Source organism: Kitasatospora sp. NPDC004723 (assembly GCF_040609255.1).
Taxonomy (GTDB): Bacteria; Actinomycetota; Actinomycetes; order Streptomycetales; family Streptomycetaceae; genus Kitasatospora.
The window spans coordinates 1-57,671 of sequence record NZ_JBEXJT010000050.1; the positions used below are offsets into that span (position 1 = coordinate 1).

General features: G+C 72.6%; 44 protein-coding genes and 10 pseudogenes. 25 read left to right on the top strand and 29 right to left on the bottom strand.

All coding sequences use genetic code 11. The features are described from left to right. From ABZW10_RS32235 to ABZW10_RS32255, 5 genes and pseudogenes are all read right to left on the bottom strand, one after another. Positions 1–355, bottom strand: a pseudogene (locus ABZW10_RS32235) (hypothetical protein); the annotation flags it as partial. A gap of 173 nt (positions 356–528) precedes the next feature. After that, positions 529–2,769, bottom strand: a complete 2,241-nt coding sequence (locus ABZW10_RS32240; protein WP_355373076.1) for a hypothetical protein — start codon at positions 2,767–2,769, stop codon at positions 529–531. Between the two features lie 50 nt (positions 2,770–2,819). Next, positions 2,820–3,488 (bottom strand): ATP-binding cassette domain-containing protein, encoded by a 669-nt coding sequence (locus ABZW10_RS32245; protein WP_355373079.1) that lies wholly within the window; start codon positions 3,486–3,488, stop codon positions 2,820–2,822. Positions 3,489–3,524: 36 nt separating this feature from the next. Continuing rightward, the gene (locus ABZW10_RS32250) at positions 3,525–3,920 is read right to left on the bottom strand and encodes a hypothetical protein (RefSeq protein ID WP_355373081.1); all 396 of its coding nucleotides are present in this window, start codon (positions 3,918–3,920) and stop codon (positions 3,525–3,527) included. 1,710 nt (positions 3,921–5,630) lie between these two features. Further along, positions 5,631–5,891: pseudogene (locus tag ABZW10_RS32255) on the bottom strand (WYL domain-containing protein); the annotation flags it as partial. Here ABZW10_RS32255 and ABZW10_RS32260 point away from each other — a divergent pair. After that, positions 5,836–6,141, top strand: a complete 306-nt coding sequence (locus ABZW10_RS32260; protein ID WP_355373200.1) for an alpha/beta hydrolase — start codon at positions 5,836–5,838, stop codon at positions 6,139–6,141. The pseudogene ABZW10_RS32255 and the gene ABZW10_RS32260 overlap by 56 nt on opposite strands. A 279-nt stretch (positions 6,142–6,420) precedes the next feature. Here the strand turns inward: ABZW10_RS32260 and ABZW10_RS32265 are convergent, their stop codons facing one another. The 7 genes from ABZW10_RS32265 to ABZW10_RS32295 all read right to left on the bottom strand — a co-directional run bounded on the left by ABZW10_RS32265 (position 6,421) and on the right by ABZW10_RS32295 (position 12,460). Continuing rightward, positions 6,421–6,972 (bottom strand): GNAT family N-acetyltransferase, encoded by a 552-nt coding sequence (locus tag ABZW10_RS32265; protein WP_355373084.1) that lies wholly within the window; start codon positions 6,970–6,972, stop codon positions 6,421–6,423. Positions 6,973–7,154: 182 nt separating this feature from the next. Next, positions 7,155–7,589, bottom strand: a complete 435-nt coding sequence (locus ABZW10_RS32270) for a hypothetical protein (protein ID WP_355373087.1) — start codon at positions 7,587–7,589, stop codon at positions 7,155–7,157. A 410-nt stretch (positions 7,590–7,999) separates the two neighbouring features. Next, entirely contained in the window at positions 8,000–8,668 is a 669-nt protein-coding gene (locus ABZW10_RS32275) for a hypothetical protein (RefSeq protein WP_355373089.1), read from the bottom strand. A 16-nt stretch (positions 8,669–8,684) separates the two neighbouring features. Then, on the bottom strand, positions 8,685–9,110 hold the full coding sequence (locus tag ABZW10_RS32280) for an RNase A-like domain-containing protein (RefSeq protein WP_355373092.1): 426 nt from the start codon (positions 9,108–9,110) through the stop codon (positions 8,685–8,687). 468 nt (positions 9,111–9,578) lie between these two features. Then, positions 9,579–9,791: a hypothetical protein gene (locus tag ABZW10_RS32285; RefSeq protein ID WP_355373094.1), complete on the bottom strand. Its 213-nt coding sequence runs from the start codon at positions 9,789–9,791 to the stop codon at positions 9,579–9,581. A gap of 672 nt (positions 9,792–10,463) precedes the next feature. Then, positions 10,464–11,426 (bottom strand): helix-turn-helix domain-containing protein, encoded by a 963-nt coding sequence (locus ABZW10_RS32290; RefSeq protein WP_355373097.1) that lies wholly within the window; start codon positions 11,424–11,426, stop codon positions 10,464–10,466. A 23-nt stretch (positions 11,427–11,449) separates the two neighbouring features. Beyond that, a complete protein-coding gene (locus ABZW10_RS32295) occupies positions 11,450–12,460 on the bottom strand; it encodes a helix-turn-helix domain-containing protein (RefSeq protein WP_355373099.1) in 1,011 nt (336 codons plus the stop codon). Between the two features lie 198 nt (positions 12,461–12,658). On the opposite strand from ABZW10_RS32295, the gene ABZW10_RS32300 reads away from it, so the two are divergent. The 4 genes from ABZW10_RS32300 (at position 12,659) to ABZW10_RS32315 (ending at position 16,658) form a co-directional block, all read left to right on the top strand. After that, positions 12,659–15,412, top strand: coding sequence for an AAA family ATPase (locus tag ABZW10_RS32300; protein ID WP_355373102.1), 2,754 nt, complete (start codon positions 12,659–12,661; stop codon positions 15,410–15,412). Between the two features lie 34 nt (positions 15,413–15,446). Continuing rightward, the gene (locus tag ABZW10_RS32305) at positions 15,447–15,626 is read left to right on the top strand and encodes a hypothetical protein (RefSeq protein WP_355373105.1); all 180 of its coding nucleotides are present in this window, start codon (positions 15,447–15,449) and stop codon (positions 15,624–15,626) included. Between the two features lie 287 nt (positions 15,627–15,913). Continuing rightward, positions 15,914–16,072, top strand: coding sequence for a hypothetical protein (locus ABZW10_RS32310; RefSeq protein ID WP_355373107.1), 159 nt, complete (start codon positions 15,914–15,916; stop codon positions 16,070–16,072). Between the two features lie 82 nt (positions 16,073–16,154). Next, positions 16,155–16,658: a hypothetical protein gene (locus ABZW10_RS32315; protein ID WP_355373110.1), complete on the top strand. Its 504-nt coding sequence runs from the start codon at positions 16,155–16,157 to the stop codon at positions 16,656–16,658. A 219-nt stretch (positions 16,659–16,877) separates the two neighbouring features. On the opposite strand, the gene ABZW10_RS32320 is transcribed toward ABZW10_RS32315, so the two are convergent. The 3 genes and pseudogenes from ABZW10_RS32320 to ABZW10_RS32330 form a co-directional block, all read right to left on the bottom strand. Then, a complete protein-coding gene (locus ABZW10_RS32320) occupies positions 16,878–17,675 on the bottom strand; it encodes a GNAT family N-acetyltransferase (protein ID WP_355373112.1) in 798 nt (265 codons plus the stop codon). Between the two features lie 70 nt (positions 17,676–17,745). Further along, positions 17,746–18,861, bottom strand: a pseudogene (locus ABZW10_RS32325) (IS630 family transposase). Positions 18,862–19,098: 237 nt separating this feature from the next. Beyond that, positions 19,099–19,443 (bottom strand): hypothetical protein, encoded by a 345-nt coding sequence (locus ABZW10_RS32330; RefSeq protein WP_355373115.1) that lies wholly within the window; start codon positions 19,441–19,443, stop codon positions 19,099–19,101. A gap of 786 nt (positions 19,444–20,229) precedes the next feature. Between ABZW10_RS32330 and ABZW10_RS32335 the strand changes: the two genes are divergently transcribed. Further along, positions 20,230–22,185, top strand: coding sequence for a multicopper oxidase (locus ABZW10_RS32335; RefSeq protein ID WP_355373117.1), 1,956 nt, complete (start codon positions 20,230–20,232; stop codon positions 22,183–22,185). A 19-nt stretch (positions 22,186–22,204) separates the two neighbouring features. On the opposite strand, the gene ABZW10_RS32340 is transcribed toward ABZW10_RS32335, so the two are convergent. Continuing rightward, positions 22,205–22,885, bottom strand: coding sequence for a pyridoxamine 5'-phosphate oxidase family protein (locus tag ABZW10_RS32340; RefSeq protein ID WP_355373120.1), 681 nt, complete (start codon positions 22,883–22,885; stop codon positions 22,205–22,207). Positions 22,886–22,916: 31 nt separating this feature from the next. Then, positions 22,917–23,960 carry a zinc-dependent alcohol dehydrogenase family protein gene (locus ABZW10_RS32345; RefSeq protein WP_355373122.1) on the bottom strand — a complete coding sequence of 348 codons (1,044 nt, stop codon included), beginning with the start codon at positions 23,958–23,960 and terminating at the stop codon, positions 22,917–22,919. Positions 23,961–24,167: 207 nt separating this feature from the next. Here ABZW10_RS32345 and ABZW10_RS32350 point away from each other — a divergent pair. Beyond that, positions 24,168–25,882, top strand: a pseudogene (locus ABZW10_RS32350) (GAF domain-containing protein). Positions 25,883–25,930: 48 nt separating this feature from the next. On the opposite strand, the gene ABZW10_RS32355 reads toward ABZW10_RS32350, so the two are convergent. From ABZW10_RS32355 to ABZW10_RS32370, 4 genes are all read right to left on the bottom strand, one after another. Continuing rightward, positions 25,931–26,914: a nitroreductase family protein gene (locus ABZW10_RS32355; RefSeq protein WP_355373125.1), complete on the bottom strand. Its 984-nt coding sequence runs from the start codon at positions 26,912–26,914 to the stop codon at positions 25,931–25,933. A gap of 113 nt (positions 26,915–27,027) precedes the next feature. After that, positions 27,028–27,720, bottom strand: a complete 693-nt coding sequence (locus ABZW10_RS32360; protein ID WP_355373128.1) for a response regulator transcription factor — start codon at positions 27,718–27,720, stop codon at positions 27,028–27,030. An 82-nt stretch (positions 27,721–27,802) separates the two neighbouring features. Beyond that, positions 27,803–28,405 carry a CBS domain-containing protein gene (locus tag ABZW10_RS32365; RefSeq protein WP_355373131.1) on the bottom strand — a complete coding sequence of 201 codons (603 nt, stop codon included), beginning with the start codon at positions 28,403–28,405 and terminating at the stop codon, positions 27,803–27,805. A gap of 16 nt (positions 28,406–28,421) precedes the next feature. After that, positions 28,422–29,117 carry a CBS domain-containing protein gene (locus ABZW10_RS32370; RefSeq protein WP_355373134.1) on the bottom strand — a complete coding sequence of 232 codons (696 nt, stop codon included), beginning with the start codon at positions 29,115–29,117 and terminating at the stop codon, positions 28,422–28,424. 178 nt (positions 29,118–29,295) lie between these two features. Here ABZW10_RS32370 and ABZW10_RS32375 point away from each other — a divergent pair, with 178 nt between their 5' ends. Next, entirely contained in the window at positions 29,296–30,720 is a 1,425-nt protein-coding gene (locus ABZW10_RS32375; RefSeq protein ID WP_355373137.1) for an MBL fold metallo-hydrolase, read from the top strand. 329 nt (positions 30,721–31,049) lie between these two features. On the opposite strand, the gene ABZW10_RS32380 is transcribed toward ABZW10_RS32375, so the two are convergent. Next, positions 31,050–33,776 (bottom strand): GNAT family N-acetyltransferase, encoded by a 2,727-nt coding sequence (locus tag ABZW10_RS32380; protein WP_355373138.1) that lies wholly within the window; start codon positions 33,774–33,776, stop codon positions 31,050–31,052. Between the two features lie 180 nt (positions 33,777–33,956). Here ABZW10_RS32380 and ABZW10_RS32385 point away from each other — a divergent pair, with 180 nt between their 5' ends. Further along, positions 33,957–36,356 carry a glycosyl hydrolase family 65 protein gene (locus ABZW10_RS32385; RefSeq protein ID WP_355373141.1) on the top strand — a complete coding sequence of 800 codons (2,400 nt, stop codon included), beginning with the start codon at positions 33,957–33,959 and terminating at the stop codon, positions 36,354–36,356. 13 nt (positions 36,357–36,369) lie between these two features. On the opposite strand, the gene ABZW10_RS32390 is transcribed toward ABZW10_RS32385, so the two are convergent. Then, complete coding sequence (locus tag ABZW10_RS32390; RefSeq protein ID WP_355373143.1) at positions 36,370–36,975, bottom strand: hypothetical protein; 606 nt, start codon at positions 36,973–36,975, stop codon at positions 36,370–36,372. Between the two features lie 194 nt (positions 36,976–37,169). On the opposite strand from ABZW10_RS32390, the gene ABZW10_RS32395 reads away from it, so the two are divergent. From ABZW10_RS32395 to ABZW10_RS32460, 14 genes and pseudogenes are all read left to right on the top strand, one after another. After that, positions 37,170–37,418, top strand: a complete 249-nt coding sequence (locus ABZW10_RS32395) for a DUF1918 domain-containing protein (protein WP_355373146.1) — start codon at positions 37,170–37,172, stop codon at positions 37,416–37,418. Positions 37,419–37,424: 6 nt separating this feature from the next. After that, positions 37,425–37,568, top strand: a pseudogene (locus ABZW10_RS32400) (cation-transporting P-type ATPase); the annotation flags it as partial. A 134-nt stretch (positions 37,569–37,702) separates the two neighbouring features. Further along, positions 37,703–37,957: pseudogene (locus ABZW10_RS32405) on the top strand (universal stress protein); the annotation flags it as partial. A 28-nt stretch (positions 37,958–37,985) separates the two neighbouring features. Beyond that, on the top strand, positions 37,986–38,843 hold the full coding sequence (locus ABZW10_RS32410) for a universal stress protein (protein ID WP_355373197.1): 858 nt from the start codon (positions 37,986–37,988) through the stop codon (positions 38,841–38,843). 125 nt (positions 38,844–38,968) lie between these two features. After that, positions 38,969–39,502, top strand: a complete 534-nt coding sequence (locus ABZW10_RS32415) for a flavodoxin domain-containing protein (protein WP_355373148.1) — start codon at positions 38,969–38,971, stop codon at positions 39,500–39,502. Between the two features lie 63 nt (positions 39,503–39,565). Further along, positions 39,566–39,838 carry a dsRBD fold-containing protein gene (locus ABZW10_RS32420; protein WP_355373150.1) on the top strand — a complete coding sequence of 91 codons (273 nt, stop codon included), beginning with the start codon at positions 39,566–39,568 and terminating at the stop codon, positions 39,836–39,838. Between the two features lie 157 nt (positions 39,839–39,995). Continuing rightward, a pseudogene (locus ABZW10_RS32425) lies at positions 39,996–40,100 on the top strand (cation-transporting P-type ATPase); the annotation flags it as partial. A gap of 6 nt (positions 40,101–40,106) precedes the next feature. Further along, positions 40,107–40,286 carry a hypothetical protein gene (locus ABZW10_RS32430; RefSeq protein ID WP_355373153.1) on the top strand — a complete coding sequence of 60 codons (180 nt, stop codon included), beginning with the start codon at positions 40,107–40,109 and terminating at the stop codon, positions 40,284–40,286. A gap of 204 nt (positions 40,287–40,490) precedes the next feature. Continuing rightward, positions 40,491–41,768: a putative PEP-binding protein gene (locus ABZW10_RS32435; RefSeq protein ID WP_355373156.1), complete on the top strand. Its 1,278-nt coding sequence runs from the start codon at positions 40,491–40,493 to the stop codon at positions 41,766–41,768. A gap of 39 nt (positions 41,769–41,807) precedes the next feature. Next, positions 41,808–42,848 (top strand): zinc-binding alcohol dehydrogenase family protein, encoded by a 1,041-nt coding sequence (locus ABZW10_RS32440; RefSeq protein WP_355373159.1) that lies wholly within the window; start codon positions 41,808–41,810, stop codon positions 42,846–42,848. Between the two features lie 328 nt (positions 42,849–43,176). Further along, positions 43,177–43,332: a hypothetical protein gene (locus tag ABZW10_RS32445; protein WP_355373161.1), complete on the top strand. Its 156-nt coding sequence runs from the start codon at positions 43,177–43,179 to the stop codon at positions 43,330–43,332. A gap of 317 nt (positions 43,333–43,649) precedes the next feature. Continuing rightward, positions 43,650–43,772 (top strand): annotated as a pseudogene (locus ABZW10_RS32450) (universal stress protein); the annotation flags it as partial. Then, positions 43,769–43,939 carry a hypothetical protein gene (locus tag ABZW10_RS32455; protein ID WP_355373164.1) on the top strand — a complete coding sequence of 57 codons (171 nt, stop codon included), beginning with the start codon at positions 43,769–43,771 and terminating at the stop codon, positions 43,937–43,939. The pseudogene ABZW10_RS32450 and the gene ABZW10_RS32455, both read left to right, overlap by 4 nt. A gap of 670 nt (positions 43,940–44,609) precedes the next feature. Beyond that, positions 44,610–47,138, top strand: a complete 2,529-nt coding sequence (locus ABZW10_RS32460; RefSeq protein ID WP_355373167.1) for a collagenase — start codon at positions 44,610–44,612, stop codon at positions 47,136–47,138. Between the two features lie 370 nt (positions 47,139–47,508). Here the strand turns inward: ABZW10_RS32460 and ccsB are convergent. Beyond that, a pseudogene (ccsB, locus tag ABZW10_RS32465) lies at positions 47,509–48,577 on the bottom strand (c-type cytochrome biogenesis protein CcsB). A gap of 274 nt (positions 48,578–48,851) precedes the next feature. On the opposite strand from ccsB, the pseudogene ABZW10_RS32470 reads away from it, so the two are divergent. After that, positions 48,852–49,131: pseudogene (locus ABZW10_RS32470) on the top strand (hypothetical protein); the annotation flags it as partial. Between the two features lie 193 nt (positions 49,132–49,324). Here the strand turns inward: ABZW10_RS32470 and kdpC are convergent. The 4 genes from kdpC to kdpF form a co-directional block, all read right to left on the bottom strand. Next, complete coding sequence (gene kdpC, locus ABZW10_RS32475; protein WP_355373170.1) at positions 49,325–49,966, bottom strand: K(+)-transporting ATPase subunit C; 642 nt, start codon at positions 49,964–49,966, stop codon at positions 49,325–49,327. 18 nt (positions 49,967–49,984) lie between these two features. Then, on the bottom strand, positions 49,985–52,066 hold the full coding sequence (gene kdpB / locus ABZW10_RS32480) for a potassium-transporting ATPase subunit KdpB (RefSeq protein WP_355373172.1): 2,082 nt from the start codon (positions 52,064–52,066) through the stop codon (positions 49,985–49,987). 66 nt (positions 52,067–52,132) lie between these two features. Next, the gene (gene kdpA, locus ABZW10_RS32485; RefSeq protein WP_355373175.1) at positions 52,133–53,797 is read right to left on the bottom strand and encodes a potassium-transporting ATPase subunit KdpA; all 1,665 of its coding nucleotides are present in this window, start codon (positions 53,795–53,797) and stop codon (positions 52,133–52,135) included. Between the two features lies 1 nt (position 53,798). Next, a complete protein-coding gene (gene kdpF, locus ABZW10_RS32490; RefSeq protein WP_355373178.1) occupies positions 53,799–53,888 on the bottom strand; it encodes a K(+)-transporting ATPase subunit F in 90 nt (29 codons plus the stop codon). Between the two features lie 621 nt (positions 53,889–54,509). Here kdpF and ABZW10_RS32495 point away from each other — a divergent pair. Continuing rightward, positions 54,510–55,007 (top strand): universal stress protein, encoded by a 498-nt coding sequence (locus tag ABZW10_RS32495; RefSeq protein ID WP_355373181.1) that lies wholly within the window; start codon positions 54,510–54,512, stop codon positions 55,005–55,007. Here the strand turns inward: ABZW10_RS32495 and ABZW10_RS32500 are convergent. Further along, positions 54,995–57,526 carry an ATP-binding protein gene (locus ABZW10_RS32500; RefSeq protein WP_355373183.1) on the bottom strand — a complete coding sequence of 844 codons (2,532 nt, stop codon included), beginning with the start codon at positions 57,524–57,526 and terminating at the stop codon, positions 54,995–54,997. The two genes, ABZW10_RS32495 and ABZW10_RS32500, sit on opposite strands and share 13 nt — an antisense overlap. Positions 57,527–57,671 lie beyond the last annotated feature (145 nt).

The following is a 57,671-nucleotide window of genomic DNA, read 5'->3' on the forward strand; positions in this document are numbered from 1 at the left end:
GAGGGCCCATCGGGTCGGGGAAGAGCCACTCCACGGTGGGCGGGGCATCGTGGCGGTGCTCCAACTGCCCCTTCGTGTACACGACGCGTCCGCCGTCCCGCCGCTGCCGGGAGACCGCGCCCGCCGTGCGCGTCCCTGCGGTGGGGTGCCAGCCGCTGAGTCCGTAGGCGATGTGCGCCTCGTCGGCCGCCTTCCAGTCGCCCATCACCGCGGTGGCCAGCAGGTCGCCGAAGCCGCCGAAGAAGGCCATCGCCGGGACGATCACCGCTCCCGCCTCCCGCGCCCGTTCGACGAAGTGCGCGAAGGTGTCGACGTTGGCTGACCGGTCACGGCACTGCTTGACCGTCTCAAGCAACGGCATTGCGTGCCCGGCGGGAAGTGGCAGACCGCGTGAACGCCCCGAACATCTCTGCCGTGAACGCCTCCAGGTCCTCCCGGACCTCGGCCTTCTCCCCAGGTGTCACACCACACCAACGACCCCATCCCGGACAAGGACACGCCATCACGCGTCGGCCTGACCAAGCCCTACTAGAAAGTCTCGCGGTGGGGTCTACGCAGGGTGACCCAACTGCTGGCGGCGGCGGCAAGGACGACGACAGTGATGCCGGATCCTGCAGCGAGGACGTAGGGAAGGCCGGTGTCGAGGTGGTCCTCGTTGATCCTCAGATAGGTGATGCCGACGGTCGTGGAGGCGAGGGTGGCCAGGGCTGCGGTGAGGGCTGCGGTGATGAGGGATTCGGTGAGTTGGACGGCTGTCAGCCGGCCGCGGGCCATGCCGAGGGCCCGCAGGGCGAACCACTCCCGGCGGCGTGCGCCGTCCTCGGCGACGGTCAGCAGGGCGCCGAGGACGGTGATGGCGGCAGCGGTGGTCAGCCCGAGCAGGACCCAGCTGCCGGTGCTGTCGGCGACCTCGGACAGCTGGTAGGAGTTCTCGAGCCGGTAGGCGGGTGAGGAGGTCACCACCCAGGTCCTGGCCTCCTCCCAGGCCTGTACGTCGACGGTGACCCGTAGGTAGGCGGCGATCCTGAACGGGTCGCCCAGTTCGGCGAGGGCGGGGTCGTCGGGTGGCAGCACCATGACGGCCCCGACCGGCGTGTCGAGGTCAGCCGGTAGCGGGAGCGCCGTCGAGGCGGGTGGAACGCCCGTCTTCCGGGTCCGGTCTGCGGAGCGCAGGAGCAGGCCCTCGCCCGTGTTCGACGGGCCTTGCGCCAGGGGTTCCCCGTCCACGGCCGGCAGGGCGCCGGCTCTCAGTGTCATCCGGCCGCCGGCGCAGTCGGGAAGCGGCCGGCTGAAGAGGTCCTCCAGTTGGCGACAGTTGGCGACGAGCGCGGTGTGAGCGGGGCGGGCGGTCGGGTCCTGGCCGGGGGACCACAGAGCGACGGCGGAAACCAGGCCGTGTACGGTCGCCGGAGGCTCCGTGAGCCGCAGGGGGACGGCTTCCAGGGTCTCGGCCTTGGCGAGCAGGTCGGTGTGGCCTGCGGCGCGCGCCTGGGCGACCCAGGGCAGGTTCGGCTGGGCCATGACCTGGGAGACCGGTTGGGCGGCACCGACGGCGAAGACGGCGATCCCGACCATTCCGGCGACCCGGAAGCGCGACTGCGGGTCCGCTGCCAGCCGCCGCATCGCCAGCAGCCACACCACGCCCGCCTCCACTCGTCCGAGGAGCCGGGCCAGCCGCTGGCCCGCCCAGGCGGCGGTACTGGGAAGGCCGACGCCGAGCAGCACGATCGCCGCCCACAGCAGCGGGTCGCGCGGCTTGTGGCGGGAGTAGGCCACCGCCAGCAGTATCAGTCCGGCGCCGAACAGCAGCGCGACCCAGGGGCTGGTGAGCCGCACCGGCCGCAGGAAGCGCACCTCGCGCGATGCGCGGTCGGAGCCCGAGGCGGTGGCCGCGCCGAGAACTCCGGCGAGCGCTGCGACGGCCAGGACGACCAGGACCGACTGCCCGGCGGGTACCCGCAGGTCGGCGCCGAACAGCCAGCGGCCGGTGACCGGGAGGGCGAACATGTCCGGCAGCAGGAACGGCCAGGCGAGTGCGGCGGTCAGCGCGCCCACCGCGACCGGCACGGCCGTCTCCAGCGCCCCGGCCAGCCGGGCCTGGGCTGCGGGCAGGCCGAGCAGCCGCAGCGCCTGGTAGCGGATGGTGCGGACTTGGCGGCCGAATCGGCTCGCCGTCAGGACGAGCGCGAAGGCTGGCATGACCAGGAAGAGCACGGAGCCGAGCGCCGGGTACCAGCCGAGTCCGCCGCCACCTTCGCCGCCGAAGCCCGTCAGCGGGCCCTGCTGGGTCCCCAGTTCCTCGGGCGCGACGCCGACGTAGGCGAGCAGCTGGCCGGCGCTGCCCACGCCGCTTGCCGGGAGGACCTCGGTGTCCGTCGCGGCGAACCACTGACCGAGGGAGGCGGGGGCGTCGCGGATCAGCCGGTCGAGCGCGGGCGAGACCAGGGCCCGACCGGGACCCGGCCAGGCGGCGACACCGGGCGGGAACGGGCCGCGGGCTTGCGGATCGGCGACCCGCACGATCTTGACGGTGTGGCTGCCGTACTTGTGCTCCAGTTCGCTCCAGCCGGTCTCGGCCACGCCGGGTCGGCTGAACACCGGTTCCCCACCGAAGCCGGCCTGCGGGCCGAACACCGGCACCGCCGCACCGGAGCGGGCCCTCTCCCGCTCCTTCATCACGGTCGCGCCGGCCGTGGCGAGGACCCCGAGGGCGGCGACCACCCCGACGAGGGCCAGCAGGACCACCCGGCGCCGTGCCTGGCGCGACAACACTGCCCGCCACGCGACCGCCAGCGCCGCCGGCACTGTGACTGCAGGGTTCACGCCGGCTCGACCACCCGTCCGGCAGCCAGCATCAGGGTGCGGTCGGTGCGCGCCGCCAGGTGCCGGTCGTGGGTGACCAGCACCACCGCCGCACTGTGCTTCCGGGCCTGTTCCAGCAGCAGGCCGAATACCACCTCGGAGTTGCGGTCGTCCAGGGCTCCCGTGGGCTCGTCCGCGAACACCACGTCCGGACGGTGCACCAGCGCCCGCGCGATCGCCGCCCGCTGCAACTCGCCCCCGGACACCTCCCCGATCGTGCGGCGCGCCAGTCCGCCGATCCCCAGCGCCTCCAACTGATCTCCTGCCCGCCGCCGGGCCTCCCCGGCCCGCAGCCCCTGCAGGCGTAGCGGCAGGGAGACGTTCTCCAGCAGGGTCAGTTCCGGTACCAGGTCGCCGAACTGGAAGACGAAGCCGAAGTGCGAGCGGCGCAGCTCGTCGCGCTGACGGATCGTCATGTCCTCGATCGGGCGGCCGAGGAAGAGGACGCTGCCGCTGTCGGCGAGCAGGAGCCCGGAGAGGCAGTGCAGCAGGGTGGTTTTCCCCGATCCGGAGGACCCCACCACGCCCACCACCTCTCCGGGGTCGATGCTCAGGTCGACGCCCGCCACCGCGGCCGCCGGGCCGTAACTCAGATGCAGGGCCCGGGCTTGCAGGACTGGTGGCACGCGTTCACTCCTTGCGACGGCCGATGAACCGGTGGATCAGGTGGTGGCGGTGACCCAGCCCGAGCAGATGTCCGGGTCGTTCTGGCGCTCCTTGCAGACGTGGAAGTAGATGTAGCTGGAGGTCACCGTGACGCCGTAGTAGCCCCAGTTGGTGTTGACGTCCTGCTGCCGGGAGATCCGGCTGCTGGCCGAGTGGTTCGAGTTGAACGAGTAGTCGACGTAGCAGTAGTCACTATCATGGTTGTCCACGTCCCGGATGCCGAACCAGTCGGGACCCGAGAGCCACTGCGCCTCGCACTGTCCGTTCGAGGCCGATATGACGCCGCTGTCGGCCATAGCCTGGCCGGGTATCGCCCCCAGGCCCAGGGCCAGGGCCGCCGCACCGACGGCGCCGCGCCGTATCCAGCGCCCGGCCCGCTCAGAACTCCTCATGGATACCCCTCCGAAGTCGCCCATGCGATTCATGGGTGCGTACACACGCTATGTACCCCAGATGGAAACTACAGGCTGCTTTCAAGTCATTACGCCTGGTCACTATGGGCGCGTATGAAGCGGTCGAAATGGTCCCGCATCGATGTCAAACCAATGAGCGGACGACGGTCATGATGAGACCGCGCGCCAGGTTACGGAGCCACCCCGCCGGGTTCCGAGCAACGCATCTTTTGGCCTGAACCCGCCTGTCACCGGAGGCCAGTGCGGACGGCACAGCTGTCATCGGCCTCCACCAGGGCTTCGAGTGGAGGGTGGGACGCAAGTCGACTCGACGAGTTCTTCAAGGCCGTCCAGATAGCCGGGGCGCAACTGCCGACCGCAACCCACAGCGTCCGTTCTTCAGCAGTCGGCGCACCGGGCCTGTTTCGTGGGCCTGAGATTCGTGGGGGGCGTGTACCGGCAGGCGGTGCAGCAGGCGTCGGCGCGGCATCTGAGGAGCTGCGCCTGGCCGCCGAGGCGAGGCCGGCCACCGCCGATCTGCTCGTCGCCGTCCCCGCCACGCCGCCCGCGTCGAGGACCTCCTCGAGCACGGACCCGCCGCCGCGGTGTGGCACCAGCTCGGCGGCGAAGGCCGGCGCCCGTGCGGCTGGACCCAGCTGCAACCCTGACCACCCGCCCGCACCTTGATGCCCCGCCCGGGCGGCCGTCAAGGGATCCCGCCGAGCCCTGGGACGGGCATCAAGGTCGCGGGCCGACCGTCAAGGAATCCACCCACCCGCGCCGGGACGGCCGTCAAGGTACCGGCGGGGCGCAGCCGGACCGCGGATCCGGTCGCGCGGGCGCAGCAGAGCGAGGGCGCCGTCGGCGCCGGGGCAGAGCAGGGGCTCGCCGCTGGCGGCGTCGGCGACGATGCTGCTGTCGATCAGGGTGGTCCAGGTGCCGCGCTGGACGTCGTACTCCTCGATCCAGCCGAGTCGGGATGCCCAGGTCGCGTTCGGAGGGTGCGCTCCAGCCGGTCGGACGCTTGAGGGCCAGGCGTGGCACGTCTGGCCACCACTCGCTCGGCGCTCAGCCGGGTGACGTGCGTGCGCTGAGGGGCGGACAGGGCGTCGCTGACAGTGCGGTGGGTGCGGGCTCCGCTGGCGCTGTCGGTCAGGATCGGGGCGGCCAGCCCGTCCTGGTGCTGGGCGGCGATGTGCCCGGCCGCTCCCCACGGGCCGTCGGGCAGCGGCGCGGTCCAGCCGACCGGCCGGCCCCGGTGGAGCAGCTGGTGAACGTCCTCGGCCTGCGGGTCGTTCCCGGAGGCGGCCAGCCAGCCCTCACCGAGCGTCGGGCTCAGGTCGTACAGGCGGTCCGGGTCGCCGAACCGGATGCTCGGGTTGGTGCACGTGGCGCGGCGCAGCGTCTCGAGGTCCTCCGCCCGCTGATGGGCCGGGGCTGCGGGTGGCGGCAGCCGCGCGGGCGGTCGGAATTCGGATCGGTCCGTTTTGATGTCGGGATCGTAACCTTGACGATCACCCAGACCCCATCCCGATACGGACCGATCCGAAACTCACCGACGCCCGGGCAGCCATCAAGGAATTCGGGCTGTCCTGACTCGATGACCATGGCAAAGTCTCAGTTGGCCTGGCCGGCAGCAGAACACTCGTGTCCCTTACCGCCGAAGCAGGACCGTTCGGCATGGAGGTTGGCCGACCGCGCAGAGTGAGCTCACCGGTAGCGTTCGACGAGCGCGTTGCCGATCGAAGCCAGGTGGGCTCGCACGTTCGGAGGGCCGGTGACCGCAAGCCATTCGACGAGCCCGGCGAGCTCGCCGGCGAGGGTGTACTCGTCGCGGCCGCGGATGACGACCTCGATGCGGCCGTCGGTTGTGGCGCCTCCCACTTCGAGTCGATCGCCGAGTCCGATCCGGAGTATGCCGATGCCGTGGGGTGTGCAGAGTGCCTGGATCTCCAGGGGCGTTCGCCTGCGCCGGAACCTCGACCGCAACTGGCACCTGCTGGCGGACGCGGACCCGATCATCCATCAGCCGACCCTCATGATCTACGGCGAGCGGGACCTGGTCACGAGGTCCGAGAACCTGGCCGAGTTCGTACCCAACGTGGACGTGGTCAGCCTGGACTGCGGCCACTGGATCCAGCAGGAAGAACCCGAGGAAACGAACCGAGTGATCACGAAATGGCTGGAACATCAGGACCGGCCGAGCAGGCAGACCGGCTGAGTGAGAGGTGAGCACCGTGGTGGTGTGACGGTTGCTCACAGTGCCGCCGGCGGGGCGCCTGCGACGGCGCGAGGGTTCGAGGTCGCGTACGTCGGGCTCGACGGCAGGGAACACCGGGTGGTGTCGGCTGACGCTTCCGTCTGCGGGACCGGGTGCAGGCGGTGTGGTCAGGGTCGGGGCGGCGGTCAGCAGCATGTCGGCGGCGTCGCGCAGGGCGGAGCGCGCGCGCCGGGCCCTGCACCCCCGCAGCGTGTCCTCCTTCTGAGGTTGACCGCCCGCTCACACCCGGGCCTGAAGCACCCAGCCCGGCCAGAGCGACCCGTCCGACCGCAGCTCCTCGAACTCCAGGGCCGCAGTGAAGCCCAACTCCTCGTACTCGCGCACCATGCGGCCGTCCTCACCGGCCCAGCAGTGCGTCCGGAGCAACCGTGCACCACGGCGGGCGGCCTCGGCCCGGGCATCGGCGACCAGGGCCGCCATGCTGAACTGCCGGAACCTCACCCTGGTCACCAGGAAGTGCAGGTAGAGCTCGGGTTCCTCGACCGCGGGAGCGAACTCCGGAGCCTCGTCGGTCAGCACGGAGCCGCCCGTGATGCGGGTGATCAGGTCCCGGCAGATCCGCATCTGTCCGGCCCGGACGTGGCGCAGCACCTGCTTGACGATCGGCGGGGGTTCCTCCCACTCCAGAGCTTCGAGCAGGTCGACGTACTGCACCGGGACCAGCCAGGAGCTGTGGTCGTGGAACATCGCCAGGAAGTCCCGCACAGTGTCAGGACCACCCTCGGCGACGTCCATATCGCTCCACTCCGGCCACTCCTTCCGCTCGATCACGGTGCTCTCCCCAAGAACCAAATTCCAACTGACCGCTGATCAATCTACGCCCGCACGGCAACCCCACCACCGGTCAAGATCAAATGGCAGGAACTCGGTGACGGTCAAGATCGGATGGCAAACGGTCAAGGCCACCTGTCAGGGTCAGCACTTGACCCGTCGCAACGAAGTTTGACGGCGTATCAGGAACGTTTGACCGGCTGGTACGGCTGCTGATCGTGGCTGAGGTGCAGAGACTGGTCGACGTACCGCCAGGCGATGGTGTGCCTGCTCAGCGCCCATGCTTCGGAGCCGTTCCGGGCCTCTCCCACCCAGTTCCGGAGCTCGGGGAGCGCCTGTTCGCGCAGGACCTGGCGGGCGGTGGCCCGTTCGCCGCTCAAGACGGAGCCGATGGTGATCCAGACGCTCGACCACCAGTCGGGAGGGAGGCCGGCACCGTAGTTCGAGCCGGTCGGTGGCACCCACCTGGCCTTGAGGAGAGTCCCGTCCGCCCAGTGGTGGCCGAAGAAGCTGAGCTGGAGAGCGCTGGAGGGCGTCTCACCGAGGGCGGAGCAGATGTCCGTCGAGGTGAGCGGCCACGACAGGTGTCGCGGCAGGCGGCGGTTACGAGCTGACACGCGCCCGAGAATCGCAGACAACCGGGTCACGGCACCAAAGGATTTCGACCCGGCCCTCCACGGAGCTGGTCCAACTCCAGTGAGACTCGTCAAACTTCAATGATAGACCAAGCCAGCATCATCAACACGCATGATCCGAATCATCGAACCGACCACAAACCCAGCCCACACCACCCCGACGAACCACCCATCACCCCGAAGCCCTGCCTCACCCAACCCACAAACCCCCAGCTCACAGACACCACCACACCGCAATAACACCCCCCGCGATCCTCAGGTCGGTGCCGAGGTCTTCGATCAGCTTGTGCTGGGTCAGGTGGGTGAGGGCACCGGAACGGCCCTCCACACTGACCGCAACAGGAAGCCGGGCCCGCTTTGTTGGGCAGAGCAGGCCCGGCTTCCTGTCGTGGTCAGTCCTCCAGGTCCGCCCAGACGTTGAGGTTGCCGTCCTCGACGACCCAGTCGTGGTAGCCGAGTGTGCGGCCGATTTCCTCGAAGCGGGCCAGGCGGCCCGGACCGATCGGAATGAAGTACACCTTCATGGCCCGCAGGAAGAGCCGGAAGCCGAGGTCGGCTCCCCCGGTGGTGATCGCAGCCTCCAGGGCGGGCACCAGTGCTGGCAGCGGCGGCACGTACAGGTCGGTGACGGCCTTCTCCGCCAGCACCGCTTCGACCGCGCGGAGTTCTGCCAGCAGGGTGGCTCCGAGTTCCGGGTGGCCGTCCGGCTCCGGTTCTTCCGGCTCGAAGGAAGGGTCGTCCCGGCGGACATAGCCAGTGCAAGTGTCCGCAATCCGGTCGAACCAGTCGCGGATCGGAAGATTTGCACGTGCCGGATCGAACCGGCCGTTCACGGCGGCCAGCCACAAGGCGGACAGCGCCTCGTCCGGCATCGACGACCGTGCCAGGCGCCGGGCGTCGTCCAGAACTTCCTTGACGTACGCCGAACCTCCCCTGTCCTCGGACAGGCGTAGGGCCAGGTCCAAGCAGCCGGGCGCGTCGAGGTACTCAAGCTGCATTCCGATGTAGCGGGCCAGCCCGGTGATCCCGAAGTCCTCATGGAAGTCCTGACGCGGATCCACGGTGTCGGTGTCCTTACTAGGGGTAGGCGGTGTAGACAACGAAGTTCCGGCTGGGGTCCTTGCCGTGCTTTCGGGCGTACTTCAGTCCGATCATCACCTTATTTCCTGTGGCGATGCCTTGCGTCGTACCGGCGACTCGGGTGCACGGGGTGCCAAACGGCCCCTCGCCCCTGAGTTCCCAGTCGATCGGGAAGAGGTCGACGGTCGGGTCGAAGGACCTCTTCTGCAACTGTTCTGAGACCCACCTGGCCAACTTCGTGGCGTTCTTCGGGCTGCGGTCCAGCCACTGCCGGAAGGCCTCCGCCACGGGCCTGGAGGCGGTGGCCTGATCGTTCCGCACGCTGGCGATCCCGCTTTTGTCGATCTTCTCCTCGATCTTCTGGGCGCTCAGCCCCACATGGTCGTTGAGGGTGTGTGCTCCGTTGATGCCTTCGTCGGCCACGATGCGACTGTTCACGAGTCTGACTCGTGAATGGCCACGAGATCCCGCTCAGCCAGTTTGGCTGAGCGGGATTTCTGCTTTGGGTGGACTTGTTCGAGGCGGCGTGCGATGGCGATGGTGCTTCGTGACGTAGATCACGGGGCTGTTCGGGCTGCTTCGAAGGTGGCCGGACTGGGTCGGGCATGTGAAAACTGGCGTACGACCTCAGCGCCGGTGCCGTCACCGGCAGCCCGCTCGCCGCCACGCTGCCCAATCCGGCGGCGGGCGAGCGGGCCGCGCCGGCGGCGGTGTGCGTCCTGGCCGCGGCGATGCCCCACACGGTGCTCGCCGAGCTGGAACGCGAACTGCCCACCCTGGCCGCCACGACGGACACCGCCTTCGGGACCGGCCACGCCACCGCACCCCGGCCCGGAGGTTCAACGCCCCACACCCTGAGAGCTCCTGGCGCGGCCCCGGATACCCCTGCGTCTACAGCTGGACCCCGAGGTGGACCCACTGCGCGAAGACCTCGGTGAGCACCGTCTCGGTACTGGCCTGCTGGCGGTTCAGGGCCAGGTCGGTGGCCGCGGCCCGTACCGCCGGATTGTCGAGGGCCAGGACCGCCACCACCGCCTCCAGGTCCGCCGCCATCTCGGCCGGTGTCCGGCCCCTCGGGCAGTCCAGGCCCTCCCCCAGCAGCACCAGCGCCGACCGCAGCCGAGACGGCTCCGCCCCGTCGCCGGCTGCGGCGTGCAGCGCCTCGAGGACTTGGCGGCCGCGCTGTCCGAGGGCCTGGACGCCGGATGTGCCGGGCCAGGTGAGGTGGACCAGTCCGTCGCCGAGCGCGTAGTCGCGGCGCGCTTCGCCCGGGCCGCGCAGGGTGGGCGGCGGACGGCCGCCGCGAGCGCCAGGTCCGGCACCGGCACCCCGTCGGGCGCGGCCGGTGCCGAAGCGGGCTCGGAAAGCGGGGTGGGCGAGGCGGCGGCGTGGAGGAAGACGTCGGGGGCGAGGTCGGCGCTCGGGAAGGTCCCGGGGGCGGCTGAAGCGGTCGGCGACGATGCGGCCGGGGCGGCCGTCGCCCTGGTGCTGGACGGCGATTCCAGCCGCCCGGACCCCCAGAGGCCGTCCGGAAGGCGGCAGGTCCGGCCCTGCGCCGTGCCCTCGTGCAGCAGTTCCACCCCGGGCGCGGTCCAGGTCGCCTGCTCCCAGCCGGGTCCGGACGTCGCCGCCGGGCCGTCCAGCCGATCGGGCCCACCGAAGCGGGCGTACGAGTCGGCGAGGGCGGCGCGCAGCAGCCCGGCGCCCCGGGCGCACGGCGGACGGCCGCGCCCGCGCGGCGCCGGGAGCAGCGCGGAGCCCTTCGCAGGGGACGGATCAGCCGTTGCGGCGCGTGTGGTGGGCGCCGGCCTGCCAGTCCCGCGGCGTCATGCCGTAGGCCGTGCGGAAGGCGCGGCTGAAGTGGCTGGAGTTGGTGAAGCCCCAGCGCCGGGCGATCCCCGCCACCCCGAGCTCCCCCGCCATCGGGCGGAGCAGGTCCCGGTGGCAGCGTTCCAGCCGCTGGGTCCGGATCCACCCGCCGACCGTGGTGCCCTCCTGCTGGAACACTTTGTGGAGGAAGCGGACGGACATGTAGTTCGCCGCCGCGATCGTGGACGGTGACAGGTCCGGATCGCGGAGGTTGCGCAGGATGTACTCCTTGACCCGCTCGAAGGAGGCCGCTGTCCGTGCACCCTGCGGCCGGGCGCGCCCGGCCCGGTCGTCGACGAACAGCGCCAGCAGGTCGAGTGCGGTGGCCGCGGCCCGGCGCCCGACGGCCTCGTCCAGCTCCGCCGCCTGGTGCGCCATCCCGGCCAGGTAGTCCGTCAGCAGCGCGGCGCTGCCCTCGGCGCCGCTGAACGCCGTGGCGGTGAGTTCCCGCAGGTCCTTCTCGGGCACGTCCAGATCGGCGCGGGCGAAGTGGAAGGAAGTGAAGACGAAGTCCTCCTCCATCCTGGTGCGGAAGACCCGGGAGGTGTCGGTGAGGGAGAACCCGCCGGGCCGGATGAGCGTCTGCCTGCCGTCCTGCTCCTTGAGGGCGGTGCCCCGTTCCTGGAGGCTGAGGACGAGCGTCGGCGAGTCGCCGTCGGCCAGGTGCCTGCAGCGGGTCGCCGCCTGGGGCCCGGCCTGGACCCTGGAGATCTGCAGGCAACCCAGCCGCTCGCCGACGATCTCCCCGGGCGAGGGCACCTCCTCCAGGAAGTCCACGGTCATCGGCACGAAGGTGTGGGACACGGCGTGCCGCCAGCTCTCCGCCCGGTCGGAGGCGGACAGCGACGCGGTGGAGAGAGATGCGGGCACCGGGTTCCCCTCGGGTTGGTCGGTCATCGGGACACTCGGCCCCGGGTGTCGCGCGGCCCGGGCGGCTCGGCGGCGGCGCGGGTGTCGCGCCACTGGCTCGGTGAGATGCCGTACGAGGCACGGAAGAGCCGGCTGAAGTGGGCCGGATCGGTGAAGCCCCACCGCTGGGCCACGCCGGAGACCGTGCTGTCGCCGCTGTCCTTGCCGGAGAGGTCCTCGGCACTCGCCCGGAGCCGGCGGCGCTGGACCAGGCGGCTGACGGTGGTCCCCTCCCCTTCGAAGAGCTTGTGGAGGGAGCGGACGGAGATGTGGTGCGCGGCCGCGATCGTCTGCGGTCCGAGCTGCGGATCCTTGAGGTGGCGGTCCACGTGGGCGTGGATCTCCCGGATCCGGGTGTGGCGGGAGTCGTCCGCGGCCGGTGTGCCACGGGCGGCCTGCTCGGTGACGAGGGTGGCCACCAGGTCGGCGACGTTGCACGCCAGTCGGCCGGTGACGAGCGCCGGGCAGCCCCCGGCCGTCTCGGCCAGGGCCAGCAGGGACTGCTTGACCAGGGCGGTCACCGGGCCGGCGGCATCGGCCACGGCGGCCGTCACCCGTTGCAGCTGCTCGTCGCGCACGCCGAAGGCCCGGCGGGGAAGCAGGCACGCCCTGACGTCCACTCCGTCCGGGTGGTCGACCACATGGGGGGTCTGCGTGTACCAGAAGGAAACCGCTCCCGCGGGGACCTCGGCCGTCCGGCCGTCCTGTTGCACGACGGCACCGGTGGCCCCCATGACGGCGACCACGACGAACCCCTCGGCCTGCCTGGTGCCGCGGGCGATCTCCCGCGGGCCGCGGGTGGAGCGGCGAGGGCCGGCGTGGGTGGTGATGAGGAGCAGATGCCCCAGCCGGCGGGTCGTCATCCGGCCTGGGTCCGACGCAGGCTCGTGCGAGGCGACCGTCACGGGCATGGCGGCGATGGAGACGGCCCGGCTCCAGCGATGACCGGTGGTCCCGTCCTTCGGGAACCCGGCCGGGTTGGTCACGGGTGTCATGGGTCCTCTCCTGCGGTCGGCATGGCATCCAGCATGGGACACGGGATGACTTACGTCGGCGGCCGAATGACGGTGAAGCGACTGCGGGTGGTGTGCCGCCGGACACATGACTCTCAGCGCGTTCCAACCGTGCGATGCGTGCACCTACACTGCAACGGTGCAGGTCAGAGCACTGGCGTAGGCGCAGAGGAAGATCGGATGTCAGGCACCACACTGTTCGGCCGCAACGAGGAGCTGGCGGCCGTCGACGCACTGGTCGACGCCCTGCCCGAGCGTGGCGAGGCGCTGCTGATCCACGGGGCGCCCGGGATCGGCAGGTCCGCCCTCCTGGACCACGCCGCCGCCCGGGCGCGCGCCTGCGGATTCACCGTCCTCAGGGCCTCGGGTGTCCGAGCCGAGAGCGATCTGCCGTTCGCGGGGCTGCACCAGCTGACGCACACCGTGACGGACCTCGTCGCGCGCCTGCCCGCCCCCCTCGCGCAGGCGCTGATGGGGGCCTTCGGCATGGCGGAGCAGTCCCCCGGCACCTCCGGGCCGCAGCTCTTCGTGCTTTCGCTGGCCGTCCTCGGCCTGCTCGCCGAGGCAGCCGCCGAAGCCCCCGTCCTGCTGGTCGTGGACGACGCCCAGTGGCTGGACACGCCGACCCTGGACGTCCTCGCGTTCGTCGCACGCCGCCTCGGCGCCGAACCCGTCGGCCTGCTCGTCGCCGTCCGCGAGGACCGTACGGTGTGGCGGGGTGCCCCCGACATCCGCGAGCTGCACCTCAAGCCCTTGGAGCCGAACGCGGCCGACGCCCTGCTGACCGCCCGCAGCCCCGCTCTCGCCCCGGGCACGCGCCGCCTGGTGGCGCAGATGTCGGCCGGCAACCCCCTCGCGCTGACCGAGCTGCCCACCACCCTGGGGACGGACGGGGCACCCCCGGGATCCGCGCTGGCGCCCGGGCTTCCCCTCACCGCCCGACTGGAGCGGGCCTTCTCCCCGCAGCCGGCCGACCTTCCGTGCGACACGCACCTCGCGCTGCTGGTCGCGGCCACCGCCGACGACGGCGCGCTGAACGAGGTGCTCACCGCGGCTTCGGCCCTGACGGGCACCGAGGTGTCCGCACGTGCCCTGGAGCCCGCCATCGCCGCGGGTCTGGTGCGCGTCGACGGGTTCCGGATCGACTTCACCCACCCGCTGGTGCCCTCCGCCGTCCTGAACTCGGCCTCACTCGCGGACCGTCTCGCCGCCCACGGCGCGCTCGCCCGCACCCTCCAGGGACAGCCCGACCGGCAAGCGTGGCACCGGGCCGCCGCCGGCGGCCGGCCCGACGAAGCGGTGGCACGGCAACTGGACCAGGCGGCTCTCAGCGCGAGGCAGCGCGGCGCCGCGGCGGTGGCCCTGACGGCGCTGGAACGCGCCACCGCGCTGAGCGGGCTTCCCTCACACAGCGTGGCCCGCCTCCTCGGCGCGGCGGAACTGCACTTCGAACTCGGCCAGGCCGATCGCGTGTCGGAGCTGCTCCAGCAGGCGCAATCGCTGGGCCCGGACGTGCTGGAGCGGGCCCGCGTGGTCCTGCTGCGCGAATGGCTGGAGTCGGAGTCCGACACCACCACCTCCCGCATCCACCTGCTGATCGCCACCGCCGAGCAGGCCGCCGAGGCCGGCGATCCCGAACTCGCGCTGCGGCTGCTGCGCGTGGCCGCGTGGCGGTGCTGGTGGGCCGACCCGGGGCGGGAACTGCGCGAGCGCGTCGTGACGGCCGCCGAGCGGCTACCGGTCCCCGAACTCCACCCGGACCTGGTATGCACACTGGCGGGGGCCGCCCCGCTGGAGGCGTCGGCGACGGTCATCGACCGGCTGCGGCGCCTCGAACGCGAGGGCGGGTACGACGTCGTGACCGCCGCCACCCTGGGCAACGCGGCCATCATGGTGAACGCATTCGACCACGTCACCGGATTCGCCCGCCACGCAGCGGACGGACTGCGCCGCCAGGGCCGCCGGGGCCCGCTGACCAAGACGCTCGTGCTCCTCGCCCTCGCCACCGTCCACACCGTCGACTGGCAGACCGGACTCCCGGCGGCGGCCGAGGCCGCCCGACTGGCCGAGGAGACCGCGCAACCACGCTGGCTGACCGGCGCGCGGGTGGCGAAGGCCCAGTTCGCCGCGCTGCGCGGAGACCTGGACACCGCGCGGATCGCGATCGGCGAGGCGGAGGGCCAGGGACTGACCGTGGTCGACCCCTCCAAGCTCGCCTACATCCAGATCACCCGTGGCCTGATCGGCCTCGCCGCGGGCCATTTCGCCGAGGCGTTCTCCTGCGTCCGGCGGGTGTTCGACCCCGCCGACCCCTCCTACCACCCGTTCATGCAGACCATGGCCATCACCGAACTGGCCGAGGCCGCCACCGGCGACGACCAGCGCGCCACAGCGAAGGCCGCCCTGCAACAGCTCCTCACGTCCGCCGGGACGAGCGAGGTCCAGATGATCCGGGTGAGCCTGGGATTCGCCCAGGCGCTGCTCGCCGACGACGAACACGCCGAAGAACACTACCGGTCGGCGTTCGACCTGGACATGTCCCGTACACCCTTCGTCCGCGCCCGGCTCATGCTCGCCTACGGCACCTGGCTGCGCCGGCGCCGCCGGGTGATGGAGGCCCGCACTCCGCTGCGGATCGCCCGGGACTCCTTCGCCGCCATGGGCGTAGAACCCTGGCGCGAGCGCGCGGCCCAGGAACTCCGCTCCGCCGGCGAGGGCAGCACGAGCCAGGGCCGCCCCGACCGGGACCTCCTCACACCCCAGGAGGTCCAGATCGCCCAGCTGGCGGTACAGGGACTCTCCAACAAAGAGATAGGCCGGCAGCTGCACCTGTCACCCCGGACAATCGGCACACACCTGTACCGGATCTTCCCGAAACTCGGAATCACCTCCCGCAGCCAGCTGAGCGAAAAGCTGGACACGGACCGGGCGTGACCCGTTCGGCCGGCGGGCAGGTGCTCGCCCGCGGATGTTCCGGCCATACACCGCGGCAGGACACCTCTCGACCAACGTCTCGAACCAGCCCGTCCAGCGCCTCCTGCACCAGGCGGGCTGGCATCCGGTCGGGCTGGTCGACGGCCTGGACGAGGGGGATCCCGAACTCTTCTTCCGCTGCCCCCGGCCACCAGGCGGAAGCAGCGCCCGCTGACCACCGGGACCGCAGCCGGCCAAGCCCAACGAGCACAGGTCCGCAAAAGCCCCGACAGAGCACACGCCAACGAGCGGGGCAGCGTCGAGGACCGGGCTGCGGTACGCCGGGCGGAGCCCGTCCCATCCTTGAACAACGCCAACACGAACAGGCCGGCCAACAGGTCCTGCGACGACGTCAGGGGCACCAGCGGCTTCAGAACGGCGGCGAACCTGTCGGGCGGCACGCCGTAAGCCACCGCCAGGGCGATCGTCTCAGCAAGCTCGCTGTCGGCCGCGCGGACAGCGGTGACGGCCTGGTCGCGCTCCCCCACGACGAAGACGAGCGCCATCGGCCCCGAGCTGCACGCCCACGCGCACTGGGCCGAGGCCGGCAACCGCCACGAGGCCCTCATGCGGCTGAAGCAGGCCACCCGGCCGGACGCGGCGCAGGAACAGGCGGCCTGACAGCGGACTCACCGCCCACCGGACCTCGCGAAGTCTGCGAATTCGCTGGCACCGGCGCGGGCTGGGCCGCGAGACTGCGCGGATGGACACTCTGCCGCGCCTGCCTGCACCACTCCCCTGGCCGGTGTCGGACTCTCGCACACGCCTGTTTGTCGGCCACTACTCGGACATGCACAGCCTGGTCGCCGCACTGGTCCTGCCTGAGCACGCGCCCGCCTACGTGGTCAGCGTGCTGGAGACCTCCCACCAGCAGATCCGACACTCGTACTACCGATACAAGTCCACCACCGTCGCCGTCGCGCACTCGCTGTTCGCCCTGGAACACGCCCTGGCCGAACACCTCGGCAGGAGAAGGAAGACGATGCAGCAGCTCATCGACCATCACAGCGGCCTACAGCGGCAGGTGCGGGCGGGCGAGCAGCACGGTGAGCACCGCACCGTCCTGACCGCCGGGATCCTGGCGGTGTCGGCCCACCAACGCCAGCGCAGCGTGCGAGCGGCACAGCGGCCGGGTCCCCAGGGAAGCAAGAGGGGTGTTCCACGACTCCCGGCCGGTGGGAGACCAACCGCCCTGGGGAGAACATAGCGCGGCTGCACTGCTCGGGGGCCCGGCCTCGCGGGCCGAGGCCCGGCGGCTGACCGGGGAACTGCGTACCGCGATCGAGGAGGTCCCCTCCGCCTTCCTGGGCCGCTGCTCAACCTGCCCAGGCCATCGAGGACGTCGTCGGCAGGAAGGTCCGCCGTACATGGCTGGTGCTGTGACCGAGAAGGTTCACCGGGTGTGCTCGATGGCCGCGTTGCCGCGCTACGCTCCGCGGTCGTTACGCTGGGGCGGGTAGACGTATGGAGTCGTGGTGCTCAGGATGGCGAACCCGAGTCGTTGCAGAATGGGGCGGCTCTGGTCGGTTGCGTCGACCTGAAGGTAGCGGTAACCGAGGCCGGCGGCGATCCGGGCGCGATGGGCGACCAAGGCCCGGTAGATACCCCGGCCTCGCCAGGCGGTCACAGTGCCGCCGCCCCAAAGGCCGGCGAACTCCGTGCCCGGGTTCAGTTCCATCCGCGCCGAGCAGACGGGCAGGTCGCCGGCCATCGCAACGACCATGCTGACCGTTTCCGAGTCCTGGGTCAGTTGGGCGAGCAGCCGCTGCCGCAGACCGGCGCCGCTGGTGCCGAAGGCCTGCTCGTGGACGTCCACCACGAGATCCACTCCCGCGGGATCGGTCACCGAGAGCAGGCGGACGCCCTCGGGCAGCGCGATGTCGGCCGGCAGATCCTGGATCCGGGCGACCATCACCGCTTCCTCGAGCTCGGCTGTGAACCCGGCCGACCGCAGCCGCCTCCCGAGATCGCCGGGCCGGTCGTGGGCGTATGCCTTCCACTCGAACTCGCGCCCCAGCGTGCCGAAGTAGCCCACCTGCGCCGCGATCGCCGCATCCGCCGTGGCATCGTCGAGGTCCGACCAGAGGACGCCGTTCCAGTCGTGATCCTCGCCGACCTGCCGCACGACATCGCCGTCACGCTCGACGCGGGCTCCGGCACCGTCGGGCTGCGCGTCGCGCCTCATCTGGCGGTCGAACAGGGCGAGCACTTCTTCGTGATCCATCCGCCCACTCCAGCATGAGGTGGGCGGCCTCGCCATTGAGTTTTGTCCTGTTCCTCGCAGACGTGAGTGATCACGCGGCACGTGTCGGGCGACGGCCGCCCCAGCGGATGCCTTTCTCGCTGCGGATACGGGCGCGTTCGCGACGCTGTGCGGCCAGGACGTCGGGATGGCGGGCGTTGGCGTTGCGCCGGCGCAGGTAAGCGTGCAGTTCGCGGGTCTGAACCGTGTGGTTGGGGTGATGGGAGTCGGCGAGGGTGAACTGCCGCAGCGGTCCGAAGTGGGCCTCGATCGGGTTGGCCCAGGAGGCGTTGGTCGGGATGAAGCGGAGGTGGACGTTGTTGTCCTTCGCCCAGCGGAGGATCTTCTTGCCGTTGTGGGCGGAGAGGTTGTCCAGGATCACGTAGTTGGGGGCGCCGTCCCGGCGGGCGGCGCGGATCGACTTGAGTGCGGCCAGGGTGTTCGCGGTGCCCTTGCGGCGGCGGTTGACGCCCGACAGGGTGTCGTCGGAGTAGCAGCCGTGGAAGTACGTGACGCCGTGGGTCCGCTTGTAGGTCGCGGGCAGCCGGTTCGGCTTGCCTTGTTCGGCCCAGCGGCTGCCCGCGGTGGTCCGGACGCCGAGCGGGCCGAACTCGTCGAACGCGAAGGTGCGCTCCGGGAAGCGGTCCAGGACGTGTTCGATCCGATCGAGCTTGACGTCGTACTCGGGGTCGGTGGACTCCTTCACGTCTTGGTGCGCTGGAAGGTGACACCACGCCGGGTGAGCAGGCAGCGCAGGGCCTCACGGCCGATCCGGATCACCTGGCCGTGAACCCGACGCAGGTAGGCCAGAAGTTTGCGGATGGACCAGCGGGTGAAAGGCTGCCCGAGCTTGGCCGGGCGGGTGGTGGCCGTCTGAACGACGAAGTCCTCGTCGTCAGGACTGAGCAGGCGGGGACGAGGCGCCCGCTCACCGAGGGTCCAGGCTGGCCAGGCCGATCTCGTTGAACCGATGGATCACGTCCCGCACCGTGTCCTCGTCCGCCAGCACGAGCCGGGCAATCACCGGCACCCGGTTCCCACCGGCCGAGGCCAGCAGCATCATCGCCCGCCGATACCGCACCGAGCTGGTACTGCCTCGTCGCACGATCCGCTGCAACTGCTGTCCTTCATGGTCCGTGAGTCTGCGGACCCTGACTGGCTCTGCCACCACTCCCCTTCCGAGCTGAACGTCTCGCGACATCCAACCGGCCGATGGCCCGACAGCGCCAACCCGGCGAACCCATGCGGTCACAGCACTACTGACTTCGGCTGGTCAGGGTTCGCCTGCATCCGCACCAATTCCCGGCGCACCCGTCCCGCGGCGGTCAGCCCGCCCCCATCCGCATACCTCACACACCACCGGACACAACCACCGCAGCGAGCCCGTCAGGCAATTCGGGACAGTTCACCCGGACGAGCCGAAGTCAGTAAGGAAGTCGTAGAACAAGCGGACCGGCACCAGACGCTGCTGGATGGTGGCGTTGGCCAGCCCCGCCCCCGAGTCGATCGAGACCACGTTGGCTCCTCGACGGTGAGGCCTCAAGGTCAACTCCCTTACATAGAAAGCAATATGCGCCCGGTTCGCGGCTATCGGGTCGACGTTCTCCCGTTCGCACATCAACAGGTACTCGGCCAGCCCGCGAGCGTAAGCGTCGATCGTGCGGGGCGCACGTCCGAGATCCGTCCAGATTGTCAGCCAGGTCGCCGCCTGCTCGTGCCGGCCGAGCACCGGCCGCTTCTCCGTCAGCAACGTGCCACTCAACACATCTCCCAATTCCGTGGTCGCACCGGAGAGACATGATCACCCCGGCAGATTCCACGTAACTTTTAAGATGCTGAAGCGGCAGATGTTCGGCCGCGCCAACCTCGACCTCCTCCGCCGCCGAATACTCCTGACACCGTGACGGACCGTCACCGAGTCCCGAAATGTGGATCAGAGCCAGATCCCACTGTCCCTTGACAATCGTCGCAGCTCATGAAGTATTCGTGACCGCTGTGGTCCGCGGACCACGCTGCGAGCTTCTCCAGGCGCTTGCGCTGGTCTGCGGTGCCCTTGACTGTCGGAAGCATCTGCTTGGCGCCCCAACATCGGCCGCGCGCCTCGCCGGCGAGCGGGCCTGCAACAAAGTCGTAGAGCAGATCCGGGCGGATGCCGGTCTTGGCGTAGGCGCCCACGAGTTTGACGGGCCGACCGGGCCCATCGCAGCGGAGCCCGCCGTCGTCCGACCGGCCAGCTGGCTTGGACCGCACCTGAACGGGCTTGCGCTCATCGTCCCCGCCGACGAGGAGCTTCCTGCCACGCACTGTCCGCTTGCGCCCATCGGGGTGCTGTCACCGGCCGGCCGAGTGACACGGCCCCCACCCGGGGGGTGCCGCCGGGTATGCCCTGGAACCCTCCCCCGGCGTGGGCCGACACGGAACCCGGGCCCACGGGCGGTACCGACGGTGCCGCCACTCCTCGGTACAGGACGTCGAGAACCGCGGCCGGCGACGTCCTGGACCACCTCGGTACCGGTGCGACTCCCGAAGGACCCGGATGGCCACAAGACGACACCTCCTGAAGGCCGCGATCGCTGGCGGAACCTTCCTCCTCCTCCCGGCCGGGCTCCCGCCCTCGCGCGCCGGGGCCTCGGTGCGGGGAGGCAGCCTGGACCCGACGACCATCGACAAGTACGTCACCGAGCTCACGATCCCCCCGGTCATGCCCTGGGTCACCCGGGACCGGGAGCGCGGCCTCGACCACTACACGATCGGTGTCCGGCAGTTCCGGCAGCAGATCCTTCCCCCCGGATCACCGGCCACGACCGTGTGGGGATACGGGTCGACGCGGCATCCGGGCACGTTCCACTACCCCGCCTTCACCATCGAGGCCGACTTCGACCGGGCCGTGCGGGTCGAGTGGGTCAACCAGCTGGTCGACGGACGAGGACACCACCTGCCGCACCTGCTGTCCGTGGACCCCACCCTGCACTGGGCCAACCCCCCGGGCGGGATCCCGTTCCGTGACTCGCGACCGACGTTCACCTCGACTCCCGGGCCCTACACGGGTCCGGTACCCCTCGTGACCCACCTGCACGGCGGGCACAACGCCGAGGAGAGCGACGGCTACCCCGAGGCGTGGTACCTGCCCCGGGCGTCCGACATCCCAGGGCCGTACGCGCGCGTGGGGTCCTTCTACGAGGAGTACAAGGAGAAGTCCGAGGAGCGGTACGGCGCGCTCTGGAACCCGGGCAGCGCGGTGTTCCAGTACGCCAACCGCGACCGGGCCGCCACCTTCTGGTTCCACGACCATGCTCTGGGAATCACCCGCTTGAACGTCTACGCCGGGCTGGCGGGCTTCTACCTCCTGCGCGGCGGCCCCGACGACCTTCCGCGGGGCGTACTCCCGGGGCCGGCTCCCCGGCTCGGCGACCCCCCGGGAACGCGCCACTACGAGATCCCGGTCGTCATCCAGGACCGGTCGTTCAACCGCGACGGCAGCCTCTTCCACCCGTCGAGCCGCGCGTTCTTCGACGGATTCGACGGACCGTACGTTCCGGACAGCGACATCTCGCCGACCTGGGTTCCGGAGTTCATGGGCGACACCATGGTGACGAACGGCTCCACCTGGCCCGTTCTCCCTGTCGAGCCCCGCCGCTACCGCCTGCGGTTCCTCAACGGCTGCAACGCGCGCTTCCTGATCCTGAAGATCGTCACCGATCCGCTCGCCGCGCGGCCGGCGCCTGCGGCGCTGCCGTTCTGGCAGATCGGTTCGGAGGGCGGGTTCCTGCCCGCACCGGTGCGGCTCGACCAGCTGCTCACAGCTCCGGCGGAACGTGCCGACGTCGTCGTCGACTTCACGTCGGTTCCGGTCAGCACCGAGCTCTACCTCATCAACGAGGGCCCCGACAAGGCGTTCGGCGGCGGCACGGCGGGCATCGACTTCCCGCCCGCCAGTCCCTCGACCACCGGACAGGTCATGAAGTTCACGGTGCGGCCGCTCACCGCGCCCGACACGACCGTGCCTCCCGAACACCTCGTCCTCCCCCCGCTCGCACCCCTGCGTCCGGCTACCCGCACCCGGCGCCTCGCCCTGGTCGAGGAGGACTCCGCGGTCCTGCCGGACACCGGCCCCCGTGCGGTGATGCTCGGCACCCTGGACGACCACGGGAACCCGGTCCCCCTGGGCTGGGGCGACCCCGTCACGGAGAACCCCGCACTGGGGACCACCGAGATCTGGGAGATCCACAACTCCACGAAGGACGCCCACCCGATCCACGTCCACGAGGTCCAGTTCCAGGTCGTCGACCGGCAGGAGGCCGGACGCGACCCCAGAGCGCCGGAGCCCTGGGAGAGCGGGTTCAAGGACACGGTGATCGCGTACCCGCGCGCCGTGACCCGCATCAAGGCGACCTTCGGCCAGGCAGGCCGGTACGTGTGGCACTGCCACATGCTCGACCACGAGGACAACGAGATGATGCGGCCCTACACCGTCACCCCGGCCCGGCCGTAAAAGCCCCGACGTGTTGCGCCTACCTGCTGGCGATACGGCGGCCGGTGACCTCGTCCGGGAGGATCCTGACCCACAACGGGCGGCTTCCGCCGGCCCAGGGGGTGGAGCCGGGCAGCCTCGACAGGCTGGCGGTGTCGTCGGGGTCCTCGACGTGGTGCGACTCCCCCAGTATCAGTACGCTCCAGCCCTCGCACAGCCGGTCGTCGATGTGGTCGATCTGGAACGACACCCGCGAGCCGTCCGACGGTGCGGCCGAGCCGCGCGGGGACGTACGGTAGACGATCGTCCGGTGGTCCACGGCATAGTTCACGGGGTAGACCGCCGGGCCCGGGCTGACGGGAAGTCCCACGCGGCCCAGTCCGTGGGTACCGATCAGGTCCCAGCACTCCGGCTCGGTGAGGTGCCTCAGCGGTGGTCGAGCCCCGGTGGCCGGCGTCGGCTGTCCCGGCGGCGCGTCGGGCCGGTCCTCGACGAGATCCGTCCAGGGCATCCGCAGCGCGGCGGCGATCCGGACGAACCCGGCGGCGTCGAAGGAAGGGCCCACGGCCAGCAGGTGCCGCAGGTAGGTCGGCGCCATGGCCGCCCGGTGGGCCAGGGTGCACTCGTCCAGGCCCAGTTGGTCCCGACGGTCGGAGATCCGGCGGGCCACGTCGGCGGCGTCCGCCCGCCGGACGGCTTCGAGATCCGGGATGCGGTTCACGGTCGGCTCCTCGGCTCACGGTGTCCGCCGGTCACGCACGGAAGAGCGCGACCTTGAGGGCACCGTTGTCCCCGGCCGCGGCGAAGACGTCATAGGCGTCCTGCATCTCGTCGAGGCCGAAGCGGTGGGTGACCAGCCCGGTGACGTCCAGGCGGCCGGCGGCCAGCATGTCGAGCAGCATCGGGGTGCTGTGGGTGTCGACCAGGCCGGTGGTGATGGTGACATCGCGGATCCAGAGGTCCTCCAGGTGGAGGACGGCCGGCTTGCCGTGGACGCCGACGTTGGCGACCCGCCCACCGGGGCGGACGACGCGGGTGCAGAACTCGAAGGAGTCGGGGACGCCGACCGCCTCGATCGCGACGTCCGCGCCCAGGCCGTCCCGGCTCAGCTCCCGCACCGCGTCGGGGGTGGCCTCGGCGACGGTGAGGGCGGTGTCGGCGCCGAACCGCTTCGCGGCGTCCAGGCGGCTCTGCGCGAGGTCGACGGCGACGATGCGGGCGGGGCTGTAGAGCCGGGCGGTGAGAATCGCGGCGAGGCCGATCGGCCCGGCACCGACGATCACGACGGTGTCGCCGGGCCCGACCCTGCCGTTGCGGATCCCGACCTCGTAGGAGGTGGGCAGGATGTCGGCGAGCAGCAGCGCGTCCTCGTCGGTGACATCGTCGGGCAGCTTGTGCAGGGAGGTGTCGGCGAAGGGGGTGCGGACGGACTCGGCCTGGCACCCGTCGACGAGGTGGCCGAGGATCCAGCCGCCTCCGCCGGTGCACTGGCCGTAGCTCGCGGTGCGGCAGTAGGCGCAGCGGCCGCAGGCGGAGATGCAGGACACCAGCACGCGGTCGCCGACGGCGACGGTGCGCACGCCCGGGCCGGTCGCGGTGACGGTGCCGACGGCCTCGTGGCCCAGGACGCGTCCTTCGGCGACCTCGGGGACGTCCCCCTTCAGAATGTGCAGGTCGGTGCCGCAGATGGTGACCGCGTCGACGCGCACGATCGCGTCCTCGGGGTCACGGACGGCGGGGTCGGGGACCTCGCCCCAGGTTCGGCGGCCCGGTCCGTGGTAGGTCAGCGCCTTCATCTCCCGGTCACTCCTCTCGGGCGGCGGAGCGGCATCGCCGGTTCCGCTCTCTCTTCCAGCCTTCCGCCGTGTGACGGCCCCCACCATGGGTCCGGCGGGCGGAGGGCATGGGCCGTTCGGCCCTGCCGCAGGCCTGCCGCGCGTCGGCGCGCGGACGGACACCCGCCTAGGCTGGTCAGGGGTACCGGGCGAGCCGTGGAGGATCCCGTGGACATCGAGCCGGAGCACTCCGCGCCCGTCCCGAAGCTGCGGCTCGACGAACTGCTGGACGAGCTGCAGGCCCGGCTCGACGCGGCCCGGGGCACCCGCGACCGGGTGCACAGCCTGCTGGAGGCGGTGCTGGCGGTCGGGCGCGACCTGGAGCTCTCCCAGGCGCTGCGGCACATCGTGGAGGCGGCCGTGACCCTGGTCGACGCCGAGTACGGCGCGCTGGGGGTGATCGGGGAGGACCAGACGCTCTCCCAGTTCATTCCGGTCGGCGTCACCGACGAGCAGGTGAAGTCGATCGGCGCGCTGCCGTCCGGGCACGGGGTGCTCGGCGAGCTGATCCGTCACCCCGTGCCGCTGCGGCTGACCCGGATCTCGGACCACCCCGCCTCCTACGGGTTCCCTGCCCACCACCCGCCGATGAACTCCTTCCTCGGCGTACCGATCCGGGTCCGGGGCAGGGTGTTCGGCAACCTCTACCTGACCGAGAAGCACGGCGGCGGCGGATTCGACGCCGAGGACGAAGCGGTGCTCGCCACCCTCGCCGTCGCCGCCGGAGTCGCCGTCGACAACGCCCGGCTGTACGCGCAGGCCCGGCTGCGGGAGCGCTGGCTGGCGGCGAGCGCCGAGGTCACCAACAGCCTGCTGTCGGGCAGGGCGGAGCCCGAGGTCCTCGATCTGCTCGTCACCCGGGCGAGCGAGATCGCCGGCGCGGATCTCGCGGTGGTCTCCGTTCCGCTGCCGGAGACCGGCGAACTGGCGGTGCGGATCGCCGTCGGCCCGGGCGCGCACCAGCACCGCGAGCTGGTCGTCCCCGTCAAGGGGTCGTTCATGGGAGCGGCCGTTCTCACCGGCGGGCTGGTCACGAGTCCCGATGTTCGGAGGGATCCGCGGATCACCGCCGGACCGCCTCGGTGGGAAGGCCTCGGCCCGGCCCTCGCGGTACCCATCGGCACCTCGGAGCACGGCGTGCGCGGAGTGCTGATGCTCGCCCGGGCGAGCGGCGCGCCGCTCTTCGACCAGGGCGAGTCCGGCCCGCTGCTGGGCTTCGCCGCTCAGGCCGCCGTGGCGATGGAACTCGCCGAACGGCGCCGTGACTCCGAACGGATGGCCCTGCTCCAGGAACGCGACCGGATCGCCCGGGACCTCCACGACCTGGCGATCCAGCGGCTGTTCGCCACCGGCATGACCCTCCAGGGCGCCACCCGCTTCATCGAACACCCGGAGGCGACCGACCGGGTCCTGCGCGCCATCGACGACCTCGACGAGACCGCCAGGATCATCCGCACCACCATCTTCGGACTCCGCCTGCGGGACACCGGCCCCGCAGCCGGCGGCCTGCGCGCCCGGGTGGCCGAGACGGTCGAACGGGCCTCGCGATCGCTCGGCTTCACCCCGGCCGTCCGGATGACCGGCCTGCTCGACGCCGCTGTGCCCGGTGACGTCGCCGACGCCGCGGTGGCTGTGCTGGAGGAGGCGCTGTCCAACGCAGCCCGGCACGCGCGCGCCGGAGCCGTCCAGATCTGCCTCACCGCCGGGGCGGACCTCACGCTCACCGTCACGGACGACGGCGTCGGCCTGCCGGAGGGCGGACGCCGCAGAGCCTGGCCAACCTCGCCGACCGGGCCGCCGCGCTGGGCGGTACCTTCGCCGCCGGCACCCGCGCCGCAGGCGGGACCGAACTGGTCTGGCGCGTCCCACTGCCGGACTCCTGAGGGGCGTGCCGCGTGTCCCGGGGCCGTGTCCCGGGGCCGCGCACGCCCTCAGGCCTCCGGTTCCAGGACGTCGCGGACGGCCAGGCGGGGTGTGGGGGCGCCTTCCGGGCCGTAGCCGAGGCGGATCAGCATCTGGACGTGCCCGGGGCCCTGGTGCGGCTCGCGGGTGGCCCAGCGCAGGTAGGACCACTCCATCGCCTGGTGGAGCAGGGAGGCGCGCACGCCGTGGACGGTGGCGGTGAGCAGGACGTGCTCCAGGGCGAGTCCGGCGCACAGCCAGTCCGTGCGCTGGTCGTGGTCGGTCACGAGTACGGCGATCCGCGGTTCGCGCTCGAAGGTGGCGGGGGTGCGGTGCTCTGCCGGGCGCAGGGCGGTGAAGTCGCGCACGGGCAGGATCCCGGCGCGGTCCTGTGGCCCGAGGGCCCGGACCGGGATGCCGTACGGCGGCAGGTCACCGCTGTGGACCCAGGCGCGGCTCTCGGTGCGCTGACCCGCGTCGGTGGTACTGCGTCGCTCGGCCTCGGCGGTGATGTCGAGGAGCCGGGCGGTCTCCTCGTGCTCCGGGAGTTCGAGGTGGGCGTCCTCGGAGCGGGCCGCCGCCACGAGTTCGTCGAGGACGGCCGGCGGGACGGGCTCGCCGGTGAACGGCGTGCGGATCGAGTGGCGGCGCCAGATCGCCGTGTACAGCGCCTCGCTGCCGGGGGGCCGTACAGGTGCCGTGGCATCCAGTTGCACGGCGGCCAGGAGGTCGGGGTCGGCCGGGTCCGGGAGCAGCCGGACCTCGGGCGCCCAGCCCAGGTGGCGGGCCGCGACCCGCAGGTTGAGCACGGCGGCGCCGACCGAGATGTGCAGGGCCCGGCCCGCCGGGTCCGTCGCGGGAAGGGCGCGTTCCCGGGCGCCCCGGACCTCCAGGGTGGAGGTGTCCGGCTGGAAGCGGAACCGCCACGGCTGGCTGTTGTGGAGCGAGGGGGCGGCGACGGCCGCGGAGACGAGGCTCTCCAGTGCCGCGGCGTCGAGGGCGAGGGTGGTCATGGCCGCCTCCAAGGGGGTGCGCGGGCGGGTTGCCCCACCTCCACCGTGCGCCGGAGCCCGGCCCGATCGCTTGGGCCGGTCGGGCCCGGAGCCCGGCCCGACCGGCCCCGTGGTCAGCGCGGGTGCGGGTGGGGCCCGGACTCCGGATCGGCGTGCGCCGCGAGGACGGCGGCCTGGAGACGGCGTTCGACGCCAAGCTTGGCGAGCAGCCGCGAGACGTGGTTCTTCACCGTCTTCTCCGCGAGGAACAGCTCCCGGCCGATCTGGCGGTTGGTCTTCCCCTCCCCCACCAGGGCGAGGATCTCCCGCTCCCGGGGGGACAGCTGGGCGAGGGCGGCCTCGGTCGGGCTCTCGTCGTGGTGGCGCAGGCTCTCCATCAGTCTGCGGGTGGTCGACGGGTCGAGCATGGACTGGCCGGAGGCGACCGTGCGGACCGCGCCGACCAGGTCGGCGCCCTTGACGTGCTTCAGCACGTAGCCGGCCGCGCCGGCCATGATCGCGTCGAGCAGGGCGTCGTCGTCGTCGAACGAGGTCAGCATCAGGCAGACCAGTTCCGGCATGCGGTCACGCAGTTCCCGGCAGACGGTGACGCCGTCGCCGTCCGGCAGCCGGACGTCGAGAACGGCGACGTCCGGGCGAAGCGCCGGGACCCGGGCCAGTGCTTCGGTGCACGTCGCCGCCTCGCCGACGACTTCCAGGTCGGGCTCTGCCTCCAGCAGATCGCGCACCCCCCGGCGGACCACCTCGTGGTCGTCCAGCAGGAACACCCTGACGGGCCGCCCGGCGGCGGGCTCGGTCGCGTCCATCGCTGCTCCCTCGGTCGCCGGGCCGGTCACGTCAACGATTCTCCGCGCGCGTACGGCCCGGCGCACCAGGGACGGAGGTGGGTCAGGCCTGGGCGGCGAGCCGGATCTCGACGTCGACGACTCCGGGGACGGAGCGGACCAGCCGTTCCATCACCGGCAGGGAGACGGTATCCGGCAGGGCTCCGGACAGGGTGATCCTGCCGTCCTGCGCCCGGACGTCGACGTCCATCGGGCCGGCCGGGCCGAGGACGGCGACCAGTTCGAAGCGGACCTGGTCCGCGAGGTCGCGGTCGTCCACGAGGTGGACCTTCAGGAGGTCTCCCCGGCTGACGATGCCGACCAGGAAGTCCTCCGCGTCGACCACCGGAAGGCGCTTGAGGTGGCCGCGGGCCATGGCCCGGGCGGCCTCGTTGAGCGGGCTTTCCGGGTGCACGGTCACGGCGGGCACGGACATCATCCGCCCCGCCGTCAGGGCGTCGGCGCGCTCGCCGTCGCGGTCCCGGGCGGTGAGCAGGTCCGCCTCGGACACCACGCCGATCACCCGGCCGTCCCCGGTCAGCACCGGGACGGCGCTCACCTGCCAGCGTTGCAGGGTCTCGGCGACCTCGCGGAAGTCCGCGTCACGGCCGACGGCGACGACCCCGTGGGTCATGACGTCGGCGACGGTGTTCGGAGTGCTGGTCACGGCGACCTCCTGTGTCCTACGGCGCCGCGTGGTAGGCGCGCGGGTGTTCGAGCCGGGGGCTGGTGTCGTCCTCGGTCCAGTCGAGTGTGTGGTGGACGGCGACCACACCGTCCACGGCGCGGCACAGCCGTTCGGCGACCGGGATCAGGCTGCGCCGGGGCAGCCGTCCGGCCAGGGTGACGACCCCGTCCTCGACCGTCACCCGGACGGCCTCGGGAGCGAGCCAGAGGGTCTGGCCGAGCACGTCGTGAACGATCTCCTCGCGGATCGCCGCGTCGTGCCGTAGGAACACCTGCAGCAGGTCGCGGCGGCTCACGATGCCGACCAGCCTGCCGACCTCGTCGACGACCGCCAGACGCTTGACCCGGTGCTTGTCCATCGCGCGGGCGGCTTCGGTGATCGTCCATTCCGCGCGCGCGGTGATCACCGGGCTGGTCATCAGGCCGCCGGCCGTCTCGGCCTCGGCCCGGGCCCGGTCCTTCGCGTCCAGCCAGCGGCCGGGGTAACGGCCCTCCGGATCCGGCAGGACGGCCTCCTTCCGGAGCAGGTCGGCCTCGGAGACCATACCGAGCGGGCCGCCCTGTGCGTCGAGGACCGGGATCGCGGTGATGTCGTTGCGGTGGAACAGCGCCACGATCTCCTTGAACGGGGTCTCGGGCCGGGCGGTGACGACCTCGCGGGTCATCACGTCCTTGACGCTGCGGTGCTGCATCGTCCTCACTCCTCCTCGGAGTCCTCGATGGGCCCGTCGGGGGCCCCGCCTTCACTGTCCACCCGCGCACCGCCGCCGCACAGGGCCGGACGGCCCAGCCCCGCAGGGCCGCTCCGCCCCAGGACAACGGAGCCGTCCGACGGGACGATGGGAGCACCCGAGCCCGTCGGAGGCCACCATGACCACGGACACCGGCACGCCCCTTCCGCAACCGCGCCCCGGTCTTCTGACCTTCCTCGGCGGCGTGGGCACCGTCACCGGCAGCAAGTTCCTGGTGGAGACCGACCACGCCCGGCTGATGATCGACTGCGGCCTGTTCCAGGGCCTGGCCGAACTGCGCCGCCGCAACCGGCACCCGCTGCCGCTCGACCCGGCCGACGTCCGGGCGGTGGTGCTCACCCATGCCCACCTGGACCACTGCGGCTACCTGCCGCGCCTCGTCCGGGACGGCTTCCGCGGCCCGGTGCTCACCACCCCGGACACCGCCCGGATCGCCGAACTGATCCTGCGCGACAGCGCGCACCTGCTCCGTGAGGAGGCCGACCACGCCAACCGGTACGGGTGGTCGAAGCACCGGCCCGCCGAGCCGCTGTACCACGACGAGGACGTCGAGAACACCCTGCGGATGTTCGACCCCGTCCCGCTGGACAGCGACGTCGAGGTCACCTCCGGCATCGTGCTGCGCCTGCACCGCGCCGGGCACATCCTGGGCTCCGCCTGGGCCCACCTCACCCTGGAGGACGGCCACACCCTGGCCGCCAGCGGCGATCTCGGCCGGCCCGTGCACCCGCTGCTGCGCCCGCCCGAACCCTTCACCGGCGCCGACGTGCTGCTGATGGAGTCCACGTACGGCAACCGGCACCACGAGGAGACCGCCGCCCGTGAGTGGTTCGCCCGCGCGCTGGAGCGCACCCTGGCCCGCAGCGGCACCGTGGTGATCCCCTCCTTCGCGGTGGACCGCACGGAGGTCGTGCTGCACCAGCTGACGGAACTGCGCCGCTCGGGCCGCCTGGCGGCCGACGTCCCGGTGCACGTGGACAGTCCGATGGCGCTGGCGACCCTGCAGATCTACCGGGAGGCCTTCGCGGCCGGCTCCGACCAGCTGCGCCCCGCCGTCCTGGCCCAGGGCGCGGCCGCGCTGGACCCTGAGCCGTTCACCCTCGTGCACGCGTTACAGGACTCGCTCGCCCTGGACCGGGCCCACGGGCCGGCGGTGATCGTCTCGGCCTCCGGAATGGCCACCGGCGGGCGCGTCGTCCACCACCTGCGCCACCTGCTTCCCGACCCGCGCAACACCGTCGTCGTGGTCGGCTACGCCGCCGAGGGCACCCGGGCCCGCGACCTGGTGGACGGGGCGCGCACCCTGAAGATGCACGGGACGTACGTACCGGTGCGCGCCGAGGTGGTCGACGTCCCGGCGTTCTCCGCACACGCCGATTCCGCTGAGATCGTGGACTGGCTGCGCGGGGCCCCTGAGCCGAGCGCGGTGTACCTCGTCCACGGAGAGCCCGAGAGCTCGGCCGCCCTGCGCGACCGGATCGACCGCGAGCTCGGATGGACGGCCGTGGTCCCCCGATCGGGCGAACGGGTCCTGGTCCGCTGACGGGCTCGGCAGGTCACCGGCCGGGGGCTGCCGCCGCGGTCACCGCAGCTGCCGGTGGATGAACACGCTCGGCGTCCCACCGGACGCGTTCGCAGCCGGGTCGGCCGTCCCGGCGGGGCCACTACACCGGCACGAACCCGCCGGTCACATCACCGACGCGGTCGGGCTCGTTCACCGGGTCGAGCACCAGTTCCGGGCTGCCCGGCGAGAAGTCCAGCTGCGGCAGGACGCGGCGACGCTTCCGCCCGTCCCACCGGCCGCCTCCCCTCGGGGAAGCCCGTGTCCCGGGGCGGAGGACCCGTGTGACGCGCACGCAGCGGTTCCCGCCCTCACCCTTCCCCGGCGGGCAGCGGGCGGCGCAGGCGGCGCAGGTAGGGGTCGAAGGAGGGGCGGGGTTCCAGGCGGACGCGGGCGTCGACGCAGACGGCCCCGCCGGGGCGCGCGATGACCGGGTTGAGGTCGGCCTCGACGAGTTCGGGGACGTCGGCGGCGAGCCGGGAGAGCCGGGCGAGTACGGAACGCACGGCGTCCAGGTCGACCGGGGGCGTGCCGCCGTAGCCCGTCAGCAGGGGCGCGGCGCGCAGGTCGTCGACCATGGTGGTGAGGTCGTGTTCGGTGAGCGGGGCCAGCCTGGTCGTTCGGTCGTCCAGGACCTCGGTCGCGGTGCCGCCCATGCCGAACACGACGAGCGGGCCGAAAACACGGTCCTGGACCACGCCCGCGAGCAGCTCGACGCCGGGCGCAGCCATCGGCTGCACCACGGCACCGGCCAGCCCGGTCCCGAAGGCCCGGGTGAACTCCTGGTAGGCGGAGCGGACTTCGCCCTCCCCGGCGAGCCCGGTCCGGACCGCGCCCGCCGCACTCTTGTGCACCTGGCCGGGCCAGTACGCCTTGAGCGCGACCTTGCCCTCGTGCCCGAGCGGGGCCAGACCCGCCGCGGTGACGGCCGCGGTGTGCTCGTCGCGTGCCCAGACCGAGGTGACCAGCGGCAGGCCATGGCTCTCCAGCAGGTCGGCGGTGGTGAGCGGGTCGAGCCAGCCCCCTTCCGGGTGGGCGGCGAGGTGGCCGTCGACGAGACTGCGGGCGGTACGCAGGTCACAGCCGGGCGCGTCGGCCTCGGGGGACGGCGGTTCGGCCAGCCGCCGGGCGCGGTCCCGGGCGTGGGCGAACGCGCGGGCGGCGGCGACGGTGTCCGAGTACGCCGGGATCCGGCCGCCGTCGGCGCAGGTCAGGTAGCGGATCGGCACCTGCTGGTCGAGCAGTACGGCGGCGAACGGGACGTGGCGGCGGGCCGGGCCGTCGAGCAGGGCGCGCAGCGGATCGCGGTCGGAGGTGGTGGCGAGCGCGGTCGGGACCAGGCAGAGCAGCACGGCGTCGATGCCCGGGTCCCGCTCCAGGGCGTCCAGACAGCGGGCGAGGTCCTCCGGCCCGACCGCCGCGGTGGTGTCCACCGGGTTGCGGGCGGAGGCGCCCGGCGGGAGCAGCCGCCCGAGCCCGGGCCCGGGCTCGGGCAGCGTCAGGCCGGCCTCGGCGCAGGCGTCGGCGGCGAGGATGCCGATGCCGCCCGCGTTGGAGACCACGGCGACCGCGCCGCGCGGAGCGGGGAGCGGCTGGACGTGCAGCAGGCCGGCGGTCGCGACGAGTTCGTCGATGCTGCGGGTGGCGGTGATGCCGGCCTGGCGGAACAGCGCCTCGCGGGTGACGGTGGGTGTGGCGGCTGCGGCGGTGTGCGAAGCCGCGCCCCGCCGGCCGGCCTCCGAGCGGCCCGCGTCGACGGTGAGCACCGGCATCCGCCGGGTGACCCGGCGGGCGGTGCGGGCGAAGGCGCGCGGGTTGCCGAAGGACTCCAGGTGGAGCAGGGCGAGGTCGGTGCGGCCGTCCTGCTCCCACCACTGGAGCAGGTCGTTGCCGCTGACGTCGTACTTGTCGCCGAGCGAGACGAAGCTCGACACCCCGACGCCCAGCCAGGCCAGCCGCTCCAGCAGGGCGATTCCCACTCCGCCGCTCTGCACCGCCACCCCGGCGCTGCCGGGCAGTGGGAAGGCCCCGCCGAACTCGGCGTCCAGCCGAACGGCCGTCTCGGTGTGTGCGATGCCCAGGCTGTTCGGTCCGACCAGGCGCATGCTGTGCCGCCGGCAGGCGTGCAGCAGGTTGCGGGCCTGCTCCGGGCCGAGACCGGAAGCGAGCACCACCAGGGCACGGACCCCGGACCGCCCGCAGTCCTCGGCGACGTCCGGCACGGCGGCGGCCGGGACGGCGAGCACCGCGAGGTCCGGTACGGCAGGCAGCGCGCCCACGGACGGGTACGCGGGTGTGCCGCCCACGGCGCCGGCGGACGGGTTGACCGCCCACAGCCGGCCGGTGAAGCCACCTTGCCGGATCCGGGTGAGGACGGTCCTGCCGACCGAGCCCTCCCGCCGGGAGGCGCCGACCACCGCGACCGCGGCCGGGCGCAGCAGCGCGGTCAGGCTGGCCAGGTCGGCGCGGCGGGCCCGTTCGTCGACCGCCTCCCGGTAGTGCTCGTCGGCCTCCTCCAGCGGTACCCGGACCCGGACCCCGCCCTGTTCGAAGCGGCGGTGCACCGGCAGGCCGAGCCCGGCGAAGACCTTGTGCACCTGGTGGTTGCCGCTCAGGGTGTCGGCCTCGAAGGAGCGCACCCCCCGACTCCGCGCGGCGTGGACCAGGTGCTCCAGGAGCAGCGTGGCCACGCCCCGGTGGTGCCAGCGGTCGGCGACCACGAGCGCCAGCTCGGCGGTGCCCCTGGGCTCGTCCAGCAGTTCACAGTCGGCCTCGCCGACGAGTGCGCCGTCGGCCCACGCGCCCAGTGCCAGCAGGCCCGGTCCGTGGGGGCCGCACAGGCGGTCGGCGGCGAGCCGGGGCGCGGTGCGGCTGACGCCGAGGAAGCGCAGCCGCCGGCTCTCCTCCGACATCCCGGTGGTGTGCAGGTCGAGGACGGCCTGCCGGTCCCCGGCGGTGATCGGGCGGATCTCGACGGTGGTCCCGTCGATCAGCAGGGCCGCCTCGACGGCGGAGTGCGGAGCGGGGGCGGTGGACATGGGAGCCTCCTCGGCCCGTTCGTCGGGCTTCCAGCCTCCTCGGCGCCCGCCGCTCCCGGCCAGGGCCGACCGGCCCCGTCCGCACCGCCGAACGGGGTGCCGACGCCCGCTGCCCCGGCGGGCGGGGCGGTCGGGCGGTGCGCAGACTGGGAGACGGGCACTCGGCAGGGAGGTGGTCCCGTGGAGGCGTTCCCGCCGGTGGGGCGGCCGGTGATGCCGGACCCGTGGGTCCTGCGCTACGAGGGTTTCGATCCCGCCGAGGAGGGGCTGCGGGAGGCGCTGTGCGCGGTCGGCAACGGCTACCTGGTCACCCGTGGCGCCGCACCCGAGTCCGTCGCGGACGGCGTCCACTACCCGGGGACGTACCTGGCCGGCTGCTACCACCGCGCGGTCTCGACGGTGGCGGGCCGGCCGGTCACCAACGAGGACCTGGTCAACGCCCCGAACTGGCTGTCGCTGACCTTCCGCACCCCGGGGGGCACGTGGTTCTCCGGCCCGCCGGCCGAGCAGACCCTGGAGCTGGACCTGCGCCGGGGCCTGCTCACCCGCACCGCCCTCGTGGTGGACGACGAGGGGCGACGGACCCGGCTGGTGCAGCGCCGTCTCGCCAGCCAGGCCCGCCCGCACGTGGTCGCCCTGGAGAGCACGTTCACCGCGGAGAACTGGTCCGGGCCGTTGGAGGTCCGCTCGGCCCTGGACGGCGTGGTCGCCAACCGGGGCGTCGCCCGCTACCGGGGCCTGGCCGACCGCCACCTCGTCCCGGCCGGGCAGGGGGTGACGGAGGGCGGGCTGTGCTGGGTGGAGGTCGCGGCGCCCGGCGCGCCGCTGCGGATCGCCCTGGCCGCCCGTACCCGGGCGCCGGACGGCACGGTCGCTGTCACGTACGAGCACGGGGACGGCCGGGCGGCGGAGCTGCGGGTGCTGGAGCTGCCTTCAGGGCGGCCGGTCATCGTCGAGAAGGTGGCGGCCGTGCACACCTCCCGCGATCCGGCGATCGGGACCCCGCTCGCCTCCTCGCTGCTGCTGGCCGCCGAGGCCGGCGGGTTCGCCGAGTTGCTCGCCGAACACGCGCTGCGCTGGAGCGAGCTGTGGCGCCACTGCCGGATCGAGGCGGACTTCGACGGCGCCGGAGCGCTGCACCTGGCCCTGTTCCACCTGCTGCAGACCTATTCGGAGCACTCGGTGGACCTGGACGTCGGCGTCCCGGCGCGCGGTCTGCACGGCGAGGCCTACCGGGGTCACATCTTCTGGGACGAGCTGTTCGTGCTCCGGCTGCTCGACCTGCGCTTCCCGGAGCTGGCCCGCTCCGTGCTGCGCCACCGCCACCGCCGGCTGGACGCCGCCCGGCGGGCCGCGCGGGAGGCCGGGTTCCGCGGCGCGATGTACCCGTGGCAGAGCGCGAGCGACGGCCGGGAGGAGTCCCAGCAGCTCCACCTCAACCCGCTGTCCGGCCGCTGGCTGCCCGACCACACCCACCTCGAACGGCACGTCGGCTCGGCGGTCGCCTACAACATCTGGAAGTACTACGAAGCGACCGGGGACCTGGAGTTCCTCTCCTCGGCGGGCGCCGAGACGCTGCTGGAGATCGCCCGCTTCTGGTCGTCGGCGGCGGTGCACGACCCCGGCCGCGGGCGCTGGTCGATCCGCGGCGTGCTCGGGCCCGACGAGTACCACGACGCCTACCCCGGCGCCGACCTGCCCGGGCTCGACGACAACGCCTACACCAACGTCCTGGCGTCCTGGGTGCTCGCCCGCGCACAGGACGCCCTGCGGGTGCTGCCCGCGTACCGGCGCGGCGAACTGTGCGAGCGGCTCGCCCTGGACGACCCGGAACTCGACCGCTGGCAGGAGGTCGGCCGACGGCTGCACGTCCCGTTCCACGACGGGGTGCTGAGCCAGTTCGAGGGCTACGAACGACTGGCCGAACTCGACTGGGCGGCCTGCCGGCAGCGCTACCCCGACCTGCGCCGGCTCGACCGGATCCTGGAGGCCGAGGGCGACACCGTCAACCGCTACCAGGCCTCCAAGCAGGCGGACGCGCTGATGCTCTGGTACCTGTTCTCCGCGCGCGAGGTCCGCGACCTGCTGCGGCACCTCGGCTACCCGGCCCCCCACGAGCTATTCCGGCGCACCACCAACTACTACCTGCGGCGCACCGTGCACGGCTCGACCCTCAGCTCGGTCGTCCACGCCTGGGTACTCACCCGCTCCGACCGCCGGGCCTCCTGGCGGTACTTCCGCGACGCCCTGGTGGCCGACCTCCTCGACGCCCAGCACGGCACCACGGCGGAGGGCATCCACCTCGGTGCGATGGCGGGGGCGGTCGACCTGCTGCAACGCTGCTACACCGGGCTGGAGACCGGGGAGGACGAGCTGCGGCTGGACCCGCACCTGCCGTCGGCGCTCGGCCGGCTGGAGCTGGAGCTGTGCTACCGGGGCCACCGGGGCGTGGTGGTCACGGTCGACCGGCGCACCGTGACGGTGGGCCTGCGCGAGGACGGTCCCGGGACGATCCGGATCCGCTGCCGCGGGACCGCAGCCACCCTGCGTCCCGGTGAGGTCCGGGTCTTCCGGCTCTGATCCCCGCGCCCGCTCAGCTGCGCTGGGTCCACAGCGGCTCCACCCGCTCCCAGTCGGGCTCCCAGCTCCGCTCCGCCCGCCGGTCCAGGGCATGCCGGCGCAGCGTGAAGCCGACGACGGCGAGGGAGGAGAGAGCGACCGCCGTTCCGACGCCGAGGAACCCGGCGTCCGAGAGGACCACCGCGCCATCGCGGGCGGCCACGGCCGGGACACCCCGGTCGTCCACCTGGATCGGCACCGCCGTGCCGACCGGCGCCCCCACGGTCACCCGGACGACGCCACCGCCGGGACCGACCGGATAGGCCCACCGGGCCGGGGCGTGTGCCCAGGAACCTCCGGTCCGCAGGTCGTCGGCCACCGCGGCACCGACGGTCGTCGCCACGACGGCGTGCCGGTGGCGGGCGATCTCCCGCTCGTCGTGCGTCTCCGCCCGGTAGACCAGCGCGGAGACCGCCGCGCTCACGGCGAGCAGCGCGACGAGGACGAGCGGCAGTGCCAGCGCCAGCCGGCTGCGGGCCCGGTCGACCGGGCGGCACAGCGGGCTGCCGTCCCGGCCGCAGGCGCGGCGGAGCTGGGCCCGGAGCGGCGTGTGCGCGGCCGGGTGCTGCTGCGCTGTCATGGCGCACCTCCTCGGGACGAAGGCCCGTGGTTCGTCGGCCTCGCGTCCAGTCTTCGCGGCGCGGTGACGGCCGCCCCAGGGTCGGCCGGGCCCCCCACCGGGGCCGTCCGGCCCCTGCCGGAAGGGGCGGATGGTGGTGCCATGGAGGTGCGGAGCGAAATGCGCGCGTCCGCGAGCGCACCGAGGAGGGCGAGATGAACGGCGAGCTGAGAGCCGCGGTCGGGGACCGCATCATCGTCCGCGGCACCCGGCCGGGCGCGGTTCGGCGGGACGGCGAGATCGTCGGCCTCCACCACCCGGACGGGACCCCGCCCTACGACGTCCGCTGGTCGGACACCGGCCGGGTGACGGAGTACCTGCCGGGCCCGGACGCCCAGGTCCACCACTACCGCCACGGAGAGGACGAGCCCCCAGCCGTGAATCCCCACCTCTTCGCCGACTGAGTCCCCGTGGGCACCGCCACCCGGGAGCACCGGCCCCCGGCGGGGCTGGCCGAGCACGGCCCGAACGAGGTCACCGCCCAGCCCCGGGTCCCGCTGGGGGCCGAGGTGGGCGCGCAGCTGCGCGATCCGCTGATCACTGTGCTGCTCGCGGCCGTGGTGCTCACGGTCGCCATCGGCGACCACCCGGACGCGGTGGTGATCGCCCTGGTGGTCGTGGTCAACACGACCGTCGGCGTCGTCCAGGAGGCCGGGAGCCCGACCGGGACGAGGCCGAGGCCGGGCTGCGCCCGCTGTTGTCCGAGGCCACCGCGGGCCTGCCCGCGCTCGACCCCGGCGTGCACCTCACCCACGAGGTGCTGTACGGGCACCCCGTCGAGGAGTTGGCCCGGGCCTCCGGACACGCGCTCGCCGTCGTGGTCGGGCGGCGGGGCCGCGGCGGGTTCACCGGCATGCGGCTCGGCTCCGTGCCGCACGGGTTGCTCCGCCGCGCCCACTGCCCGGTCATCACCGTCCCGATGCCGCCCGGGGCGGGCGGCTGACCCGGTACCGAACTCCTTGGAGACCGCTGTGAACGGACCCGTCGTCGTCGGATTCGACGGCTCGCCGGAGAGCCTCGCCGCCACCGACTGGGCGGCGCACGAGGCTCTCCTGCGCGAACTGCCGCTGGAGCTGCTCCAGGCCTGGCCCTGGCCGAAGACCGACGTGCTCGGCACCGACGAGGCGATCCGCTGGAGCCGGCAGCGGCTGGCCGCCCGCGAGGCCGAGCTGCGCGCGGAGCTCGCCGGGATCGAGGTTAGCTCCGCCCACGTCCCCCGGGACCCGGTCGAGGCACTGGAGGCGGCCGGGCGGGACGCCACGGTGCTGGCACTCGGCTCCCGCGGGCTGGGCACCGTGCGCGGCTTCCTGGTCGGCTCGGTGAGCCAACAGGTGCTGCGCCGCGCCGCCTGCCCGGTGGTGCTGGTGCGCGCCGACGGGAACCGACCGGCCACGGAGACGGCCCGGGACGTCGTCGTGGGTGTGGACCTGCGGCACCCGTGCGACGAGCTGCTCGCCTTCGCCTTCGAGGCCGCCGCCCTTCGCGCGGCCCGGCTGCGGATCGTGCACGGCTGGGAAGCGCCGATCGGCAGCGAGTACCTGGCCGCCACCGCGGTCGAGGGCACCAAGGGGGACCTCTCGGCGGCCGACCGCGACCTCCTGGACGCCCTCCCGGTCCCCTGGCTGGACCGCTTCCCGCAGGTGGCGGTGACGGCCGAGCTGGTACCGGCCGCGCCCGCCGAGGCCCTGCTCACCGCCTCGGCCACGGCCGGGCTGGTCGTGGTGGGACGGCGCGTGCGGCGGTGGCCGCAGGGTCCCCACCTGGGCCCGGTGGCACACGCCGCCATCCACCACATCGGCTGCCCGGTGGCCGTCGTCCCGCACGACTGAGCGCCGCGGCCGCCGCTCCCGGACCGTTCGGCGGCCACTGGGGACCGAACGGCCCACGCGCCGGCCCCGGCCGCCCGGGGCAGGCTGGAGGTGGGGACCGCAGACACCGACGAGAGGTGACAGCCATGCGCACCGTGATCGTGTACGAGAGCATGTACGGCAACACCCGCGAGATCGCCGAGGCCATCGCCGAGGGCGTGCACGAGGCCGACCCCGGTGCGGCCGTCGACTGCCTCCCGGTGGCCGAGGCCACCGCCGAACTGACCCGGTCCGCGGACCTGCTCGTGGTCGGCGGACCGACCCACATGCACGGCATGTCCTCCGGCATCAGCCGCCGGATGGCCGCCTCGGCGGAGGCAAGGAGGGAGGGCCACGAGGAGGCTGCCCGGGAGGCCCGCGAGACCGCCGAGGGCGAGGGCCTGCGCACCTGGTTCCGCCACCTGCCCGACACCGAACCCGGCACCTACGCCGCCGCCTTCGACACCCGGGGCGCCGGCGCCGGCAGCGGCGCCGCCGCACCGGGCATCGCCCACCGCCTCGAACACCACCACTACGACGTCGTCGCCGAGCCCGAGGGCTTCGTCGTCGAGGGCATCGACGGCCCGCTGCGCACGGGCGAACTGGACCGCGCCCGCGCCTGGGGTGCCGGCCTCGTCTGACGGCGGCCGCCCGTCCCGACCTCCCGTGTTCCGATGTCCGGCGTTCGAAAGGACGGAACGACGATGAGCACCGATGCCACCACCACGCCGATGCGCACCAAGCGCTGGACCCTTCGGCTCGACCTGTTCGAGGAGGGCGACCTGACCAAGGTCCACGCCGTCCTCGACACCGGCGAGAACACCCTGCACAGCCGCACCACGGCGCACCGCAACCCGCAGGATCCCCCGGTGCCGGAGATCGGCGACGAGTACGCGGCGGCGCGGGCCCTGATCGACCTCGGGCAGCAGCTGCTGCGCGCCGGCCGCACCGACGCCGCGGCCAACGACGGTGGCTGAGCGCCGGCGCGGCGTGTCCGGCGGCACACCGTCCGCAGCGCGGACCGGGCCCGCGGAGGACCGGGCCGGGCCCGATCCCCGGGACCGCTCACCCTGCTCCGGCGGGACCTGCGGACCTCGCCCGACGGCCTGACGGCGCGCGAGGCCGCCCCACCGCCTGGTCGTCCACGGCCCCAACGTCCTCGCCCGGCACGAGCGGCGGCGGTGGCCCCGGGAGCCGGTCCAGCAGTTCACCCATCCGCTCGCGGTACTACTGGCCCTGGCCGCGGTGCTGGCCGCCCTCGGTTCCTCCCCCGCGCTGGCGGTGGCGAGCGCAGCGGTGATCCTCCTCAACGCCCTGCTGGCATTCGCCCAGGAGCGCCAGGCCGAGCGCGCGCTCGAGGCCCTTTCCGGGTTCCTGCCCGACCTGTCGCCGGTGGACCACGGGCCGTCGGGCACCTGGCGGTGAAAGGGACTGAGGTCCCTCGGTCGGTGCGGCGGGGCACGCAAGGGGTCACGGCCCCGGCCCCGAGTGCCCCGCCCGCACGGGGCCGAACGGCCCCGGGTCCGGGCCCGGCGGGCCCTGGCACCGTGGCTTCCGACGGCGGACCGTGGAGGGGACGGAGCCCTCGCGCGGGCCCGAGGGCACTCGGCGAGCACACCGGAGGCAGCCATGCGCCGTGTCATCCGTTTCCGCGAGCTGGGCCGGGCCGACACCGGCGTGGTGGGCGGCAAGAACGCTTCGCTCGGTGAACTCCTCACCGCGCTGGGACCGCTCGGTGTCCGGGTCCCCGACGGGTTCGCCACCACGGCCGACGCCTACCGGGAACTGCTGGCCACCGACGGCCTGGGCGGGACGATCGCGCGGCAGGTCGACCGCCTGCACCGCGGTGCGCCGCTGACGGAGGTCGGTGCCGCGATCCGGGCCGCAATCCTGGCCGTGCCGTTGCCGCGGGGAACGGCCGACGGGATCACCGAGGCGTACCACCGGCTCGCCCGGGAGGCGGACACCCGGACGAAGGTCATGCTCAACCTGGCGGATCCCGGCGCCGCGTTCCGCTGGTGGCGCCTGCCGGCGGACGGCGTGGGGCTGGCCCGGACCGAGTTCGTGGTCGCCCACCAGGTGCGGGTCCACCCGATGGCCCTGGTGCATCCCGAACGGCTCTCCCCCGAGGACCGCCGGCGCATCGACGAGCTCACGTACGACCACCCGGACCGCACCGAGTACTTCGTCGACCGGCTCGCCCACGGCGTGGCCCGGATCGCCGCCTCCCGCTGGCCGGATCCGGTGGTGGTGCGCACCAGCGACTTCAAGACGAACGAGTACGCCCGGCTGATCGGCGGCGCCCCGTTCGAACCGGACGAGGCCAACCCGATGATCGGATGGCGCGGCGCGAGCCGCTACTACGATCCCGGGTACCGCGAGGGCTTCGCCCTGGAGTGCCGGGCCCTGCGCCGGGCACGGGACGAGCTCGGGCTCACCAACGTCGTGGTGATGATCCCGTTCTGCCGCACCCCGGAGGAGGCCGACCGTGTCCTCGCGGTGATGGCGGACAACGGGCTCGCCCGGGGTGCGAACGGCCTACGGGTGTACGTCATGGCCGAGATCCCGGCCAACGTCATCCTCGCCGAGCAGTTCGCCGAACGCTTCGACGGGTTCTCGATCGGCAGCAACGACCTCACCCAGCTCACCCTCGGCGTCGACCGGGACTCCGGTCTGCTCGCCCACCTCTTCGACGAGCGCGACCCCGCCGTGACCCGCAGCGTCGAATCCCTGATCACCACCGCGCACGCGGCGGGCCGCCACGTCGGTCTGTGCGGACAGCGCCCCAGCAACGACCCGGAGTTCACCCGGTTCCTGGTCTCGGCCGGCATCGACTCGATCTCCGTCACCCCGGACAGCTTCGCCGCGGTGAAGCACGCCGTGGCGGCGGCCGAACGGGAGACGTGAACAACCCCGGCCCCGCGGACCGAGCGACAGGAGAGCGCGATGACCACGACGAACCCGTCACCGGCCGGGACCGAAGCGTGGGTGGTGGGCACGCCCGCACCCGTCGGCGGGCCCGGCCCGGGCCCGCTGGAGTGGGAACGGCGCTCCCTCGGGGCGCCCGGACCGGCGGAGATCCTGGTGGAGGTGGAGGCGTGCGGGGTATGCCGCACCGACCTGCATCTCGCGGAGGGCGACCTCGCACCCCGCACGGCGCGCTGCACCCCCGGCCACGAGGTGGTCGGCCGCGTGCTCGCGGTCGGCACCGCCGCCGAGGGCTTCGCCGTCGGGGACCGGGCCGGGGTTGCTTGGCTGGCCGGGACCTGCGGCACCTGCCGGTACTGCCGCAGTGGCCACGAGAACCTGTGCCCCGACTCGCACTACACCGGCTGGGACCGCCACGGCGGCTACGCCCGGGCACTCACCGCGGACGCCCGTTTCGCCTACCGGCTTCCCGAAGGCCCTCCCGCCGAGGAACTGGCCCCACTGCTGTGCGCCGGGATCATCGGCTACCGCGCCCTGAGCCGGGCCGACCTGCCGGCCGGCGGGCTGCTCGGCATCTACGGCTTCGGCGCCTCCGCGCACCTGACCGCCCAGATCGCCCTCGCCCGGGGCGCCCGGGTGGCCGTGTTCACCCGCGCCGCACCGGCCAGGCGGCTCGCGCTGGAACTCGGCGCCGTCGTCGCCGGCGACTCCTACGACGCGCCGCCGGAGCCGTTGGACGCCGCCATCCTCTTCGCCCCGGTCGGCGAGTTCGTCCCCGTCGCCCTCGCCGCCCTGGACCGTGGCGGCACGCTCGCCGTCGCCGGTATCCACCTCACCGACATCCCGGAGCTGAACTACCAGCGGCACCTCTTCCAGGAGCGCACACTGCGCAGCGTCACCGCCAACACCCGGGCCGACGGCCGGGCCTTCCTGGCGGAGGCGGCCCGGACCCGCCCTGAGGTCCGCGTCACCCGCTACCCCCTGCGCCGGGCCGACGAGGCACTCGCGGACCTCGCCGCGGACCGGGTGACGGGCGTCGCGGTGCTCGTCGCGGAGTAGCGCCGACGGCCGTGCCCGTCCGGGGCGCAGCCGTCACGGGGAGCGCCGCAACTACGGGGCTGCCGCCACCCCGTCCTGCTGCCCTCGACCGGTCGACGACGGTGGAGGCCGGCCGGCCCCGACGGCTCGGTCTCCCTCTCCCGAGCCGGTTTCCCCCGGTTCGTTCGGCCGCCACCGCCTCGACCTGCACAGGCTCCGTGGAGCGGTCCTGCGGCTTGCGAAGCGAGGTGGGCGGCGGCTTCTCGGCGCCGAAGGTGGCGAGCACGACGCTCCCGTCGACCGTCTCCTCCACCGTCAGCCGCGCGGTGAGTTCGTCCAGGTGCCGGCGGTGGCCGCGCAGGAGGCCCACCGCTGGCCGTTCCGCCAGCCGCAGCAGCCGCGCCACCTCCTCGTCGACGGTGCGCTGGGTCTGCTCGGAGTACGGACGGCGCAGCCGGTCCTCGACGGTCTCGGCGAGGTACTGGGGGGCATGCCGGACGCGTAGCCGACGGGTCCCAGGCCGGCGGAGAGGCCGAACTCCCGGACCAGGCGACGGCGGTCGCGTTGGCGAGGTCGTTGGCGGCCCCGCTGGAGCCTTCGCTGAGGACGACCAGTTCCGCAGCCCGGCCGCCGAGCTGGACGAGGGGCAGCATCACGGCGAGGGCGACCGGCAGCACCCATCGCCGCAGACCGGGCGGAGGTCCGGGCGCCCGTCGGGCGGGCTCCGGTGGGTCCGGCGGCGGTCCGGGCTTCGCCCTACCGCTCGGGTGCCGGACGGGAAAGCGATCGCGTTCGTACACGGTGCGCCTCCGCTTCCATGACCGCGGCCTCGGCGGCTTCACCGGGGCACTGCTCGGCTCGGTCAGCCAGCACTGCGTGCACCACGCACCCTGTCCGGTCGTCGTCGTGCGCGCCACACCCACCCGACCGCCGGCAAAGCCGTGACCAGCCGGGCGGCGGACGGTCGGACGGCGGTGGTCGGCGAGCAGTCGAGCACCGGGCCGACCGGTAGGAGGATCGCCATCCACACCACTCGACGCCCCCGTTCCCACTTCCGGGTGTGGAAGATCGCCCGTGAGTGCCGCCACCCGCAGGCGGCCGACGGCATCTGAGAACGTCCACTCCAACGGATCCGGCGCGCCGCCTCCCGCTGTCCCTGATCGTCGATCAAGGGCGGCGGGCTGATTGCCCTGCTCGGTCCGCAGGGCCAGGCCCGCTGATGTTCCGTCCGGTACGACGAAGATCGACGACGACGCCCAACCAGGCTTCATGCCCGGCCTCCCGTCATCATGATCGCCCGGACAGGCGCCGCCTGTGACGCACCCTCAGGCCATTCGTCGCCCTTCGCCTCCCCATTACACGGCGATGACCCGGAGTTGACCCTTTCAGGCCGGACCCTTTACTCCTGGCACGACCGACCGAGCTCCCCCTGCGAACGGCATCACCGCAGCTCACGGCCGAGTTCTGGCCGATGGGCCGCACGCTCCCGCGGTCGCACCGGACCGTCCGGACTCCAGCGGCGGGACCGGCGGGACGCGAGCCGTCGCGGCGACCGGCAGCCTCCGCCGGATTTCGCATACGCCCCGATCTTCCATTCGCGAAACGAATATGCAATGTTACATGTCACGTTCCCCGTATGTTGTCATGCAGCCACCCGAACCGCGCTGCCGCAACGACCCTCCCCCCGCATGGCCGCTCCCCCAGCGCGGCCGCAGACTGCATGGAGGCTTCCCCCACGTGAGCACCGTCAGATTGCTTAAACTGCCGTACATAGTACGGCTGTTGACGATCGCACTGACACTCTGTCTGGCGATCGGCCTGTTCGCCCCGTACACCTCCGCCGCTCCAGCCACGGCCGCCCCGGCGCCGGGGTCCACCGCCCCCCAGCCCGCCTCCGGCGCCGCTACCGACGACTACGGCCGGGACGCACAGGTGCCCGTCCGCGAGCGCGCCCCACTGCCGCTCGCCAAGAACGCCCAGCGCTACGACGAAGCCGGAAAGGACAGCACCTCCAGGAACAGCGCGGACGGGAACGGGCTCGGCAGGAACGCCAAGTCCCCCGGCGCGAACGCCGAGGCTGCCGCACCCGCCGCGGCCTGCACCGTCGGGGACTTCGCCGCCCGCACCGGCAGCGCCCTGGTCCAGCAGATCAAGTCCGTGGACACCGACTGCATCGACGGGCTCTTCAACCTCACCGGGAGCAACGCGTACTACGTGTTCCGCGAGGCCCAGATGACGACCGCGGCCTACGCGCTGCGCGACGCGGCGGTCAACTACCCCGGAAACAACAGCACCTCCGTCGCCCAGCTGATCACCTTCCTGCGGGCCGGCTACTACGTCCAGTGGTACAACGCCGCTTCCGTCGGCACCTACGGCTCCGGCCTGCAGACGGCGATCCGCAGCGCCCTGGACGCCTTCTTCGCGAGCGCGCACTCCCGGGACGTCACGGCCGACAATGCCCTGCAGCTCGGCGAGGCTGTCACCCTCATCGACAGCGCGCAGGAGAACGGCCGCTACATCTACGTCGTCAAGCGCCTGCTCGCCGACTACGGCGACCGCTACAACAGCGCCGAGGGCATGGCGCAGGCCGTCAACAACGTGTTCACCGTCACCTGGCGGGGGCACGAGAACGCGGCGTTCGTATCGGCGGTCCGTTCCGACACCAGCCTGCTCGACGCGATGTACAACTTCGCCGTCACCCACAACGCCCGGCTCGGCGGCGACCAGAGCGAGCTGGTCTACAACGCCGTCCGCGAGCTGACCCGTTTCCTGGTCGACACCACCATCCAGCCCAAGGTCCGCCCGCTGGTCAAGGCCCTCGCCGACAACAGCTCCGTCTCCGGCCGCACCGTCTACCAATGGGCCGGCGTCGCCGAGATGGTCGCCTACTACGACGCCGCCAACTGCGCCTACTACGGCACCTGCGACGCCGCGAACCGCCTCAAGACTGCCAACCTGACCGTCAACTACACCTGCAGCCCGAGCATCAAGATCATCGCCCAGGCGCTGGACCCCGCCCAGCTCGCCACCACCTGCTCCAGCCTCACCGGCCAGGACGCCTTCTTCCACTCCGTGGCCAAGGACAACGGCCCGGTCGCGGACGACAAGAACACCACCATCGAGGTCGTGGTCTTCCACTCGCCCTTCGACTACGGCGTGCTCGCCGCCGCCATCTACAACATCGACACCAACAACGGCGGCATGTACCTGGAGGGCAAGCCGAACGTGGCCGGCAACCAGCCGCGCTTCCTCGCCTACGAGGCCGACTGGGCCCGCCCCGACTTCCAGATCTGGAATCTCAACCACGAGTACACCCACTACCTCGACGGCCGGTTCAACATGTACGGCGACTTCGACGCCGGCATGACCACCCCGACCGTCTGGTGGGTCGAGGGCTTCGCCGAGTACGTCTCCTACTCCTACCGCAAGGAGACCTACGCCGCGGCCGTCAAGGCCGCCGGCACCCGCTCCTACAACCTCAGCACCCTCTTCGACACCGCCTACGGCGACCAGGAGCGCGTCTACCGCTGGGGCTACCTGGCCGTCCGCTACATGCTGGAGAAGCACCGCTCCGACCTGGACGCGGTGCTCGCCAAGTACCGCGCCGGCGACTGGAACGGCGCCCGCACCATCCTCAAGACCACCATCGGCACCCGCTACGACGCCGACTTCGGCACCTGGCTGACCGCCTGCGCGGCCGGCGCCTGCGGCGGCACCACCAACCCGTCCGACAACCAGCCCCCCACGGCCGCCTTCACCGCCACGGTCAACGGGATGAGCGCCTCCTTCACCGACCGCTCCACCGACCCGGACGGCACCGTCGCCGCCCGCGCCTGGAACTTCGGTGACGGCACCACCTCCACCACCGCCAACCCGACGAAGACCTACAGCACCCCCGGCACCTACACCGTCGCCCTCACCGTGACCGACGACAAGGGCGCCACCGCGACCACCAGCCAGAACATCACCGTCGCCGGAACGCCGGAGTGCACCTCCGCAGACACCCGCCAACTGGACCGCAACTGCGGCCGGAGCAACACCTCCGCCACCACCGGCACCTACGCGTACTTCTACCTGTACGTCCCGGCCGGCACCACCCAGCTGAAGCTCACCAGCAGCGGCGGCACCGGCAACGCCGACCTCTACTACAACACCAGCGGCTGGGCCTACACCAACTCCTACACCGCCAAGTCCACCACCGCGGGCAACAACGAGACCCTCACCATCACCAACCCGCCTGCCGGCGCGGTCTTCATCAGCCTCCACGCCCAGCAGGGCTTCAGCGGGGTGAACATCAAGGCCGAGTACTGATCCCCGACACCCGCACGACCTGAGACACACCGCGGCCCCGCCGAGCACGCTCGGCGGGGCCGCCCGACCGCCTGTGCGCCGGCATCCGGACGGGGCGGATCGGCAACCCTCTCCACAAGCTCCACGGCGGGGTCCGCCTGTCGAGCGGGTTCTGACCCGCTTTCCTCCCGAGGAGAGTTCACTCGAACGGGGAAGCCGGAGGTCGCCGCGACGTCCGACCGCCGAGTGGCACGTCAGGGCTGCGAATCGATCCTCCATGACGGTGGTGGGGACCGCCGGCCCCCGGTTCAATCCCGACCGTCGCCGGGGCCGACGGCCGGGTCGAGCGACCGCGTCGCCGCTCCCCCGCGCCCTCCGGCCCCGCCTTCGGTCAGATCCCCGCGTAGGAGTGCTTACCGGTGACGAAGATATTCACGCCGTAGTAGTTGAACAGCCAGCAGGCGAAGGCGGCGAGCGCCAGGTACGCGGCCTTGCGCCCCTTCCAGCCGGCGGTGGCGCGGGCGTGCAGGTAGGCCGCGTAGGCCACCCAGGTGATGAACGACCAGGTCTCCTTCGGGTCCCACTCCCAGTACTTGCCCCAGGCGGCCTCGGCCCAGATCGCACCCGCGATGATGGTGAAGGTCCACAGCGGGAAGACCAGGGCGTTGATCCGGTAGGCCGTCTTGTCGAGCGTGGCGGAGGCGGGAAGACGCTGCCAGACCGAGGCCGGGGTGCGCAGCGGGCCGGTGGTCAGACCGGCGGCCGCCCGGCGGTCGTAGGCGTCCTTGCCCAGGTACAGGACCGTGGTGGCGAAGCCCGCGTACAGCGCGCCGCCCGCGAGGATCGCGCAGGCGACGTGGATCCCCAACCAGTACGACCGCAGCGCCGGCTGGAGCTGGTCGGAGGAGGTGTAGAGGATGCCCACCGCCACGGCCAGGGTCACCAGCGCCGCGACCACGACGGGCAGGCCGAGCCACCGGACGTTCTTCTTGGCAGCCAGCAGCCCCAGGTAGGCGAGGACCATGGCGAGGGCGAAGGAGCAGGAGAACTCGTACATGTTGCCCCACGGCCAGCGCATCACCGACAGGCCGCGGGAGACCACGCCGCCGGTGTGCAGCAGGGTGCCGAGGACGGTCAGCGAAACCGCGATCCGGCCCGCGAGGTCACCCCTCCTGCTGACCCCCGCCGCACCCGGGCCGTCGATCTCGACGTCGCCACGCCCACTGGTCACCACCGTGGCGCCCTCGCCGACCAGCGCGGTGCGGGTGAGCGTGGTGGTGCCGCCGCCCGCGGAGGCGACCGTGACGGCCACCTTGTGGCCCGCACCTGCGGGTTCCTTGGCGGCCGCGACCGTGTCGGCCAGCGTCGTGTGCCCGGCGGAAACGGACGGCCACCGCGCCCTTGCCACCGAACGTCCACTCGAAGACGTGGGCAAGCATGGCGATCGCGTAGACGGCCATCGCCGAGTAGATCAGTTTGTTGGACAGGGCGGCCGCCTGTGGGTCAACCGAGGCGAAACGGTCTTCGCGTCCTGGATCCACAGGGCGTCGTTCCTCTTGCCGTTCCAGGTCGCCGTTCACAAGCCCACGAGACTCGATCGCGGCGACACCGACCTCGGTACTGGGCCGTGTATCGGGTTGCGATCGATCCGAGGGAGTTTCCCCGGGCGGCACCGGATCCGGTAGGCCTTCGCCTATGACGCGCGCCTAACTTCCCGATGCCGAGCGTGAGTTCATAGGGCCGTATCTGCCGATCGGCACATGCGGCCCCTACCCGGAGCGACTGCGTCAGCAGTTCGAAGACGTGATCCGACGGTTCAGCACAGGCGGGCAGTGGCGGGAGATGCCCCAGATCGAGAGGAACGTCGAGGCGCCCGACGCCGCCACCGGATCCGACCGAAGGAGGCACTGCCGGGACGCTCAAGGGTGGGCGGACCAGCAAGATCCACCTGGTCGGCGACCGCAAGGGCCGGCCGCCGGCCTTCGTCCTGCCCGCGGGGCGGGCCTCCGACAACCGCCCCCAGCACGCTGGCCTGGAGCTTCAACCTCTCCTCGGCAACACCTACATCGACCACGGCGGCGTCCACGGACTGAGCACCGACGGCCTGCGGACCGACGGCTCGATTTCCGGCCTGCCCTCCGTCCCCGAGAAGGCCCGACAGCTGACGGTGCGGATGGATTCCTCCAGGGGCCACCGCTCCTGCGCCCTCAACCGAACTGCGACAGTGCGAGGTTGAGTTCGAGGACGTTCACCCGGGGCTCGCCGAGGAAGCCGAGGACACGGCCGGTCACGTATCCGTCGACCAGTCGGCGGACCACCTGTGGATCCAGGCCGCGGGCCCGGGCGACCCGGTCCACCTGCTCGTGGGCGTAGCCGAGCGAGATGTGCGGGTCGAGGCCCGAACCGCTCGCGGTCAGTGCGTCGGGGGGTACGGCGGCCGGGTCCACCCCGTCGAAGGCGGCGACGGCGGCTCGGCGGTCGTCGACGGACCCGGTCAGCGCGGAGTTGTTCGAGCCCAGGTTGCTCGCGCCCGAGGCGGTCGGGTCGTAACCGCCGGCGGACGGCCGCGGCTGGAACCACTTCGGGTCGGGCAGCGGCCACTCCTTCGGGTCGTCGGGGTTCTTCTTCGGCAGGTCGAAGCTCTGCCCGAGCAGGCTGGAGCCGATCACGCGGCCGTCCTGGTGCAGCCGGGAGCCGTCGGCCTGCCGGGACAGGGCCAGCTGCGCGAAGCCGGTGATCAGCAGCGGGTAGGCCAGCCCGCACAGCACGGTGAAGACCAGCAGCAGGCGAAGCGCGGTCAGGTGCGCCCTGATCAGCGGTCTGAGCACCCGCGTCAGCACGGTCGGCACGATCGGCCTCCTTGCGGCTCAGTGCAGTCCGGGGACGAACTGGATGGCGAGGTCGATGAGCTTGATACCGAGGAACGGCAGGATCAGCCCGCCCACCCCGTAGCGGCCGAGGTTGCGGCGCAGCAGCGCGGAGGCCGAGGAGGGGCGGTAGCGCACGCCGCGCAGGGCGAGCGGGATCAGTGCGACGATGATCAGCGCGTTGAAGACGATCGCCGAGGTGATCGCCGAGGTCGGGCTGTGCAGGGCCATGATGTTCAGGTGCCTCAGCCCGGGGTACACGCCCGCGAACATCGCGGGGATGATCGCGAAGTACTTGGCGACGTCGTTGGCGATCGAGAAGGTGGTCAGGGCGCCGCGGGTGATCAGCAGTTGTTTGCCGATCTCGACGATCGCGATCAGTTTGGTGGGATTGGAGTCGAGGTCGACCATGTTGCCGGCCTCCTTGGCGGCCGAGGTGCCGGTGTTCATCGCCACGCCGACGTCGGCCTGGGCGAGGGCGGGGGCGTCGTTGGTGCCGTCGCCGGTCATCGCGACCAGCTTGCCGCCGGCCTGTTCGCGTCGGATCAGGGCCATCTTGTCCTCGGGGGTGGCCTCGGCGAGGAAGTCGTCGACCCCGGACTCGGTGGCGATGGCGCGTGCGGTGAGCGGGTTGTCGCCGGTGATCATGACGGTGCGGATGCCCATCCGGCGCAGGTCCTCGAAGCGCTCGCGGATGCCCTGCTTCACCACGTCCTTCAGGTGGATCACGCCGAGCACCCGGGCCGGGTCGGCGCCCTGCTGGACGGCGACCACCAGGGGGGTGCCGCCGGCGGCCGCGATGCCGTCCACCAGGGGGCCGGCGTCGGGGGTGGGGTGGCCACCGTTGGCGGCCACCCAGGCGAGCACCGCGCCGGCCGCTCCCTTGCGGATGCGCCGGACGGCCGTCTCCTCGTGCAGGTCCACTCCGCTCATCCGGGTCTGCGCGGTGAACGCGATCCACCGCGCGTTCTCCAGCGCGCCCTGCTCGCGGGCGCGCAGCCCGTGGTCCTGCTTCGCGAGCACGACGATCGAGCGGCCTTCGGGCGTCTCGTCGGCCAGGCTGGAGAGTTGGGCGGCGTCCGCCAACCGGGCCGGCTCGACGCCGGCGACCGGGATGAACTCGGCGGCCTCGCGGTTGCCGAGGGTGATGGTGCCGGTCTTGTCGAGCAGCAGGGTGGAGACGTCGCCGGCGGCCTCGACGGCGCGGCCGGACATGGCCAGCACGTTGCGCTGCACCAGGCGGTCCATGCCGGCGATGCCGATCGCGGACAGCAGGGCGCCGATGGTGGTCGGGATGAGTGCCACCAGCAGGGCGACCAGGACCACGGTGCTCTGCTCGGCGCCGGCGTAGGCGGCCATCGGCTGCAGGGTGACCACGGCGAGCAGGAAGACGATGGTCAGTGAGGCCAGCAGGATGTCGAGGGCGATCTCGTTCGGGGTCTTCTGCCGGGCGGCGCCCTCGACCAGGGCGATCATCCGGTCGATGAAGGTCTCCCCGGGTTTCGAGGTGACCTTCACGACGATCCGGTCGGAGATCACCTTGGTGCCGCCGGTGACCGCCGACCGGTCACCGCCCGACTCGCGGATCACCGGGGCCGACTCGCCGGTGATCGCGGACTCGTCCACCGAGGCGACACCCTCGACCACATCGCCGTCGCCGGGGATCAACTGACCGGCCTCGACGATCACGTGATCGCCGACCCGCAGTTCGGCAGCCGGGACCTCATGCTCCGGCGGTTCCCGCAGGCCGGGCCGCCAGGGTGTGGCGATCCGGCGGGCCACGGTCTGCGTCCTGGTCCGCCGCAGGGTTTCCGCCTGGGCCTTCCCGCGGCCCTCCGCGACCGCTTCGGCCAGGTTGGCGAAGACCACGGTGAGCCAGAGCCAGACGGTGATCACCCAGGCGAAGACGCTGCTGTGCCGGATCGCCGAGACGGTGGTCAGCACCGCGCCGACCTCGACGACGAACATGACCGGGTGGCGGACCGTCACGCGGGGATCGAGCTTGCGCAGGGCGTCCGGCAGGGAGGCCAGCACCTGCCGGGGGTTCAGCACACCGGCGGAGACCCGGTGCGCCTCGTGCACGGGGGGCGTTCCGCCGGCCGCCGTCGTCACTGGTGCGCCCCGGTCGTCATCGAGGGGACTCCGCCGTCATCGGTGCAGCCCTTCCGCGAGCGGTCCGAGGGCCAGCGCCGGGAAGTACGTCAGCCCGACGACGATCAGCACCACACCCAGCAGCATGCCGACGAACAGCGGCCGGTGGGTGGGCAGCGTTCCGGCGGTCACCGGCACCTTGCCCTGCCGGGCCAGCGAGCCCGCCAGGGCCAGGACGAAGACCATCGGCAGCAGTCGGCCGAACAGCATGGCCAGCCCCAGGGCGGTGTTCCACCAGGTGCTGGTGGCGGTGAGCCCCGCGAAGGCCGAACCGTTGTTGTTGGCCGCCGAGGTGAAGGCGTAGAGCACTTCGGAGAAGCCGTGCGGGCCGGAGTTGAGGATGGCGGTCCGCTCCCCGTCGAGGGTGATCGCCGTGCCGGCTCCGACCAGCACCACCGCGGGGGTGGTGAGGATGTACAGCGAGGCGAACTTCATCTCCCGGCCCCCGAGCTTCTTGCCCAGGTACTCGGGTGTGCGACCGACCATGAGGCCGGCCACGAAGACGGTCACCACCGCGAGGACCAGGATCCCGTACAGCCCGGAGCCGGTGCCGCCCGGGGCGATCTCCCCGAACATCATGTCGACGAGCAGCACGCCGCCGCCGAGCGGGGTGAAGGAGTCGTGGGCGGCGTTGACCGCGCCGGTCGAGGTCAGTGTGGTGGAGGCGCCGAACAGGGTGCTGCCGGCGATGCCCAGGCGGACCTCCTTGCCCTCCATGGCCGCCCCGGCCGCACGCAGTGCCGTCCCCTGGTGCCGCCATTCGAAGTACGCCAGCAGGGCGCTCGAACCGATCCAGATCAGGGCCATCACCGCGACGACCGCGTACCCCTGGCGCCGGTCGCCCACCATGGTCCCGAAGGCCCGGGGCATCGCGAAGCCGATCACCAGGAGCAGGTAGACCTCCAGCCAGTTGGTCAGCGGATTCGGGTTCTCGAACGGGTGGGCCGAGTTGGCGTTGTAGAAGCCGCCGCCGTTGGTGCCGAGCAGCTTGACGACCTCCTGGGAGGCCACCGGCCCACCGGGGAGCGCCTGGGTCCCGCCGCCGAGCGTGCTCACCTGGGCCGCCGCGTGCAGGTTCTGCACCATGCCCGCGGCCACGAACACCACGGCGAACAGCACCGAGACCGGCAGCAGCAGCCGGATCGTCACCCGGACGAGGTCCACCCAGAAGTTGCCCACCAGGTCGGTCCCGCTCCGCTGGAAGCCCCGGATCAGCGCGGCGACCACGGCGATGCCCACGGCGGCGGACAGGAAGTTCTGCACCGCCAGGCCGGCCATCTGCACCAGGTGGCCCAGCGTGGACTCGCCCGCGTAGTTCTGCCAGTTGGTGTTGGTGACGAAGGACACCGCGGTGTTCCAGGCGAGCGGGGCGTCCACCGCCGGGAACCCGAGGGACAGCCACAGGTGGTTCTGCAGCCGCAGGAAGGCGTACAGGAAGAGCACCGAGACCGCGGAGAACGCCAGCACCCCGCGCAGGTAGCCGGACCAGCTCTGGTCCGCGTCACCGCGGACCCCGATCACCCGGTAGATGCCGCGCTCGATCCCCAGGTGACCGCGGCCGGTCAGGACGCCCGCGAGGTAGTCGCCGAGCGGCCGGTACGACAGCACGAGGGCGGCCACCAGGGCGAGTGCCTGGAGCCAGCCCGCGAGCGCGGCATCCACCTCAGAACCGCTCGGGGAAGACCAGCGCCAGCACCAGGTACACCACCAGCACGGCGGCGACGATCAGCCCGACGGTGTTGTCCACGCTCACAACCGCTCGACCCCCTTGGCGAGCAGCGCCAGCACCGCGAACGCGACCACCGTCAGGCCGAGGTAGCCGAGATCCATCACGACACATCACCCCATGGTCACCATGCGCACGCGATCGAATGCCGTGTGTCATGACGATCCTCGGTCGACGTGCCCGCCGACGGCGAGCTTTTGCTACGCCATCGGGGTCGCACACGGCGGGCGGCCCGATGGCTCGCGCCCGGGCCGGAGGACCACGGGGCGCCCCGGATGTCCCCCCTCGCGCGGGTCGGACGTGGGCGACGAACTGGTCGGCGGGCACCGCGACCCCGGCGGGGTGCGTGAAGTCCGCCGCCCGTTCCACGAGCCGGTCTCGCCGGACGCCGGGGGACGAGGCGGTCGACGGCGCCCTCGGCCCGGGCGGCCCGGTGCCTCCGTTCCTCGGCATCACGGCGGTCGACCTGGTCATCGGGCTCCTCCCCGGCCCCGGCTGACCGGCCCCAGGGGCGTCGGCCGTCAAGGTCCCGCCAAAACAGGGACGTCCGGCGTCACGGTCGCGTCAGCGTCGGTTCCCCCGGGCACCTCGACGGCTTTCACTGGAGACCTGGGAACCGCACACCCCACGGCGAAGGAGGCCAGGACCATGACCGGTACCACGCGGGTGATCGTCGGGCTCGACGGGTCGCTGGGCAGCCTCGCAGCCCTGTACCGCGCGGTCACGGAGGCGGGCGCCCGCGGCGCCGTGCTCGTCCCCGTGGCCGTCTGGGCCCCCACCGGAGCGGACGGCCTGCGGCCGTACTCCGAACTCGAACACGCCGCCCGGCGACGGATCGACACCGCCTTCGAGCAGACCTTCGGCGGCTACCCCGCCCACCTGGTCGTCCACCCCCGGGTGGTCCGCGGCGAGCCCGGTCCCGCGCTCGTCTCCGCCGTGGGCGGCCAGGGCGACCTGCTCGTCCTCGGCACCGCCCGCCCCGGCCGCCTGCTGCCCGGCCGCCCCGGGTCGACCGCCCGCCACTGCCGCGCGCACGCCGCCTGCCGGGTCCTCACCGTCTCCCCCTCCGACCTGCTGCGCAGCCTGGAGTACGCCGCCCGCAGCGGTGCACCGCTGCCGCTCGCCGCGGGGGCTCACGCACGCTGATCCGCGCCGCCGGGCCCTGCCGCCCGCCGCAGGCCGAGGACCAGGGTCGTCCCGCCGCCCGGGGTCGGCTCGACGGTCAGTTCTCCGCCCATGGCCTCGGTGAATCCCTTGGCGACGGTGAGCCCGAGGCCGGCGCCCGCGACCCGGCCCGGGGCCCGGTGGCCGGGGTGGAACGGCTCGAAGAGCCGCTCCCGCTCCGCCGCGCCGATCCCCGGCCCCCGGTCGACCACCCGCACGTCCACCCGACCCGCCACCACCCCGGCGTCGACCCGCACCGGCTCACCGGGCGGCGACCAGGTACGGGCGTTGGCCAGGATGTTCGCCAGTGCCCGTGTCAGCAATCCGGCGTCGGCCTCCACCCGCGGCAGGTCCTCCGGGAGGTCGAGCACCACCGTCGTCCCGCCGGGCGGCAGGCTCCCGACCGCTTGGGCCAGCACCTCCGCCAGGTCGGTCGGCCACAGCGACACCGGCACCCGCCCGGCCTGCAGACGGCTCAGATCGAGCAGATCGGCGACCATCCGCGTCAACCGGTCGGCCTCGCCGTCGATGATCGCCGAGAGGCGACGGACGTCCTCCGGCGGCCGGTCCACCTCCTCGGAGCGAAGGCTGGACGCCGAGGCCTTGATCCCCGCCAAGGGCTCGCGCAGATCGTGCGCCACGGCTTCCAGCAGGGTGGTGTGCAGGGCGTCGCTGCGGGCCAGGGCCCGCGCCGACTCCGCCTCCCCGGCCAGCCGCGCCAGTTCGCGCAGCAAGCGCAGCCGGGTCACGAACGGGCCGAGCAGCCGGGCGTTGTCCTCGCTGAGCGCGGGCCCCGCCAGCACCAGGACGGCGTCCCGGTCCAGTTCCACGGCGAACGCCGCGTCCGCCGGACTGCCCGGGAGCGGGCCGCCGGCCGCGTCCTCCGGACGCCAGCCCGTGCCGTCCTGGACCAGGATGCCGACGGCGAACAGGCCGAAGGCCAGCCGCAGTTCCTCCAGCAGCTCGGGCAGCGGGTGTTCCCCGCCCCGCACCGGCTCCCCCGCGAGCCTCGCGAGGGCCTGCGCCTCCGCCCGGGCGCGGGCCGTCTGCTGGGACCGGCGGGCCAGTCCGTCGATCAGGTGGCTGACGATGCCCGCGACCGCCAGGAACACCACCAGTACGGCGACGTCCGCCGCCCGGCCGACCGCGAGGCTGTGCCGCGGCTCGGTGAAGAACCAGTCCGCCGCGAGCGCCGAGGTCGCGGTGGTGGCGGCGGCCGGGGCGAGACCGCCCAGACGCGCCGTGCCGGCCACCACGAGCAGCAGGCAGAGCAGCGCGCCGGACAGTCCGAGCGAGCCGCGCAGCGGTGACAGGGCGCTCGCCGCCACCACCGCCCCGGCCGGCCCGAACGACCAGCCCAGCAGGCGCCGCCGGGCCGGGAGGGCCGCGGCCCGGCGCGGGCGCGGCGCACGCGGCAGTGCCAGCTGGTCCGGAGCGGGCGGCGGCAGCACCCGGACGTCGATCGGTCCGGCCAGCCGGATCACCCGGTTGATCACCGAGCCGCTCACCAGCTCCCGCAGCCGCGACCGGCCGGTCGGCCCGAGCAGGATCTGGGTCGCGCTCTCGGCCCGGGCGAAGTCCACCAGCGCCTGCGCCACGTCTTCCCCGGTGATCTCCGCGTAGGCGCCGTGCAGTTCGCGCAGCAGCTCGCGCTGCCCGGCGAGCGCGGGGGGTTCGTGCCGGACGGTCCCGCCGTCCGACCGGACGTGGACGCCGATCAGGTCGCCGTGCACCCGGGCGGCCGTCCGTGCGCCCCGCCGGATCAGGTGCTCGCCCTGCGGTGCGCCGTTCAGCGCCACCATGATCCGTTCCTTGGTCTCCCACGGCGCCCGGATGCCGTGCCGGGCCCGGTACTCGGCCAGCTCCTCCTCCACCCGGTCCGCCAGCCACAGCAGGGCCAGCTCCCGCAGCGCGCCGAGGTTGCCGGCCCGGAAGTAGTTGTCCAGCGCCACGTCGACCCGGTCCGGCGGGTAGACCTCGCCCCGCGCCATCCTCGCGCGCAGCGCCTCCGGACTGAGGTCGACCAGCTCGATCCGGTCGGCCGCGCGGACCACCTCGTCCGGGATCTGCTCGTGCTGGACGATGCCGGTGATCTGCTCGACCACGTCGTTGAGGCTCTCCAGGTGCTGGATGTTGAGCGTCGTCGCCACGTCGATCCCGGCGTCCAGCAGCTCCCGCACGTCCTGCCAGCGCTTGCCGTTCCGGCCGCCCGGCACGTTGGTGTGGGCCAGCTCGTCCACCAGGGCGAGCGCGGGCCGGCGCCGCAGCAGGCCGTCGAGGTCCAGCTCGGTCAGCTCGATGCCGCGGTACGGCGCGGGTCGGCGGGGCAGCACCGGCAGATCGCCGAGCTGCTGCTCGGTGCCGCGCCGGCCGTAGGTCTCGGCGAGGCCCACCACGACGTCCAGCCCCTCGTCCCGCAGCCGCCGTCCCTCGGCCAGCATGGCGTACGTCTTCCCGACACCGGGCGCCGCGCCCAGGAAGACCCGCAGCTTCCCCGTCACGTCCGGCTCACCACCTCCGTCAGGTCCATGCTGCTCCTGCTCGGATCGGTTGTCCCGCGACACCGGTCCGCGAGGGGTGGCCAAGGAGCGGCCGTGCACGGGGCCGGAGCCACCGCAGCGGGATGGTCCTTCCCGGACGCCGCAC

Excerpts from the sequence above, each read along its gene's own strand:
- ABZW10_RS32250 (WP_355373081.1), bottom strand. The coding sequence starts at position 3,920 with ATGAGGAGTTCTGAGCGGGCCGGGCGCTGGATACGGCGCGGCGCCGTC.
- ABZW10_RS32260 (WP_355373200.1), top strand. The coding sequence starts at position 5,836 with ATGCCGATGCCGTGGGGTGTGCAGAGTGCCTGGATCTCCAGGGGCGTT.
- ABZW10_RS32295 (WP_355373099.1), bottom strand. The coding sequence starts at position 12,460 with ATGACACCCGTGACCAACCCGGCCGGGTTCCCGAAGGACGGGACCACC.
- ABZW10_RS32300 (WP_355373102.1), top strand. The coding sequence starts at position 12,659 with ATGTCAGGCACCACACTGTTCGGCCGCAACGAGGAGCTGGCGGCCGTC.
- ABZW10_RS32305 (WP_355373105.1), top strand. The coding sequence starts at position 15,447 with ATGTTCCGGCCATACACCGCGGCAGGACACCTCTCGACCAACGTCTCG.
- ABZW10_RS32315 (WP_355373110.1), top strand. The coding sequence starts at position 16,155 with ATGGACACTCTGCCGCGCCTGCCTGCACCACTCCCCTGGCCGGTGTCG.
- ABZW10_RS32320 (WP_355373112.1), bottom strand. The coding sequence starts at position 17,675 with ATGGATCACGAAGAAGTGCTCGCCCTGTTCGACCGCCAGATGAGGCGC.
- ABZW10_RS32335 (WP_355373117.1), top strand. The coding sequence starts at position 20,230 with ATGGCCACAAGACGACACCTCCTGAAGGCCGCGATCGCTGGCGGAACC.
- ABZW10_RS32345 (WP_355373122.1), bottom strand. The coding sequence starts at position 23,960 with ATGAAGGCGCTGACCTACCACGGACCGGGCCGCCGAACCTGGGGCGAG.
- ABZW10_RS32355 (WP_355373125.1), bottom strand. The coding sequence starts at position 26,914 with ATGACCACCCTCGCCCTCGACGCCGCGGCACTGGAGAGCCTCGTCTCC.
- ABZW10_RS32360 (WP_355373128.1), bottom strand. The coding sequence starts at position 27,720 with ATGGACGCGACCGAGCCCGCCGCCGGGCGGCCCGTCAGGGTGTTCCTG.
- ABZW10_RS32370 (WP_355373134.1), bottom strand. The coding sequence starts at position 29,117 with ATGCAGCACCGCAGCGTCAAGGACGTGATGACCCGCGAGGTCGTCACC.
- ABZW10_RS32375 (WP_355373137.1), top strand. The coding sequence starts at position 29,296 with ATGACCACGGACACCGGCACGCCCCTTCCGCAACCGCGCCCCGGTCTT.
- ABZW10_RS32380 (WP_355373138.1), bottom strand. The coding sequence starts at position 33,776 with ATGTCCACCGCCCCCGCTCCGCACTCCGCCGTCGAGGCGGCCCTGCTG.
- ABZW10_RS32390 (WP_355373143.1), bottom strand. The coding sequence starts at position 36,975 with ATGACAGCGCAGCAGCACCCGGCCGCGCACACGCCGCTCCGGGCCCAG.
- ABZW10_RS32395 (WP_355373146.1), top strand. The coding sequence starts at position 37,170 with ATGAACGGCGAGCTGAGAGCCGCGGTCGGGGACCGCATCATCGTCCGC.
- ABZW10_RS32415 (WP_355373148.1), top strand. The coding sequence starts at position 38,969 with ATGCGCACCGTGATCGTGTACGAGAGCATGTACGGCAACACCCGCGAG.
- ABZW10_RS32420 (WP_355373150.1), top strand. The coding sequence starts at position 39,566 with ATGAGCACCGATGCCACCACCACGCCGATGCGCACCAAGCGCTGGACC.
- ABZW10_RS32435 (WP_355373156.1), top strand. The coding sequence starts at position 40,491 with ATGCGCCGTGTCATCCGTTTCCGCGAGCTGGGCCGGGCCGACACCGGC.
- ABZW10_RS32440 (WP_355373159.1), top strand. The coding sequence starts at position 41,808 with ATGACCACGACGAACCCGTCACCGGCCGGGACCGAAGCGTGGGTGGTG.
- ABZW10_RS32495 (WP_355373181.1), top strand. The coding sequence starts at position 54,510 with ATGACCGGTACCACGCGGGTGATCGTCGGGCTCGACGGGTCGCTGGGC.